At 54.1% G+C, this 57,085-nt stretch carries 54 protein-coding genes and 1 tRNA gene (1 of these 55 cut by a window edge); 34 read left to right on the top strand and 21 right to left on the bottom strand.

Annotated elements, in window-relative coordinates; translation table 11 throughout:
- From EKN38_RS21595 to EKN38_RS21585, 3 genes are all read right to left on the bottom strand, one after another.
- Positions 1–2,185 carry the 5' portion of a type I secretion system permease/ATPase gene (locus tag EKN38_RS21595; protein ID WP_014830767.1) on the bottom strand. 65 nt of this gene lie to the left of the window's left edge, so the window shows 2,185 of its 2,250 coding nt (coding positions 1–2,185); its start codon is at positions 2,183–2,185; its stop codon lies beyond the left edge, outside the window.
- 259 nt (positions 2,186–2,444) lie between these two features.
- Positions 2,445–3,080: a hypothetical protein gene (locus EKN38_RS21590; RefSeq protein WP_014830768.1), complete on the bottom strand. Its 636-nt coding sequence runs from the start codon at positions 3,078–3,080 to the stop codon at positions 2,445–2,447.
- A gap of 155 nt (positions 3,081–3,235) precedes the next feature.
- Complete coding sequence (locus EKN38_RS21585; protein ID WP_038418730.1) at positions 3,236–3,898, bottom strand: helix-turn-helix transcriptional regulator; 663 nt, start codon at positions 3,896–3,898, stop codon at positions 3,236–3,238.
- Between the two features lie 811 nt (positions 3,899–4,709).
- Between EKN38_RS21585 and EKN38_RS21580 the strand changes: the two genes are divergently transcribed.
- From EKN38_RS21580 to EKN38_RS21550, 7 genes are read left to right on the top strand one after another with little or no spacing between them, the layout of a single operon-like run.
- A complete protein-coding gene (locus EKN38_RS21580; RefSeq protein WP_014830770.1) occupies positions 4,710–5,429 on the top strand; it encodes a FadR/GntR family transcriptional regulator in 720 nt (239 codons plus the stop codon).
- Positions 5,426–6,439, top strand: coding sequence for an ABC transporter ATP-binding protein (locus tag EKN38_RS21575; RefSeq protein ID WP_014830771.1), 1,014 nt, complete (start codon positions 5,426–5,428; stop codon positions 6,437–6,439). The genes EKN38_RS21580 and EKN38_RS21575 overlap by 4 nt, the downstream gene beginning before the upstream one ends.
- Positions 6,436–7,518 (top strand): ABC transporter ATP-binding protein, encoded by a 1,083-nt coding sequence (locus tag EKN38_RS21570; protein ID WP_014830772.1) that lies wholly within the window; start codon positions 6,436–6,438, stop codon positions 7,516–7,518. The genes EKN38_RS21575 and EKN38_RS21570 overlap by 4 nt, the downstream gene beginning before the upstream one ends.
- A gap of 2 nt (positions 7,519–7,520) precedes the next feature.
- Positions 7,521–9,035 carry an ABC transporter substrate-binding protein gene (locus EKN38_RS21565; protein WP_014830773.1) on the top strand — a complete coding sequence of 505 codons (1,515 nt, stop codon included), beginning with the start codon at positions 7,521–7,523 and terminating at the stop codon, positions 9,033–9,035.
- A gap of 18 nt (positions 9,036–9,053) precedes the next feature.
- Positions 9,054–9,995 (top strand): ABC transporter permease, encoded by a 942-nt coding sequence (locus EKN38_RS21560; protein WP_014830774.1) that lies wholly within the window; start codon positions 9,054–9,056, stop codon positions 9,993–9,995.
- 2 nt (positions 9,996–9,997) lie between these two features.
- A complete protein-coding gene (locus EKN38_RS21555) occupies positions 9,998–10,873 on the top strand; it encodes an ABC transporter permease (RefSeq protein WP_014830775.1) in 876 nt (291 codons plus the stop codon).
- A 9-nt stretch (positions 10,874–10,882) separates the two neighbouring features.
- Positions 10,883–12,484 (top strand): gamma-glutamyltransferase family protein, encoded by a 1,602-nt coding sequence (locus tag EKN38_RS21550; protein ID WP_014830776.1) that lies wholly within the window; start codon positions 10,883–10,885, stop codon positions 12,482–12,484.
- Between the two features lie 52 nt (positions 12,485–12,536).
- Here the strand turns inward: EKN38_RS21550 and EKN38_RS21545 are convergent, their stop codons facing one another.
- Together EKN38_RS21545 and fadE are read right to left on the bottom strand one after the other, a co-directional pair.
- Positions 12,537–13,307 carry an amidohydrolase gene (locus EKN38_RS21545; protein ID WP_014830777.1) on the bottom strand — a complete coding sequence of 257 codons (771 nt, stop codon included), beginning with the start codon at positions 13,305–13,307 and terminating at the stop codon, positions 12,537–12,539.
- 108 nt (positions 13,308–13,415) lie between these two features.
- Complete coding sequence (fadE, locus tag EKN38_RS21540) at positions 13,416–15,860, bottom strand: acyl-CoA dehydrogenase FadE (RefSeq protein WP_014830778.1); 2,445 nt, start codon at positions 15,858–15,860, stop codon at positions 13,416–13,418.
- Positions 15,861–16,099: 239 nt separating this feature from the next.
- Between fadE and lpcA the strand changes: the two genes are divergently transcribed.
- Positions 16,100–16,678, top strand: a complete 579-nt coding sequence (gene lpcA, locus EKN38_RS21535; protein ID WP_013095727.1) for a D-sedoheptulose 7-phosphate isomerase — start codon at positions 16,100–16,102, stop codon at positions 16,676–16,678.
- Between the two features lie 53 nt (positions 16,679–16,731).
- A complete protein-coding gene (locus EKN38_RS21530; protein WP_014830779.1) occupies positions 16,732–17,499 on the top strand; it encodes a class II glutamine amidotransferase in 768 nt (255 codons plus the stop codon).
- Here EKN38_RS21530 and dpaA read toward each other — a convergent pair.
- Positions 17,470–18,210, bottom strand: coding sequence for a peptidoglycan meso-diaminopimelic acid protein amidase (dpaA, locus tag EKN38_RS21525; RefSeq protein WP_013095729.1), 741 nt, complete (start codon positions 18,208–18,210; stop codon positions 17,470–17,472). The two genes, EKN38_RS21530 and dpaA, sit on opposite strands and share 30 nt — an antisense overlap.
- Before the next feature lie 298 nt (positions 18,211–18,508).
- Between dpaA and EKN38_RS21520 the strand changes: the two genes are divergently transcribed.
- The 8 genes from EKN38_RS21520 (at position 18,509) to dinB (ending at position 25,715) form a co-directional block, all read left to right on the top strand.
- Entirely contained in the window at positions 18,509–19,852 is a 1,344-nt protein-coding gene (locus EKN38_RS21520; protein WP_014830780.1) for a Na(+)-translocating NADH-quinone reductase subunit A, read from the top strand.
- A gap of 3 nt (positions 19,853–19,855) precedes the next feature.
- Entirely contained in the window at positions 19,856–21,091 is a 1,236-nt protein-coding gene (locus tag EKN38_RS21515) for an NADH:ubiquinone reductase (Na(+)-transporting) subunit B (protein WP_014830781.1), read from the top strand.
- Positions 21,084–21,878, top strand: coding sequence for a Na(+)-translocating NADH-quinone reductase subunit C (locus EKN38_RS21510; RefSeq protein ID WP_014830782.1), 795 nt, complete (start codon positions 21,084–21,086; stop codon positions 21,876–21,878). The genes EKN38_RS21515 and EKN38_RS21510 overlap by 8 nt, the downstream gene beginning before the upstream one ends.
- Positions 21,871–22,509, top strand: a complete 639-nt coding sequence (locus EKN38_RS21505) for an NADH:ubiquinone reductase (Na(+)-transporting) subunit D (protein ID WP_013095733.1) — start codon at positions 21,871–21,873, stop codon at positions 22,507–22,509. The genes EKN38_RS21510 and EKN38_RS21505 overlap by 8 nt, the downstream gene beginning before the upstream one ends.
- A 6-nt stretch (positions 22,510–22,515) precedes the next feature.
- Entirely contained in the window at positions 22,516–23,112 is a 597-nt protein-coding gene (nqrE, locus tag EKN38_RS21500; protein WP_014830783.1) for an NADH:ubiquinone reductase (Na(+)-transporting) subunit E, read from the top strand.
- A gap of 10 nt (positions 23,113–23,122) precedes the next feature.
- Complete coding sequence (gene nqrF, locus EKN38_RS21495; protein WP_014830784.1) at positions 23,123–24,346, top strand: NADH:ubiquinone reductase (Na(+)-transporting) subunit F; 1,224 nt, start codon at positions 23,123–23,125, stop codon at positions 24,344–24,346.
- Positions 24,347–24,348: 2 nt separating this feature from the next.
- Entirely contained in the window at positions 24,349–24,549 is a 201-nt protein-coding gene (gene nqrM / locus EKN38_RS21490) for a (Na+)-NQR maturation NqrM (RefSeq protein WP_072095035.1), read from the top strand.
- A gap of 107 nt (positions 24,550–24,656) precedes the next feature.
- The gene (gene dinB, locus EKN38_RS21485) at positions 24,657–25,715 is read left to right on the top strand and encodes a DNA polymerase IV (protein WP_014830786.1); all 1,059 of its coding nucleotides are present in this window, start codon (positions 24,657–24,659) and stop codon (positions 25,713–25,715) included.
- 61 nt (positions 25,716–25,776) lie between these two features.
- Here dinB and pepD read toward each other — a convergent pair whose 3' ends face one another.
- Positions 25,777–27,234 carry a cytosol nonspecific dipeptidase gene (pepD, locus tag EKN38_RS21480; protein WP_050860507.1) on the bottom strand — a complete coding sequence of 486 codons (1,458 nt, stop codon included), beginning with the start codon at positions 27,232–27,234 and terminating at the stop codon, positions 25,777–25,779.
- A 259-nt stretch (positions 27,235–27,493) separates the two neighbouring features.
- Here pepD and gpt point away from each other — a divergent pair, with 259 nt between their 5' ends.
- From gpt to crl, 3 genes are all read left to right on the top strand, one after another.
- Positions 27,494–27,952: a xanthine phosphoribosyltransferase gene (gpt, locus tag EKN38_RS21475; RefSeq protein WP_003863205.1), complete on the top strand. Its 459-nt coding sequence runs from the start codon at positions 27,494–27,496 to the stop codon at positions 27,950–27,952.
- A 104-nt stretch (positions 27,953–28,056) separates the two neighbouring features.
- Positions 28,057–29,301, top strand: coding sequence for an esterase FrsA (gene frsA, locus EKN38_RS21470; RefSeq protein WP_014830787.1), 1,245 nt, complete (start codon positions 28,057–28,059; stop codon positions 29,299–29,301).
- 57 nt (positions 29,302–29,358) lie between these two features.
- Positions 29,359–29,760 carry a sigma factor-binding protein Crl gene (crl, locus tag EKN38_RS21465; protein ID WP_043951572.1) on the top strand — a complete coding sequence of 134 codons (402 nt, stop codon included), beginning with the start codon at positions 29,359–29,361 and terminating at the stop codon, positions 29,758–29,760.
- A gap of 101 nt (positions 29,761–29,861) precedes the next feature.
- On the opposite strand, the gene phoE is transcribed toward crl, so the two are convergent.
- Positions 29,862–30,914 (bottom strand): phosphoporin PhoE, encoded by a 1,053-nt coding sequence (gene phoE, locus EKN38_RS21460; RefSeq protein ID WP_013095744.1) that lies wholly within the window; start codon positions 30,912–30,914, stop codon positions 29,862–29,864.
- Between the two features lie 304 nt (positions 30,915–31,218).
- Between phoE and proB the strand changes: the two genes are divergently transcribed.
- The 4 genes from proB (at position 31,219) to EKN38_RS25820 (ending at position 33,997) form a co-directional block, all read left to right on the top strand.
- Positions 31,219–32,322, top strand: a complete 1,104-nt coding sequence (proB, locus tag EKN38_RS21455; protein WP_014830789.1) for a glutamate 5-kinase — start codon at positions 31,219–31,221, stop codon at positions 32,320–32,322.
- A gap of 11 nt (positions 32,323–32,333) precedes the next feature.
- The gene (proA, locus tag EKN38_RS21450) at positions 32,334–33,587 is read left to right on the top strand and encodes a glutamate-5-semialdehyde dehydrogenase (RefSeq protein ID WP_014830790.1); all 1,254 of its coding nucleotides are present in this window, start codon (positions 32,334–32,336) and stop codon (positions 33,585–33,587) included.
- A gap of 111 nt (positions 33,588–33,698) precedes the next feature.
- A tRNA-Thr gene (locus EKN38_RS21445) sits at positions 33,699–33,774 on the top strand.
- Between the two features lie 76 nt (positions 33,775–33,850).
- The gene (locus EKN38_RS25820) at positions 33,851–33,997 is read left to right on the top strand and encodes a hypothetical protein (protein WP_185812855.1); all 147 of its coding nucleotides are present in this window, start codon (positions 33,851–33,853) and stop codon (positions 33,995–33,997) included.
- 6 nt (positions 33,998–34,003) lie between these two features.
- Here EKN38_RS25820 and EKN38_RS26080 read toward each other — a convergent pair whose 3' ends face one another.
- Positions 34,004–34,201, bottom strand: a complete 198-nt coding sequence (locus tag EKN38_RS26080) for a hypothetical protein (protein WP_260480570.1) — start codon at positions 34,199–34,201, stop codon at positions 34,004–34,006.
- Here EKN38_RS26080 and EKN38_RS26075 point away from each other — a divergent pair, their 5' ends adjacent.
- Entirely contained in the window at positions 34,202–34,330 is a 129-nt protein-coding gene (locus EKN38_RS26075) for a hypothetical protein (protein WP_255320672.1), read from the top strand.
- A 442-nt stretch (positions 34,331–34,772) separates the two neighbouring features.
- Here the strand turns inward: EKN38_RS26075 and EKN38_RS21435 are convergent, their stop codons facing one another.
- Complete coding sequence (locus EKN38_RS21435) at positions 34,773–36,128, bottom strand: FRG domain-containing protein (RefSeq protein ID WP_126522679.1); 1,356 nt, start codon at positions 36,126–36,128, stop codon at positions 34,773–34,775.
- Between the two features lie 383 nt (positions 36,129–36,511).
- Here EKN38_RS21435 and EKN38_RS21430 point away from each other — a divergent pair, with 383 nt between their 5' ends.
- The 4 genes from EKN38_RS21430 (at position 36,512) to EKN38_RS21420 (ending at position 39,806) form a co-directional block, all read left to right on the top strand.
- Positions 36,512–37,450 carry a HEPN domain-containing protein gene (locus EKN38_RS21430; protein ID WP_126522676.1) on the top strand — a complete coding sequence of 313 codons (939 nt, stop codon included), beginning with the start codon at positions 36,512–36,514 and terminating at the stop codon, positions 37,448–37,450.
- Between the two features lie 697 nt (positions 37,451–38,147).
- Positions 38,148–38,462 carry a hypothetical protein gene (locus tag EKN38_RS21425; protein ID WP_014830805.1) on the top strand — a complete coding sequence of 105 codons (315 nt, stop codon included), beginning with the start codon at positions 38,148–38,150 and terminating at the stop codon, positions 38,460–38,462.
- Positions 38,463–38,689: 227 nt separating this feature from the next.
- The gene (locus EKN38_RS25815) at positions 38,690–39,010 is read left to right on the top strand and encodes a hypothetical protein (RefSeq protein WP_014830806.1); all 321 of its coding nucleotides are present in this window, start codon (positions 38,690–38,692) and stop codon (positions 39,008–39,010) included.
- A 481-nt stretch (positions 39,011–39,491) separates the two neighbouring features.
- Positions 39,492–39,806: a hypothetical protein gene (locus EKN38_RS21420; protein ID WP_014830808.1), complete on the top strand. Its 315-nt coding sequence runs from the start codon at positions 39,492–39,494 to the stop codon at positions 39,804–39,806.
- Here the strand turns inward: EKN38_RS21420 and EKN38_RS21415 are convergent.
- The 7 genes from EKN38_RS21415 to EKN38_RS21385 form a co-directional block, all read right to left on the bottom strand.
- On the bottom strand, positions 39,803–40,609 hold the full coding sequence (locus tag EKN38_RS21415) for a DUF4225 domain-containing protein (protein ID WP_014830809.1): 807 nt from the start codon (positions 40,607–40,609) through the stop codon (positions 39,803–39,805). The two genes, EKN38_RS21420 and EKN38_RS21415, sit on opposite strands and share 4 nt — an antisense overlap.
- 234 nt (positions 40,610–40,843) lie before the next feature.
- Entirely contained in the window at positions 40,844–41,590 is a 747-nt protein-coding gene (locus EKN38_RS21410) for an SAM-dependent methyltransferase (protein WP_014830810.1), read from the bottom strand.
- 10 nt (positions 41,591–41,600) lie between these two features.
- On the bottom strand, positions 41,601–41,858 hold the full coding sequence (locus EKN38_RS21405) for a YjhX family toxin (protein ID WP_014830811.1): 258 nt from the start codon (positions 41,856–41,858) through the stop codon (positions 41,601–41,603).
- A 408-nt stretch (positions 41,859–42,266) separates the two neighbouring features.
- Positions 42,267–42,938 (bottom strand): hypothetical protein, encoded by a 672-nt coding sequence (locus tag EKN38_RS21400; protein WP_014830813.1) that lies wholly within the window; start codon positions 42,936–42,938, stop codon positions 42,267–42,269.
- A gap of 196 nt (positions 42,939–43,134) precedes the next feature.
- Positions 43,135–43,707, bottom strand: a complete 573-nt coding sequence (locus EKN38_RS21395) for a cytochrome b (protein WP_014830814.1) — start codon at positions 43,705–43,707, stop codon at positions 43,135–43,137.
- Positions 43,704–44,777: a catalase family peroxidase gene (locus EKN38_RS21390; RefSeq protein ID WP_014830815.1), complete on the bottom strand. Its 1,074-nt coding sequence runs from the start codon at positions 44,775–44,777 to the stop codon at positions 43,704–43,706. The genes EKN38_RS21395 and EKN38_RS21390 overlap by 4 nt, the downstream gene beginning before the upstream one ends.
- Positions 44,778–45,101: 324 nt before the next feature.
- A complete protein-coding gene (locus tag EKN38_RS21385; RefSeq protein WP_126522694.1) occupies positions 45,102–46,319 on the bottom strand; it encodes an L-dopachrome tautomerase-related protein in 1,218 nt (405 codons plus the stop codon).
- 108 nt (positions 46,320–46,427) lie between these two features.
- Between EKN38_RS21385 and EKN38_RS21380 the strand changes: the two genes are divergently transcribed.
- Both EKN38_RS21380 and EKN38_RS21375 read left to right on the top strand, forming a co-directional pair.
- Positions 46,428–47,327 (top strand): LysR family transcriptional regulator, encoded by a 900-nt coding sequence (locus EKN38_RS21380; RefSeq protein ID WP_014830817.1) that lies wholly within the window; start codon positions 46,428–46,430, stop codon positions 47,325–47,327.
- A 16-nt stretch (positions 47,328–47,343) separates the two neighbouring features.
- A complete protein-coding gene (locus EKN38_RS21375; RefSeq protein ID WP_014830818.1) occupies positions 47,344–47,853 on the top strand; it encodes a hypothetical protein in 510 nt (169 codons plus the stop codon).
- Positions 47,854–47,884: 31 nt separating this feature from the next.
- Here EKN38_RS21375 and EKN38_RS21370 read toward each other — a convergent pair whose 3' ends face one another.
- The 4 genes from EKN38_RS21370 to EKN38_RS21355 all read right to left on the bottom strand — a co-directional run bounded on the left by EKN38_RS21370 (position 47,885) and on the right by EKN38_RS21355 (position 53,398).
- A complete protein-coding gene (locus tag EKN38_RS21370; RefSeq protein WP_014830819.1) occupies positions 47,885–49,669 on the bottom strand; it encodes a diguanylate cyclase in 1,785 nt (594 codons plus the stop codon).
- Between the two features lie 120 nt (positions 49,670–49,789).
- Positions 49,790–50,899, bottom strand: a complete 1,110-nt coding sequence (locus tag EKN38_RS21365) for an AI-2E family transporter (RefSeq protein WP_014830820.1) — start codon at positions 50,897–50,899, stop codon at positions 49,790–49,792.
- Positions 50,900–51,017: 118 nt separating this feature from the next.
- Positions 51,018–52,199 carry an amidohydrolase gene (locus EKN38_RS21360; RefSeq protein ID WP_014830821.1) on the bottom strand — a complete coding sequence of 394 codons (1,182 nt, stop codon included), beginning with the start codon at positions 52,197–52,199 and terminating at the stop codon, positions 51,018–51,020.
- Positions 52,200–52,210: 11 nt separating this feature from the next.
- On the bottom strand, positions 52,211–53,398 hold the full coding sequence (locus EKN38_RS21355; RefSeq protein WP_014830822.1) for an MFS transporter: 1,188 nt from the start codon (positions 53,396–53,398) through the stop codon (positions 52,211–52,213).
- 127 nt (positions 53,399–53,525) lie between these two features.
- Between EKN38_RS21355 and EKN38_RS21350 the strand changes: the two genes are divergently transcribed.
- The 3 genes from EKN38_RS21350 to mmuM all read left to right on the top strand — a co-directional run bounded on the left by EKN38_RS21350 (position 53,526) and on the right by mmuM (position 56,991).
- Complete coding sequence (locus EKN38_RS21350; RefSeq protein WP_014830823.1) at positions 53,526–54,434, top strand: LysR substrate-binding domain-containing protein; 909 nt, start codon at positions 53,526–53,528, stop codon at positions 54,432–54,434.
- A 237-nt stretch (positions 54,435–54,671) separates the two neighbouring features.
- The gene (gene mmuP / locus EKN38_RS21345) at positions 54,672–56,072 is read left to right on the top strand and encodes an S-methylmethionine permease (RefSeq protein ID WP_013095772.1); all 1,401 of its coding nucleotides are present in this window, start codon (positions 54,672–54,674) and stop codon (positions 56,070–56,072) included.
- Entirely contained in the window at positions 56,059–56,991 is a 933-nt protein-coding gene (mmuM, locus tag EKN38_RS21340; RefSeq protein WP_126522673.1) for a homocysteine S-methyltransferase, read from the top strand. Before mmuP ends, mmuM begins: the two co-directional genes overlap by 14 nt.
- Positions 56,992–57,085 lie beyond the last annotated feature (94 nt).

Below are 57,085 nucleotides of genomic sequence, written 5' to 3'. Positions count from 1 at the left end.
TGACATTCTCATTCAGGCTGGCCATCACCTGATCTTTGGGACCGTCTTTCACTACATGTCCGTCTTCCATGACGATCAGACGCTCTACCAGGCTCAGTACGGACATGCGGTGGGTCACAATGACCAGCGTTTGTCCTTGCGTCGCTTCTTTGAGCCGACGAAGGAACAGGGTTTCCGTCATCGCGTCCATTGAGCTGGTGGGTTCATCCATCAGCAAAATCTTTGGTCGCAGCAACAGGCAGCGGGCGAGGGCGACGAGCTGTTTTTGTCCACCGGAAAGGCAATTGCCCATTTCGCCGATAGGCATGTCAAAACCCAGTGGATGTCTGGCCGCCACGTGATCAAGCCCGGTCAGGCGAACGACTCGCAGAAACTCTTCCGTGCTCACGCCCGGATTGCCAATGACGATGTTATGGCGCAAGGTGCCGTAAAACAGGCGGCAGTCCTGCCCGACGTAGCCCACCGCGGCGCGCCAGTCGGCGGGATCCACCTGTGTCGCATCCACACCATCAATAAAAAGCTGTCCGCTGCTCTGCTGGTACAGGCGCGCCATCACCCGCAGCAGGGTCGACTTCCCGCTGCCAATTTTGCCCAGCACGGCCACCTGCTCCCCGGCCTCGATGTTGATATTGATGTTGTCCAGAATGCGTGGCGCGACCATCATTCCCGGTACCGGATAGGTGAATCCCACCTTTTTCAGACGCAGGCTGCCGGTGAAATTGGGCGTCGGCAGATAATTGATGAGCGCATCGCGCTCGGTCGGCGTTTCCATTAGCTGGTTAAGGGATTTCAGCGCGGTTTTGGCGTGCTGATAACGCAACGCCAGCCCGACCACAGAAGCCAGAGGCGCGAGCGAACGGCTGGAGAGGATCACCACCCCAATCATGGCCCCCATGGTCAGCTCTCCGGCGTGGATTAAATAGACGCCGAGCACCACGATGCAGACGGTGGTAATTTGCTGCACAAAAGAGACAAAGTTGGTGGTCAGCATGGAGAGATAGCGGGTTTTCATCGAGGACGCCGCAGCCAGTGCGCTGAAATCATTCCAGCGCTTTTGCATCACCCCTTCGCCCTGAGCGGCTTTTAAGGCCTCAAGCCCTTCGATGCTCTCGATCAGCAGACCCTGCTTAAGCGAAATTTCCCGGACGTTTTCTTCCATGTAGCGGCCCAGCGGCCACTGGATAATGACGCTAACAATCAAAATCAGTGGCATGGCGACCAGCGGTACAACGGCCAGTGGGCCGCCAATCATGTAAATGATGAACATGAACAGCAGACAGAACGGCAAATCGGACAGCGTGGCGAGGGTCGCAGAGGTGATAAAGTCGCGGACGGCCTCAAAATCGCGTAACTGGTTCGCAAAGGTTCCGGAGGATTGCGGCTTGTATTCCATGCGCATCGACATCACCTGGCGAAACAGCTTCGCCCCGAGGATCAGATCTGCTTTTTTACCGGCGATGTCGATCAAATAGGCGCGGATTTGTCGGCTGGCAAATTCAAAAATAATGGCAATCACCACGCCAATCGCCAGCGACCACAGGGTGACGTATGCCTGGGTGGGGATCACGCGATCATAGACGTTCATGGTGAAGAAGGTACCGGCCAGCGTAAGAATGTTCGCCAGCAGCGCCGCCAGTGCCGCGCTGTAGAAGTAATGTCGGTAGCGCCACAGCGTCGAATAGAGCCAGTGGCCTTCATCCTGGGCTTTCGGTAACAGCTGGTCTTCAGCACGCGCGTCCAGCGTGGGTTTTGGCGTCGTCACAAGGGCATAACCGCCATAAACCTCGTGTAAATCCGCCTCTGCAACGAGAAGTGTTCCGTCGTTTTCAGGTACCACAATCTGATATGTATGTTGCCCGCGCTTTCCATTGCGCGCGGTAAGAATGCAGTATGTCCCGTCTTTGCGTGCAATAAGCAAAGGGAACAGCCAGGAGGAAAGCGAATTCAAATCGCGCTTAACCCAACCGGCGGATATGCCCATCTGCTCAAGCATACGTAATGCCATTTCAGGCTCCAGCTTGTCGCTTTTTGGCAGGCCTGCATACAGCACCTCTTTGCTGGCATACTTAGAATGATGCCCACAAAGCCATTCAACGCCCCACAGAAGAGAATCTTTTTCAGGGGCTTCAATATCATCAAGAGTATGCTCTGAATTAATTTTTACCGTGGAGAGATGCGTGTTCATTTTCGAATTCAGACCTGTAGTTGCGTTCCTCACTTAGAATTAAAAAGTAAAGAATATGTTATTTAAAAACGACCGGGGGCATCCGTAAATACAACGGGTGACGCGGGTGGATTATGTAAAAATACAAGCACTGGTAATATCGTAGTGTAGGGTTTTATCCCTCTTACACACAATAAGGAAAAGTAACTGTTCCTTTAAGAATATTCTACGTCATATTTGCTATGCTGATGTTTTAACGTCTCTTTTTAACATGGAAGTGTTAGCTCGCCAGCCTTGAAATAGGAACGCCCAGCTTTGTTTCAATTCTTATTTTCATGGCGTAAATGTTTTTGACATTCGTGGCATTTTTCATGGCAATCTTTTTAGGCAGTTGACCTTTATACAATTCAGAAAACAGTGCATATTCATTTGCGCTAAGTTTGGCTCTTTTTTCTGAAGGCCGTATTATTTTACCCATAAAAGACTGGCTGATCTTCATTTTGATATCCTCAGCCAGGTCATCATGAAAGATGACCGTGCTGATAATCGTGTCTGCCGTGTCGTTGTAAAACCAGTAGTGGGCAATGGCCGCCATTTTTTTATCGGTGATCAGAATCAGACGTGAGTTTCTGAACTGAGATAACCAATTGTTTGATAAGAAGTAATTTACATTTTTGTAATTAAAGTCTATCACCACAATGGGTTGTGAAATTATTTTTGAATTTATACCAGCAAAGTATTGTAAAATGCCTTCTATCAGAAATGAGTTATTTTCTGGCCAAATATAAAACTCGGTTCCTGAACATTCATCGCACTTTGTGCTGCGAATGGGAGCATAGGCGCATTTATGCACACATCCGTAACAACGCATAGTGTAGTTGTCATTCTCATTTTGTTTAATAGTAATAATGTTCATGTGATCAAACGCTACGCGTCCATATAATATATGTAAAATATTATGTAATATATCAACAATCAGATTAATTATGCATTACGGAAAAACACGAGTGGCAGTCAGAGTACGCTCTGTTCGTCCAGGAATTTTCGACAGAGCGTATTGTCCGTTTTACACTAACTTGCAAGCCGTGTGATGGACACGCCCAGCTTGCGTTCAATTCGGTTCTTCATGGCGTAAGTATTTTTAACACTGGTACCGTTCCGGTAGGCGATTTTCTTTGGCGACCAGCCGTTAAAGAGGAATGAAAACAGGCTGTATTCATTCTGACTCAATTTGGGTCTATTACCTGTCGGTTTAATCGTTTTTGCCAGGAACGTTTTTTTCAGTTTCGTCGAGACTTCTTCTGCGCTATCGTCATAAAAGATAATTGAACTGATAGTGGTTTCTAACGTGTCGTTGTAGAACCAGTAGTGTGCAATTGCCGTCATCTTTTTATCAGTGACTAGAATCAGTCTCATGTTTTTGAACTGATCTAACCAGTTTTCAGATAAAAAATAATTGATGTTTTTATGACTGAAGTCGATGATGACAACCGGCTGCGAAATATATTTATCATTTACCTCACCAAAGTGATGACGAATGCCTTCAACCAAAAAGGTGTTATTGTCAGGCCAGATATAATATTCAAGAGCGTGGCAATCACGGTTTTGGCCATCTTCAGACGTATTAAAGCGGCATTGCTTTTCGCAACCATAACAACGCATGTCAGGGGTATGACAAACGGGTTGTCCACCCGTATGAGATAAATAGCCAGGATTGTTAGTTGCACAGTACATATTATACCTCACACGCGATGTTTTCTTACGTTAATGATATTAAGCCGGAGTCTGACAAACGCCGTCGTTCTTTAGGAATAATCATATTCTGGACCAGGCAATAATCTTAATTAAATAGTCTGAACTGACTATTATGAATGCGATTTAAGAATTAACTTTATATAAAACAAGGTGTTATAAAAGATCTTAAATGAGAGTGAGATTCATTTATTTTTATCTAAAATGCTGTAATTGTTGTTTTTTGGTTAATTTTTGGCGGAGTCGTTTACTTTCTGAAATACCGGGTGAGGGACACGGTTTAATAAGCCGAAAAAGCAGGGGCTTTATTAACTAAAGTAAGCGGCGTGGAGCAATAAAATACGCATTTAAATATAGCCGGGGAAAATAGTTGTCCTGTTTATAAAGCGTATTATTTACCTGTTTCTTGTCACTCGTCGTCCATAATATCAGTGCCCGGCGTTACCAGTCGGCGGCATCTTTGCCTGTTTTATCGGTTACATAATCTTTGGTTAACAAAGATTATACATAGCAGGTGCATTTATTTAACATTTGATCGTTTTTGGTGCGTTTGTTGCACTATTTTTGTGCAATTGGCGGAGTGGCTAATGTGCTGGCGCAACGTTTGACGTGCCAATGCGTTTTGGGCGTTTAGCTTATAAATTAACAGGTTACCATCCTTTACACGGCGAAATTTTGAACCAATATAAAATTGGTTCGTTTATTGCTTAATCATTAGCACGATAAGTAGCACCTCATATCAATAACTTATCGTTAATAACAATAAAGCAATGATGAAAGCGAGCGAACCAATATGGAAAAACCGTCACGGTTTCTGGCAAATTCCAGCACCGCGCTTGAACAATTGCGCGGTCTTATTCACCAGCACGAGTCAACACCAGGCCTTCCGCTGCCCACAGAACGTGAGCTGTCGGAAACTCTCGGCGTAGGACGACGTGAAGTGCGTCGTGCGCTGGATGTGCTGGAAGAAGAGGGACGGATCTGGCGTAAGCAGGGCAAAGGTACCTTTATTGGTCCTGCTGCGCCTGTGGAACCGCTTGCTCTTCAGGGATTGGTTCAGCAAACCAACCTTCTGGAAGTGATGGAAGCTCGTCTACAGCTCGAACCCGGCTTAGCCCGGCTTGCGGCACTGCGTGCCACCAGGGAAAACCTCGCGCTCATGCAGCGCATGCTGGAACGCATCGATAAGGTCAGCCCGGATGACCGCGATCTGAATGAACTGTGGGATAGCGCCTTTCACCGCGCCATTGCGGAGGCCGCAGGCAATCGCCTGATGCTCGGTCTTTTTGATGCCGTTGATGCCGTGCGGCGTGAGCCGGGCTGGCAGCATTTGCGTGAGCTTGCCCGAACCCCCGAACGCGTCGATGTCTACAACGACCACCATCATAAAATCATGTCTGCGATTATCCATCGCCAGCCCAACGAAGCAGCGGCCGCCATGCGCGAACATCTGCTTAGCCTGCAAAACGCCCTGATACAGGCGATTCACCTTGAGGACGACTTCACGCTATGACGACGATTCCGTTTAAGGAAGCCACTCCTGTACTGCGCCTGCAAAACCTCAACGTTAAATTCGCCGGCTCGCCGGTGAGCGTACTTGACGGTATCTCGCTGACGGTGAAAGCGGGCGAAACGCTGGCGCTGGTGGGGGAGTCCGGCTGCGGCAAAAGTATCACCTCCTTAGCACTGATGGGTCTACTGCCCGCCAGCGCGCAGATTGTCAGCGGTGACATGCAGTTTCGTCGCCACGATCTGCGAAAACTCTCCCCGCGGGAATATGCCGATCTTCGCGGTAACGAGCTGGCGATGATTTTCCAGGAGCCAATGACCTCACTGAATCCCGCCTTTACCCTGGGGGATCAGCTCAGCGAAGCGGTTATGCGACACCAGAATGTTCCGCGCGCACAGGCGATGAAGATCGCGCTGCAGATCCTCGAGAAGGTACAGATCCCGGCCGCAGAGATGCGCCTGAAAGCGTATCCGCACCAGCTTTCCGGCGGCATGCGCCAGCGCGTGATGATTGCGATGGCGCTGATTAACCATCCGCGTTTGTTGATTGCCGACGAGCCGACCACCGCGCTGGACGTGACCATTCAGGCGCAGATCCTCGCACTGCTTAACACCTTAAAAGAGGAGACCGGCACGGCGGTGCTGATGATCACCCATGATTTAGGCGTGGTGGCGGAAGTGGCGCAGCAGGTGGCGGTGATGTATGCCGGGCAGGTGGTGGAGCAGGGGAGCGTCGAGGCCATCTTTGCCGATCCGCAGCACCCGTACACCATTGGTCTGATGGGCTCTATTCCGTCCGCGGGTGCCCGTAAAGGACCGCTCTCCACCATTCCCGGCGCGGTTCCCCTGGCGGAATCCATGCCGAAAGGCTGCCGCTTTGCGACCCGCTGCCCCTTCGCGCAAACGCGTTGCCATAACGAAAAACCGTCTCTCGCGGCGCAGGGGGCTGACCATCGGGTCGCCTGCTTCCGCGTGCCGCTGGAACAACACATTGCGCTGGGAGAGATCGCATGACCACGCCCATTCTTGAAGCCCGTGACCTGAGCAAGCGCTTCCCTGGCCCGAAGAAACTGTTCACTCCAGCCCGCTTTGTGACGGCGGTGGATCGCGTTTCCCTCTCCGTGATGCCCGGTGAAACGCTGGCGATTGTCGGGGAATCCGGGTCCGGCAAATCCACGCTCGGCCGTCTGCTGCTGCGTTTGCTGGCCGCCAGCGAAGGACGTGTGTTTTATCAGGGGGAGGAGATCACACTCGCCTCGGGAGCCCGTCTCAACCAGCTGCGCCGTGAATTACAGATTATTTTTCAGGATCCTTTTGCGTCGCTAAACCCGCGCATGACGGTTGAGCAGATTGTGGGTGAGCCGCTGTGGCTGCATCAGGAGATGAAAAAAGCCGATCGTCACTATCGCGTCGCGGAACTGCTTAAAACCGTGGGCCTGCCTGCCGCCTGGGCGGCGCGTTTTCCGCACGAGTTTTCAGGTGGGCAACGCCAGCGTATTGGTATTGCGCGTGCGCTGGCTTCCGGGCCAAAACTGCTGCTGGGTGACGAGCCCGTCTCGGCGCTGGATGTTTCCGTGCAGGCGCAGGTGATCAATCTGCTGGAAAGCCTGAAGCATCAGCTGGGGCTAACAATGGTGATTGTGGCCCACGGCCTGGCGGTCATCCGCCATATGAGCGACCGCGTGGCAGTGATGTATCTCGGGCAGATCGTTGAGCTTGCCAGCGTCGACGAGATCTTTGACGCGCCTCTCCATCCTTACACCCAGGCGCTCATTGCCTCTGCGCCGCAGATGCAGCCGGGCGCCCGACGCGCTGCCCCGTTGCTGCAAGGGGATTTACCGAACCCGGCCGATCCCCCGTCCGGGTGCCGATTCCATACCCGATGCCCGTATGCCACAGATGAATGTCGCCTTGCCGAGCCCATTAATCAGGTGCTGGAAGGCGGACGCCAGATTGCCTGCCACCGCTGGCAGGAGATTAACCGCGATCGCAGTGTTATCGAGATAGCACCGCCGTCTGCCGCCTTTCTGCGCCGCCGCGCGCTGTTTGAACACGCGGCCTCTCACTCCTCCCTTCCTTCAAGGAACTCATGATAATGACAATGCGTAATTCTCTTTTGACCGTACTGGGAAGTGTTATGTTGCTCGGCGCGGCGCTGCCCGCCCAGGCTGAAAGCGTGCTGCGAGTAGGGCTGGGTGCAGACCCGGACATGCTCGATCCGCATCTGGCGCGGACCTATTATGGCCGCTTCGTTTTTGCCTCCCTGTGCGACAGGCTGGTGGATGTGGACGAAAACCTGAAAGTGGTGCCGGGTCTGGCGAAAGAGTGGACCTGGAGCGAGGATGGCAAAACCCTGACCTTCAATTTGCGTGAAGGCGTCACCTTCCATGACGGCGAAAAATTCGATGCGGCAGCGGCAAAATACAACCTCGACCGGGCGCTGACCTTAAAAGGCTCTCTGCGTAAAAGTGAAATATCGTCTGTGGAGTCGGTAGAGGTCACCGGCCCGATGCAGATTGCGCTGCACCTGAAAACGCCTGACGCTGCGCTGCTGATGCAGCTCACCGACCGCGCCGGCGCGATGATGGCACCCGAAGCCGCGAAGAAGCCTGACTTTGCCGCCCATCCGGTCTGTTCCGGCCCGTACAAATTCGACAGCCGCGTGTCGCAGGACCGCATTGTTCTTACCCGCTTCGACAACTACTGGAATAAAGACGCCTACCACTTCGACAAAATTATCTATCTGCCGATCCCGGATGCCTCCGTGCGTCTGGCGAACCTGCGCGCAGGCGATCTCGATCTGACCGAAGGTATCGCTGCCAGCGACGTTAAAACCGTCGAAGCCGACAGCAAGCTGGCGCTGGCGAAGGTGACCGGGCTCGGGTATCAGGGCATCACCTTTAACATCAATAACGGCAAGGTGCCGGCTAACGATCCATTTAAGGATGCCCGCGTACGTGAAGCGTTCTCTCAGGCCATTGACCGCGATGCGCTCAATCAGGTGGTCTTTGAAGGGCTGTATACCCCTGCTAACCAGGCGTTTTCGACGGTAAGTCCATATCACGTCAACCTGCCGGTGCCACCGCGCGACGTCGAGAAGGCCAAAGCGCTGTTGAAAGCCGCAGGCGTCACTACGCCGCTGAACGTGAATCTGCTGGTGCCGAACAACCCAACCTCGCAGCAGGTGGGTCAGGTACTGCAGGCGATGGTGGCCGAGGCGGGCTTTACCCTGAATCTACAGATGACCGAGTTCGCCACGTTGCTCGATCGCCAGCAGAGCGGCGACTATCAGCTGAGTTTCTCCGGATGGTCAGGCCGCCCGGACCCGGACGGCAGCATCTACGGTTTTATCCACAGCAAAGGGACGCTTAACGACGGACGTTACAGCAATGCGCAGGTTGATGAGTGGCTGACGCAGGCGCGCCTCAGTACTGACAAAGCCGTTCGCCAGCCGCTGTACGACAAGGTGGTGAAGCAGCTGCAAACCGACATGCCGATTGCCTACCTCTACTTCGAGCCGCGCATTTTCGGGCTGAACAAAAGCGTGCAGGGCTTTAAACCTTATCCGGACGGCATCGTGCGTCTGGCCGGTGTGACGCTGGCGAAATAACCGTCCTGAGGAGAACCCATGCTGGAACTGATTTGCAAACGGCTGCTGCTGGCCATTCCGACCCTGCTGCTGGTGAGCATGATGGTGTTCGGGCTGCAGAAGCTGCTGCCCGGCGACCCGCTGATCGCCATGGCGGGTGAGGAACGCGATCCGGCGGTGATCGCCCAGCTGCGCGCTGAGCTCAATCTGGATGCGCCTATCCCGGTGCAGTATTTCCACTGGCTGACGCGTGCGCTGCAGGGCGATCTTGGGGTCTCCTTACGCACGCACGAACCGGTGACCGAGCTGATCGCCAGTAAACTGCCGGTCACGCTGGAGCTGTCGCTGCTGGCGATGATCATCGCCCTGGTATTCGGCATCAGCATGGGGATCCTCGCGGCCGTGAACAAAAACAGCTGGGTCGATCACGGGGCGAACTTTGTGGCGACCTCCGGGATCTCGATACCGCACTTCTGGCTCGGGATCCTGCTGATTCTGGTCTTCTCGGTCAATCTGCAATGGCTGCCCGCGTCCGGCTACGTGCCGTTTAGTGAAGATCCGGTGCAGAACCTGCGGACGTTGCTGCTGCCTGCCGCCGTGCTCGGCACCGGGCTGGCGGCCACGCTGATGCGCCATACCCGCGCCTCCATGATCGCCGTGCTCAAGGCTGACTACATCCGCACCGCGCGGGCCAAGGGGTTGCTGCCAAAAGCCGTCATTATCAAGCATGCGTTTCGCAACGCGCTGGTGCCGGTGATCACCCTCACCACGCTGCTGTTCGGCGAGCTGCTGGGCGGTGCGGTGCTGACCGAGCAGGTCTTCACCATTCCGGGCTTCGGCAAGATGATCGTCGACTCGGTATTCAACCGTGACTACGCGGTGGTGCAGGGCGTGGTGCTGATCGTGGCGATTGGCTTCCTGATGCTCAACCTGCTGGCCGACGTGCTCTACGTCCTTATCAACCCGAAAATGCGAGGTTAACCATGGCAGAACTGACAACGCAAACCGTTGCCCCCGCGCTGCCGCGCGCGCAGAACCGGGTGCTGAAGAAATTCCTCGGCAATAAAAGCGCGGTGATTGGCGCGGTGGTCGTGGGGTTCTTTGTGCTGGTGGCGCTGCTGGCACCGTGGATTGCCCCGTTCGACCCGGTTAAAGCCAACTTTCTGGCGGTGCGCAAAGCGCCGTCGGCGATGTACTGGTTCGGCACCGACGAGCTGGGGCGCGACATTTTATCCCGCATTATCTGGGGAGCGCGCACCTCGCTGATGGCGGGCTGTGTGTCGGTCGTTATTGCGGTGGTTATCGGGGTGCCGCTGGGGCTGGTGGCGGGCTACTTCCAGAAGATGTGGGACGGGGTGATCTCTCGCGTTATCGAGGCGCTGCTGGCCTGCCCGTTCCTGATCATGGCGATCGCCCTCGGCGCGTTTTTAGGGCCAAGCCTGACCAACGCCATGATCGCCATTGGCCTTTCCGCGATGCCGATCTTCGCCCGCCTCACGCGCGGCCAGGTGATCGCCATTCGCAACGAAGAGTACATCGACGGCGCGCGGGCGATCGGCCTGCCGGATCGCTGGATCATCATCAGGTACGTTCTGCCGAACGTGATGTCACCCATTCTGGTGCAGGCCACGCTGGCCATTGCCTCGGCGATTATCGCCGAAGCCAGCCTCTCGTTTCTGGGTCTGGGGCAGCAGCCGCCGAACCCCTCCTGGGGCTCAATGCTTAACACCGCCAAAGGCTTCCTTGAGCAGGCACCCTGGATGTCCATTTTCCCCGGCGTGGCGATTTTCCTTGCCGTGCAGGGCTTTAATTTACTCGGCGACGGGCTACGCGATGCGCTCGATCCGCGCCACGACTAAGGAGTCATGATGACCAAAGCGCTTGATTTTACGTCCGGTTACGCTTCACGACGCCCGCCGATGATGGGCCATAACGCGGTTGCCACCTCGCAGCCGCTGGCGGCGCAGGCGGGGATGAAGATGCTGCAGCTGGGCGGCAACGCCGTTGATGCGGCTGTCGCCACCGCGATGGCGCTGACGGTGGTTGAACCCACCGGCAACGGGATTGGCAGCGATGCCTTCGCCATCGTCTGGGATGGCGAAAAGCTCCATGGCCTGAACGCCTCCGGCCGTTCGCCTGCGAGCTGGCACGCGGATCTGTTCGCTGGCAAAACGGCGATGCCGGAAATCGGCTGGGATGCGGTAACCGTGCCCGGCGCGGTATCGGGCTGGGTGGCACTGGCGGAGCGTTTTGGCACGCTGCCGCTGACCACGCTGGCGCAGCCTGCCATTGAGTATGCGCGTAACGGTTTTCCCGTCTCACCGCTGATTGGTCATCTCTGGCAGCGCGGTTATAACAAGCTCAAAGACCAGCCGGGCTTTAGCGCCTGCTTCGCGCCGGAAGGCCGTGCCCCGCGCGTGGGGGAGATCTTCCGTAACCCGGCGCAGGCGAACTCGCTGGAGCTGATTGCAAAAACCAACGGCGAGGCGTTTTACCGGGGCGAGCTGGCGCAGAAAATTGCCGCCTTCGCCAAAGCGCACGGCGCCCATTTGACGGCTGAGGATCTGGCGAATCATCGTGTGGACTGGGTGGAGCTGTTGTCGCGCGACTTCGCCGGTGGTTCGGTGCAGGAGCTGCCGCCGAACGGGCAGGGGATCGCCACGCTGATTGCGCTCGGCATTCTGGAGCAGTGCGGCATTGAGCACCATCACCCGGATTCCGTGCAGTCCCTGCATTTGTCCATTGAGGCGATGAAGCTGGCGCTGGCGGATCTCGACCGCTACGTGGCGGATGAAGCGCACATGGAGTTTGCGGCCAAAGAGTTGCTGAGCGACCATTATCTGAAGTCGCGCGCGGCGCTCATCAATCACGATCGCGCCTCTGATTTCGTCTACGGTTCGCCGACGCAGAGCGGCACGGTCTACATCAGCACCGCGGATGCCAGCGGGATGATGGTTTCGTTTATCCAGTCCAACTTTATGGGCTTTGGTTCAGGGATTGTGGTGCCGGATACCGGGATCAGCCTGCAAAACCGCGGCTGCGGATTTGTGCTGGATCCGAAGCACCCGAACGCGCTGGCGGGCAGCAAGCGTCCGTTCCACACCATCATTCCGGGCTTTGCGATGGACGGCAACGGCAAGCCGCTGATGTCGTTTGGCGTGATGGGCGGCCCAATGCAGGCGCAAGGGCATATGCAGATGGCGCTGCGCATCATGCTGCACGGACAAAACCCGCAGGCGGCCATCGATGCCCCGCGCTGGCGCGTGGTGCAGGGCAGGGAGGTGATCGTCGAATCAACGTTCGATCGCAATACCATTGCCGCCCTGCGTGAACGTGGCCACCACATCGTCGTGGAAGATCCGCTCCAGGAGTATAACTTTGGCGGTGCGCAGGTGATTTACCGGATGCCGGAAGGGCACTACGTGGCCGCGACGGAGAGCCGCAAAGACGGGCAGGCGCTGGTGAGTTAATCTTGTATCCTCCCTCTCCCTTGAGGGAGAGGGTTGGGGTGAGGGGAAAATGTCACCCAATACTAAACGGATCCGCATCCTGCCAGGCGGGGAACTTCTCGCGATACTCCTTCAACGCCGTCAACGACAGCTCGGCATCAATCCGCGTCGCCTGATGCGGCTCGGCGGTAGCGATGATCTCACCCTGCGGATTCACTACCCGGCTGTCGCCGCGATAGTGATGCCCGTTGCCGTCGGTTCCCACGCGGTTACAGCCCACCACGTACGCCTGGTTTTCAATCGCGCGCGCCACCAGCAGCGACTGCCAGTGCAGGGAGCGCGGCGCAGGCCAGTTGGCGACATACAGCGCCAGGTCGTAATCGTTGCGGTTGCGTGACCAGACCGGGAAGCGCAGGTCGTAGCAGACCAGCGGCAGAATACGCCAGCCGCGCCACTCGAACACCACGCGTTCGTTGCCGGCTTCATAATGATGATGTTCATCGGCCATGCGGAACAGGTGGCGTTTATCGTAAAAATGCACTTTCCCTTCCGGCTCAACCAGCAGGAAGCGGTTCACCGGGCCGCATTCCGTTTGCAGGGCGGCGCTCCCGGCAATCAGCGCGTTGGTCTGCTGCGCTTTGGCGTGCATCCAGGCGACCACCTCATCCTGCGGCATCGACTGTTGTGCGGCTTCCATCGCAAAGCCCGTGGTGAACATCTCCGGCAGGACAATCACATCGCGCCCGGTAATGCCTTCCAGTTGACGATCAAAGTGGCGCAGGTTGGCAGGACCATCCATCCACACTAAAGGTTGCTGCAAAATCGAAATCTTCAGACCAGGCACAATTCAGACTCCTCAAACGACCACTTTTTGACACTGTAGCACGACATAACGAGAAAATGTGGCAATAAAAAACCCCGCGCGGGGCGGGGTTTGTCAGGACGAAACGCGTTATGCGGCTTCCGGTTTACGGTGTTTCTCCGGCAGCTTTACCGGCTGTGTCGCCAGCTCGTCCGGCTCGAAGTCATCCACGTTAATGCTGCGCAGACGGCTCTCTTCGGCTTTCACCAGAATAGCGGCTTCATTGTTGTCGATAATCCCCCCCGCCAGAGCCTGTTTCGCCAGTTCATCCAGGCGGGTAAACGGCAGGTTTTTGCCCAGCTGTTTGCAGATCTTCTGGTGAATCGGGTCGGCAGCCATCACATCCAGCAGCGCCTCTTCCAGCAGACCCACCGGGTTATGCGGCGTTGGGGTCAGATACTGACCGCGGCCGATACGGGAGCGGGTTGCGCTCGGTACCTGCAGGATCTTCGCCACTTTATGATCCAGCCTGTCGGACGGTGCCAGGTGATGACGTCCGGTCGGGAAGATCACCACGCGCAGGGCGCCTGCGACAAAGCGGTTCGGGAAGTTCGCCAGCAGGTCGTCAATCGCCTGTTCTGCCTGATACATCGCATCCTGCACGCCCCAGTGCACCAGCGGCAGATCCGCTTCCTGACGGCCTTCATCGTCGTAGCGTTTCAGTACCGCAGAGGCCAGGAAAATCTGGCTCAACACATCCCCCAGACGGGCAGAGATACGTTCACGACGCTTCAGGCTACCGCCCAGTACCGCCATGGAGACGTCGGACAGCAGCGCCAGGTTGGCGCTCAGCCGGTTCAGATGCTGGTAATAACGTTTTGTCGCATCATGGGTTGGCGTGGCGCTGGTCAGCCCGCGGGTCAGGCCCAGCCAGAAGCTACGCACTTTGTTACTTCCCACATGACCGATATGTTTGAACAGCAGTTTATCGAAGGCATCAACGTCGTTGTTCTGCGCGGCGGCCATCTCTTCCAGCACGTACGGATGGCAACGAATCGCCCCCTGGCCGAAGATCATCATGCTGCGGGTGAGGATGTTGGCCCCTTCAACGGTGATGGCGATCGGTGCGCCCTGATAGCCACGCGCCAGGAAGTTGCCTTCGCCGAGCATAATGCCTTTCCCGCCCGCGATATCCATTGCATCAATGATTGACTGCTGTGCGCGGTGGGTGCAGTGGTACTTCACAATCGCGGACAGTACGGCCGGTTTTTCACCCAGCATAATGCCGTAGGTAATTAACGACGCGGCAGCATCCATCACGTAGGCGTTGCCTGCGATACGCGCCAGCGGCTCTTCGATCCCTTCCATCTTGCCGATGGAGATTTTGAACTGACGACGGATGTGCGCGTAGGCACCAATTCCCATCGCCACCGATTTCAGCCCGCCGGTTGAGTTCGACGGCAGGGTAATGCCGCGACCAACGGACAGACATTCCACCAGCATACGCCAGCCCTGACCGGCCATTTTCGGCCCACCGATGATGTAATCAATCGGCACAAAGATATCCTGACCGCGGGTCGGACCGTTCTGGAACGGCACGTTCAGCGGGAAGTGACGACGACCAATTTCAACACCCGGGGTAGAGGTGGGGATCAGCGCACAGGTAATGCCCAGATCTTCTTCGCCGCCCAGCAGTTTTTCCGGGTCGGTGAGTTTAAACGCCAGCCCCAGTACGGTGGCGACGGGGGCGAGGGTGATATAACGTTTGTTCCAGGTCAGGCGCATACCCAGCACCTGCTCGCCCTGCCATTCGCCCATGCAGACCACGCCGGTATCCGGGATGGCACCTGCATCGGAACCTGCTTCCGGGCTGGTCAGCGCGAAGCATGGAATCTCCTGACCACGTGCCAGACGCGGCAGATAGTGATCTTTTTGCTCTTTGGTACCGTAATGCTGCAGCAGTTCGCCCGGGCCTAAAGAGTTAGGTACGCCCACGGTGATCGCCAGGATCCCGGAGACGCCGGCCAGTTTTTGCAGCACGCGAGCCTGAGCGTACGCGGAGAATTCCAGACCGCCGTACTCTTTTTTGATGATCATCGCGAAGAAGCGATGCTCTTTCAGGTATGCCCACAGCTCCGGCGGCAGGTCGGCCATTTCATGAGTGATGGCAAAGTCATTGGCCATGCGGCAGGCTTCTTCCACCGGACCATCGATAAAGGCTTGTTCTTCCGCCGTCAGACGCGGTTGCGGATAGTTATGCAGTTTTTTCCAGTCCGGGTTGCCCTGGAACAGGTCGCCTTCCCACCAGGTGGTACCGGCGTCAATCGCTTCTTTCTCGGTGCGCGACATCGGCGGCATCACTTTGCGGAACCCCTTGAACACCGGCGCGGAGATCATCGACTTACGCATCGGCGCCAGGTTAAACGGCAGAAGAATGATGGCCAGCGGCACTAAAAGCCAGATATTCCAGAGACCTGCGACGCCAAGCGCAGCCGTCCAGGCCAGAAGAATCAGGCTGCTCAGGAATAAACTTACACGGTGATAGAACAACACACCGAGCAGGACAACGGTTGCGAGAATGCTCAAAATCATCATAAAGAAAAGCTCCCTTGCTTGTAGGAGGTCTGACCACTTGTGATGATATGGTTGTAGTTGATGTCATTTCCTTTAGCAATGTGTTTACAAAATAATTACAACCTGGTTCACATTGTTCGCGGTTTACCCGGCACGAAAAAGCAAAACGCCGGACGTTTCTCATGGCTTTAGCTTCTCGCTTTTCCCGCTATCCGGTACACTCCACTGTGTTATTTCATCAATACTGAAGGATTATCCTCATGTACCAGGATCTTATTCGTAACGAACTGAACGAAGCGGCGGAAACGCTGGCTAACTTTCTGAAAGATGATGCCAATATTCACGCTATTCAGCGCGCGGCGGTCCTGCTGGCCGACAGCTTCAAAGCCGGTGGCAAAGTACTCTCCTGCGGTAACGGCGGCTCCCACTGTGACGCGATGCACTTCGCAGAAGAGCTGACCGGACGTTATCGGGAAAACCGCCCGGGCTACCCGGCGATTGCGATTTCCGACGTGAGCCACATCTCCTGCGTGGGCAATGATTTCGGTTACGACTACATTTTCTCCCGCTACGTTGAAGCGGTGGGTCGTGAAGGTGACGTGCTGCTGGGTATCTCCACCTCTGGCAACTCCGGCAACGTGATCAAAGCGATTGCTGCGGCGCGTGAAAAAGGGATGAAAGTCATCACCCTGACGGGCAAAGATGGCGGTAAGATGGACGGTACCGCGGACGTTGAAATCCGTGTTCCGCACTTTGGTTATGCTGACCGCATTCAGGAAATTCACATCAAAGTGATCCATATCCTGATCCAGCTGATCGAAAAAGAGATGGTTAAGTAAGACTTCGCTGGGGGGCCGCAATGCCCCCCGCAGTTGTGGAGTGGAGGTGATCTATGTGCGAACTGCTCGGGATGAGCGCCAATGTGCCAACCGATATCTGCTTTAGCTTCACCGGGCTGGTACAGCGCGGTGGGGGAACCGGGCCGCATAAAGACGGCTGGGGTATCACCTTCTACGAAGGCAAAGGGTGTCGCACGTTCAAGGATCCACAACCCAGCTTTAACTCACCGATTGCTAAACTGGTGCAGGACTACCCCATTAAGTCCCGCTCGGTGATCGCCCATATTCGCCAGGCAAACCGCGGCGAAGTGGCGCTCGAAAACACCCATCCGTTCACCCGTGAGCTGTGGGGCCGTAACTGGACCTACGCGCATAACGGGCAACTTACGGGCTATAAGTCGCTGGAGACCGGGAATTTCCGCCCGGTTGGCGAAACCGACAGCGAAAAAGCCTTTTGCTGGCTGCTGCATAAGCTGACAGAGCGTTATCCGCGCACCCCGGGCAACATGGCGGCGGTTTTTAAATATATTGCGTCGCTGGCGTCTGAACTGCGCGAAAAGGGCGTGTTTAACATGCTGCTGTCTGACGGGCGCTATGTAATGGCGTTCTGCTCGACAAATCTGTTCTGGATCACCCGCCGTGCGCCGTTTGGCGTGGCAAAGCTGCTCGATCAGGATGTGGAAATTGATTTTCAGAAAGAGACCACACCAAATGATGTGGTCACGGTGATCGCTACGCAGCCGCTGACGGGCAACGAGACCTGGCAAAAGATTATGCCAGGCGAGTGGGTACTATTTTGTCTCGGGGACCGTGTAATTTGATGCCAGCTGTGGGTGGACAACTTCGTGGCTCAGCGGTTTGCTGACCACATAACGGCCATCCACAACCGAGACGACAGGCGGCTTGTGCGTCTGCTCAAAGTAGTCATAGCCCGGTTTTAGCTGTTTCCAGAAATCCGCGTAGTAAGAGTACTTGTGACGCGCCATGTTGGCATCGGTCATGCGGAACGGGTAGATGCTGACCTGAACGTTTGGCTGACCAAAGACCAGTGCGCCCGTGACAAACTGGAAAATCTCATCAATGCCGGAATCGGTCATCGCGTAACAGCCGATGGACACACAGGCACCGTGGATCATCAGGTATTTCCCTTCGTAACCGTGTGCACGGTCAAAGGCATTCGGGAAGCCGATATTGATCGCTTTATAGAAGCGGCTGTCTGGTTTTAGCTGGTTACGCTGAACGTTGTAAAACCCTTCCGGGCTCTTGAAATCGCCCTGACGCTGTTTTGGCCCCAGGCCACCGGAGTAGTTACAAATCTTGTAGCTGTCGAGCAGCTGATATGTCTCACCCATTTTCACAAACAGGTCGAGTGTGCGTTCTTCCTTGAAGATTTGAATATAAACGGGGGATCCCATTAGCTGCTGTTTATATTCTTTGCTCACAGGCGTGGTTGAACTGTTGCTGCTGAGCAGCCCGGCAAACGACACGCACGGAATCAGGAGCATCGCAATGAACAATGCGATTTTACGCATACTACAAGTTCCTTGATAAAACTAAGACCAACTTGCCAGAACGGCAAAAGAGACCCGAAATCAGGTTAATCTGTTAGGAGCGCTCACATTAGCACCGCTATAGATTTTCGCAAGAGCGGAGCAGTTAGTTTACAAATTAGTTTTACTTTATAACCCATCACAATCGCGTTGACTCCAGGAACTTTGCGTATCAGTTCGCAATTTGGAACCTGTGGCGGCGTTTTCTCTGCCCGGAAAACACCGGAAATGGTAAACTTCACGCCCTCTGAAGAGTTGTTCACGGAAACTTGCTAACCACATGTTTAAAATAAGAAAAGGACTTGACCTGCCCATCGCAGGCGTGCCCGAACAGCACGTTTCGGCAGGCGCAAGCGTTCGCCATGTTGCCATTCTGGGTGACGATTACGTGGGGATGCGCCCCTCAATGCTGGTCCAGCAGGACGATCGCGTCATTAAAGGGCAGGCGCTGTTCGAAGATAAAAAAAATCCCGGCGTGATGTTCACCGCCCCTGCCAGCGGCACCGTTGTAGCGATTAATCGTGGGGAGCGCCGCGTGTTGCAGTCGGTGGTTATCCGCATTGAAGGGGATGAACAGCGTGAGTTTGCCCATTATGAGGCCGCAGACCTCGCGGCGTTGAGCCGTGAAACCGTTCAGGCGCAACTGCTGGACGCCGGTTTGTGGACCGCATTTCGCACTCGCCCCTTCAGCAAAACACCTGTGCCCGATACGGTTCCGGCCGCTATTTTCGTGACGGCAATCGACACCAACCCGCTCAGTGCAGACCCGCAGCCGGTTATTCTGGCACAACGCCAGGCCTTTGATGCCGGGCTGACCGTTCTCACGCGGTTGACGTCCGGGAAAGTGCATGTCTGTCAGGCCAGTGGTGGTAAACTCGGCGGTCATCCGCAGGGACAGGTCACGTTTAACGAATTTGCAGGCCCGCATCCGGCGGGGCTGGTGGGGACGCATATTCACTTCCTTGAGCCGGTCAGCCTGACAAAACAGGTCTGGCACCTTAACTATCAGGACGTGATTGCCATCGGCAAACTCTTTACCACCGGTAAGCTCTGCACAGAGCGTGTGATCGCGATTGGCGGGCCGCAGGCGGCACACCCGCGCCTGGTGACGACGCTGTTGGGGGCGGATATCAATGAACTGCTGGACGACGAAACCAAAGCGGGTGAAAACCGTCTGATTTCCGGTTCGGTACTCAGCGGCCGTCATGCCGTTGGGCCGCAGGCCTATCTGGGGCGCTTCCATCTGCAGGTGAGCGTGGTTCTGGAAGGGCGCGAGAAAGAGCTCTTCGGCTGGGTGCTGCCAGGTGCAGAAAAGTATTCCGTCACCCGCACCACGCTCGGCCACTTCCTGCGTCATAAGCTGTTCAACTTCTCCACCAGCACAAACGGCGGCGAGCGCGCCATGGTGCCGATTGGCAACTACGAGCGTGTTATGCCGCTCGATATTCTGCCGACCATGCTGCTGCGCGATCTGCTTGCCGGAGACACCGACAGCGCCCAGGCGCTCGGTTGTCTTGAACTGGACGAAGAAGATCTGGCGCTCTGCACCTATGTCTGTCCGGGCAAATACGAATATGGACCGGTATTGCGCGAGGTGTTAACCCGCATTGAGCAGGAAGGATAACCGATGGGCTTAAAACACCTCTTTGAAAAAATTGAGCCGCACTTTACCGAGGGTAAACTGAAAAAGTATTACCCGCTGTATGAAGCGACGACCACCATTTTCTACACGCCAGGTCTGGTGACGAAAGGCGCGGCGCACGTTCGTGACGCCATCGACCTGAAGCGAATGATGATTCTGGTCTGGTTTGCCGTCTTCCCGGCAATGTTCTGGGGCATGTACAACGTGGGGCTGCAGACCATTCCGGCGCTGCATCATCTGTACGATGCTCAGCAGTTGGCGCAGGTGCTACAGTCTGACTGGCACTACCGTCTGGCGCAGTCGCTGGGCGTGAGTTTTGCCCCAGACGCGGGCTGGGTCAGCATGATGACGCTGGGCGCGGTGTTCTTCCTGCCGATCTACATCACGGTATTTATCGTGGGTGGGTTCTGGGAAGTGCTGTTTGCCATTATTCGCAAACATGAGATCAACGAAGGCTTCTTTGTTACTTCCATTCTGTTTGCCCTGATTGTCCCGCCAACGTTACCGCTCTGGCAGGCCGCGCTGGGGATCAGCTTTGGTGTGGTCATCGCGAAAGAGATCTTCGGGGGAACCGGGCGTAACTTCCTCAACCCTGCGCTGGCAGGGCGTGCGTTCCTGTTCTTTGCTTACCCGGCGCAGATATCCGGCGACCTGGTGTGGACGGCCGCAGACGGTTTCTCCGGCGCGACGCCCCTTTCACAATGGGCGGCGCACGGCGGTGAAACGCTGGTCAATAACGCGACAGGCCAGCCCGTGACCTGGTTTGATGCGTTTATGGGCAACATTCCTGGCTCCATTGGGGAGGTCTCCACGCTGATGATTTTGATTGGCGGGGCGATCATCCTGTTTGGTCGCGTGGCCTCCTGGCGGATTGTCGCCGGTGTCATGATCGGCATGGTGCTGACTGCCACACTGTTCAACCTTATTGGTTCCGCCACCAACCCGATGTTCTCCATGCCGTGGTACTGGCATCTGGTGCTGGGCGGTTTTGCCTTCGGCATGATGTTCATGGCTACCGATCCGGTCTCTGCTTCCTTTACTGACAGAGGGAAATGGAGCTATGGCGTGCTCATTGGGGTGATGTGTGTCCTGATTCGTGTGGTCAACCCGGCCTATCCGGAAGGGATGATGTTGGCCATTCTGTTTGCCAACCTGTTTGCACCACTGTTCGATTATCTGGTCGTGCGCGCCAACATTAAGCGGAGGAAGGCACGTGGCTGAAATCAAAAATAACGACAGCATCGGCAAAACGCTGCTGGTGGTGCTGGTCCTGTGTCTGGTCTGTTCCATTGTGGTGGCTGGTTCTGCCGTGGGGTTAAAGCCGCGACAGCAGGAGCAGCGCGCGCTGGATAAACAGCGCAACATCCTGGCCGTCGCCGGGTTGATGCAGGAAGGGATGAGTGCAGACGACGTCTCTGCAGTCTTTGCTGAGCGCATTACCGCGCGTCTGGTGGATTTAAAAACTGGCCAGTTGCTGGATAAAGATCCGGCGAAATACAACCAGGCGCTGGCGTTAAAAGACCCGCAGATGAGCCTGACGCTGGACGCATCCCAGGATCCGGCGGGCATCAAGCGTCGCAGCAATCTGGCTGAAGTCTATCTCGTGCGCGATGAACAAAAACGGGTGCAGGAAGTGGTGCTGCCTATTTACGGCAACGGCCTGTGGTCAATGATGTACGCCTTTGTGGCGCTTGATACGGATGGCCGCACCGTGAAAGGCATTACCTACTATGACCAGGGCGAAACGCCGGGGCTCGGCGGTGAAGTGGAGAACCCTAACTGGCGCGCGCAGTTTGTTGGCAAAAAAGTGCTCGACGATAACGGTCTGCCTGCCCTGAAGGTGATGAAAGGGGCCGCTCGTCCTGGTGACGACTACGCCGTTGACGGGCTATCCGGGGCCACGCTCACCTCCAAAGGGGTGCAGCACAGTTTTGATTTCTGGATGGGCGAGCTCGGTTTTGGTCCTTTCCTGAAAAATGTACGTGAAGGAGCGCTGAACCATGGCTGATACGGGTGAACTGAAAGAAGTTAAAAAGGTGCTCATCGGCCCGCTGCTGGCCAACAACCCTATTACCTTACAGGTGCTGGGCGTCTGTTCGGCGCTGGCGGTGACCACCAAGCTGGAAACGGCGGTAGTGATGACACTGGCAGTAACGCTGGTTACCGCGTTTTCCAGCATGTTTATCTCCATGATCCGCCACCACATTCCGAATAGCGTGAGGATCATCGTCCAGATGGCGATCATCGCCTCGCTGGTGATCGTGGTCGATCAGCTGCTGCGAGCCTTTGCCTATGAAATATCGAAACAGCTTTCGGTATTTGTGGGCCTGATTATCACCAACTGTATCGTGATGGGACGTGCAGAAGGCTATGCCATGAAAATGCCCCCGCTGGCGAGCTTTATGGACGGCATCGGCAACGGCCTCGGCTACGGTGTGATCCTGCTGTCCGTAGGGTTCCTGCGTGAGTTGATTGGCAGCGGTAAGCTGTTTGGCATCACGGTGCTGGACACGGTACAGAACGGCGGCTGGTATCTGCCAAACGGCCTGTTCCTGCTGGCTCCAAGCGCATTTTTCATTATCGGTTTGCTGATCTGGCTGATTCGTACCCTGAAGCCAGAACAGCAGGAAAAGGAGTAACCGACAATGGCTCATTACCTGAGTTTGTTTGTGCGCGCGGTGTTTGTTGAAAACATGGCGCTCGCGTTCTTCCTCGGCATGTGTACGTTCCTTGCCGTGTCCAAAAAGGTGTCGACGGCGTTTGGCCTGGGCATAGCGGTTACCGTGGTGCTTGGCCTGTCGGTGCCGATCAACAACCTGGTGTACAACTTTGTCCTGCGTGACAGCGCGCTGGTGGAGGGGGTGGATCTCAGCTTCCTGAACTTCATCACCTTTATCGGTGTGATTGCGGCGCTGGTGCAAATCCTTGAGATGATCCTTGATAAGTATTTCCCGTCACTCTACAACGCGCTGGGGATCTTCCTGCCGTTGATCGCGGTGAACTGCGCCATCTTCGGTGGCGTCTCGTTTATGGTTCAGCGTGATTACAACTTCAGCGAATCCGTGGTGTATGGTTTCGGTTCCGGGATCGGCTGGATGCTGGCTATCGTCACCATGGCGGGGATCCGCGAAAAAATGAAATATGCCAACGTGCCAGCAGGCCTGCGTGGCTTAGGGATCACCTTTATCACCACCGGGCTGATGGCGCTGGGCTTTATGTCCTTCTCCGGTGTGCAGCTATAAGGGCTAACTGATGGAAATTATGCTTGGCGTGGCGATGTTCACGCTGATTGTACTGGTGCTGTCGGGGTTGATTCTGGTAGCGCGCGCGAAGCTGGTGAACTCCGGCGATGTCATTATTGATATCAACGATGAACCGCAGAACCAGATCCGCACGCCAGCCGGCGATAAACTGCTGAATACGCTTGCCGGCAACGGCATCTTCGTCTCTTCGGCCTGCGGTGGCGGTGGCTCCTGCGGGCAGTGCCGCGTAAAGGTGAAAGAGGGCGGTGGCGATATTCTGCCCACTGAACTGTCGCACATCACCAAGCGTGAGGCGAAAGAGGGCTGCCGTCTGGCCTGTCAGGTCGCGGTGCGCCAGAACATGAAAATTGAACTGCCGGAGGAGATTTTCGGCGTCAAAAAATGGGAATGCGAAGTTATCTCCAACGATAACAAAGCCACCTTTATCAAAGAGCTTAAGCTGCGGGTGCCTGAAGGAGAGAGCGTTCCGTTCCGGGCGGGGGGCTATATCCAGATTGAATGTCCGGAGCACACCGTGGCCTACGCCGACTTCGACGTGCCTGACGAATACCGTGCCGACTGGGATAAATTCAACCTCTTCCGCTTTGTCTCGGAGGTTAAAGAGCCCGCGCTTCGTGCTTACTCCATGGCGAACTACCCGGAAGAGAAGGGTATCATCATGCTTAACGTGCGTATCGCCACGCCGCCGCCAGCGGTACCGCATGCGCCGCCGGGCGTCATGTCATCGTATATCTGGTCATTAAAACCAGGCGACAAGGTGACCATCTCCGGCCCGTTTGGCGAGTTCTTTGCGAAAGAGACGGATGCCGAAATGGTATTTATCGGCGGTGGTGCAGGTATGGCGCCGATGCGTTCGCACATTTTCGACCAGCTCAAGCGGCTTGGCAGTCAGCGTAAAATCAGCTTCTGGTACGGGGCGCGTTCACTGCGTGAGATGTTCTATGACGATGAGTTCGAACAGCTGGCGCGTGAAAACCCTAACTTCACCTTCCATGTGGCGCTCTCCGATCCGCAGCCGGAAGATAACTGGACCGGCCATACGGGCTTCATCCACAACGTGCTGTATGAAAACTACCTCAAACAGCATCCTGCGCCGGAAGACTGCGAGTTTTATATGTGTGGTCCGCCAGTGATGAACGCTGCAGTGATCAAGATGCTTAAAGATCTGGGCGTGGAAGATGAGAACATCCTGCTGGACGATTTTGGAGGCTGATGATGCTGACGTTTCTGGCCACCTTCGTGGTCTTTGTGCTGGTGATACTCGGCATGTCGTTAGGCTGGATCATTAAGCGCAAAAGCATTCAGGGCAGTTGCGGTGGGATCTCGTCCATTGGCATGGAAAAGGTCTGCGACTGCCCGGAACCGTGCGACGCCCGCAAAAAACGGATGGCCCGCGAACAGCAGCGCATCATTTAATCTGGTAGGTCGGGTGAGGCGAAGCCGCCACCCGACAATTCTCACGCACACTTCTCAACCCTCATTTGTTTACTGTATACTTATCCAGTGATGAGTGAGGGCTTACTATGCGCAAAATAATCCATGTCGATATGGACTGCTTTTTTGCCGCAGTGGAGATGCGTGACAACCCGGCGCTGCGGGATATCCCCATTGCGATTGGCGGTAGCCGCGTGCAGCGCGGGGTGATCAGCACCGCCAACTATCCTGCGCGTAAGTTTGGCGTGCGTAGCGCCATGCCGACGGCGATGGCCTTAAAGCTTTGCCCTCATCTCACGCTCCTGCCTGGCCGGTTTGAGGCGTATAAAGAAGCCTCCCTGCATATCCGCGAAATTTTCTCCCGCTACACCTCCCTGATTGAACCTCTGTCGCTGGACGAAGCGTATCTTGATGTCACCGACAGCGTGCACTGTCACGGCTCCGCGACGCTGATGGCGCAGGAGATCCGCCGGACTATCTTCAATGAACTGAATCTGACCGCGTCGGCGGGTGTCGCACCGGTGAAGTTCCTCGCCAAAATAGCGTCCGATCTCAACAAGCCCGACGGCCAGTACGTGATCACCCCGGAAGAGGTCCCGGCGTTTTTAAAAACGCTGCCGCTCGGCAAAATCCCGGGCGTCGGCAAAGTCTCTGCGGCAAAGCTGGAAAGTATGGGGCTGCGAACCTGCGAAGATGTGCAGCGCAGCGATTTAGCCATGCTGCTTAAACGCTTTGGAAAATTTGGCCGCGTGCTGTGGGAGCGCAGTCAGGGGATAGATGAGCGCAGTGTCAGCAGCGAGCGGCTGCGAAAGTCGGTCGGGGTTGAACGCACACTGATTGAAGATATTCATAACTGGTCTGAATGCGAAACCATCATCACGGAGCAGCTCTATCCTGAGCTGGAGCGACGCCTGATAAAGGTCAAACCGGACCTGCTGATTGCCCGTCAGGGCGTGAAACTGAAGTTCAACGATTTCCAGCAGACGACCCAGGAGCACGTCTGGCCGCGTCTGAATAAAGAGGATCTCATCGCGACGGCGAAAAAGGCCTGGGATGAACGTCGGGGCGGGCGAGGGGTCAGGCTGGTGGGGTTACACGTTACCTTGCTGGATCCGCAGCTGGAACGTCAGCTGGTATTGGGATTGTAAAAAGGCCGGTGGCGCGACGTTGTTGACCCTCTCCCATTGGGAGAGGGCTGGGGTGAGGGTATTACTTAGCAGGAATCGCTTTCAGCAGTTCAGTCAGCAGGGTCCAGTAATGGCCCACGCTTTCAATGTGAACCTGCTCATCCGGCGAGTGTGGTCCGGTAATGGTTGGCCCAATGGAGACCATGTCCATGTTCGGGTACGGCTTCTTGAACAGGCCACATTCCAGACCCGCGTGGATCACCTGAATGTTCGGAGTGCTGTTGAACAGACGCTGGTATGTTTCACGCACCAGTGCCATCACCGGAGAGCTTGCGTCCGGCTGCCAGCCTGGGTAGCTGCCTTTGGCAGAGGTTTTCGCACCGGCCAGCGTGCCCAGAGATTCCAGCATGCTCACCACGTACTCTTTACCGGTGTCGATAAGCGATCGGATCAGGCAGATGATCTCTGCGCTGTCGTCGCCCATGGTGACCACGCCCACGTTCAGAGAGGTTTCAACCACGCCTTTCGCGACGTCTGAGTTGCGGATCACGCCGTTTGGCGTCGCGTTTAACAGCTGAATAAAGGTGTCACGAGACGGGGTGGTCAGTGCGGCTTTATCCGTGGACACGGATTCCAGCACCACGGTCAGGTTCTTCTCTTTCGCGGACAGTTCGTTTTTCAGGATATCCAGATAGACGCTGGAGAGTTTTTTCAGCTCGTCCGCTTTTGCGGCTGGAACGGCTACTGTCGCGAACGCTTCACGTGGGATTGCGTTGCGCAGCGTACCGCCGTTGAAATCGACCAGACGCAGGTCCAGCTCAGCCGCGTGGCCCGCCAGGAAGCGTGCCAGCAGTTTGTTGGCGTTGCCCAGGCCTAAGTGAATATCACCGCCGGAGTGGCCGCCTTTCAGCCCTTTCAGCGTCAGCTTGAAGGTCTGGAAGCCAGCAGGCACCGCTTCACGGGAGAGCGGCAGGGTAGAGATGAAATCAATCCCGCCCGCGCAGCCCATGTAGATCTCGCCTTCTTCTTCGGAGTCGGTGTTGATCAGAATATCCGCCTGCAGCCAGTTTGCCTGCAGACCGAACGCACCGTCCATTCCCGCTTCTTCGGTCATGGTCAGCAGCACTTCCAGTGGACCGTGCTCAACACTGTCGTCCGCCAGTACCGCCAGCGCAGAGGCCATACCGATACCGTTATCTGCACCCAGCGTGGTGCCGCGCGCTTTCACCCAGTCGCCGTCGATGTACGGCTGGATCGGGTCTTTCGTGAAGTCGTGAACGGTGTCGTTGTTTTTCTGTGGCACCATGTCCAGGTGCGCCTGCAGGACCACCGGTTTACGGTTTTCCATGCCAGCGGTCGCCGGTTTGCGGATCAGAATGTTGCCAACCTGGTCACGTTCAGCGTGCAGACCTTTTTCCTTCGCCCAACCCATAATATGTTCGGCAAGCTGTTCTTCATGGTAAGACGGGTGTGGAATGGAGCAGATTTTGGCAAAAATATCCCACAGCGGTTGCGGAGATAATTGAGACAGTTCAGACACGATAAGTCTCCTTGTCGATGCCCTGCAAAGCGAGTTGCAGGTCACAGGGTTAGCAGGTTAATAGTTACCACAAGTCAGGCTTGCGAGATGCAACTGAGAATACCACTTTCTCCGATGGCTGGTAGCATAAAGCATGTAAAAACTCAGGCAGAGGGCGCTAAACACTGGTTTTTAGTGCGTCAGATCTCTATAATCTCGCGCAACCTTTTCCCCCTCGAACACTTTTTAAGCCGTATAAAAACAGGCTGGGACACTTCACATGAGCGAAAAATACGTCGTCACCTGGGACATGTTGCAGATCCACGCACGCAAACTGGCCGCGCGTCTGATGCCTTCTGAACAGTGGAAAGGCATTATTGCCGTTAGCCGTGGCGGTCTGGTACCGGGGGCGCTGCTGGCGCGTGAGCTGGGTATTCGTCATGTCGATACCGTCTGCATCTCCAGCTATGACCACGACAACCAGCGTGAGCTGAAAGTGCTGAAACGCGCGGAAGGCGACGGTGAAGGTTTCATCGTTATCGATGACCTGGTGGATACCGGCGGTACCGCGGTGGCTATCCGCGAAATGTACCCTAAAGCGCATTTCGTCACCATCTTCGCGAAACCGGCTGGCCGCCCACTGGTTGACGATTACGTGATTGATATCCCACAGGATACCTGGATTGAACAGCCGTGGGACATGGGCGTGGTCTTCGTACCGCCTATTTCCGGCCGTTAATTCCCGCACGTAACTTTACACGCCCGGCTATGCCGGGCGTTGTTCTTTTTATCCTGCCACGCGTTACAATGGACACTATATGACGTATCCATGGAGGCAACGCAATGACGCAGGCGAATCTCACCGAGACACTCTTCAAACCCCGTTTCAAGCACCCTGAAACTTCGACGCTGGTGCGTCGCTTCAATCCGGGGAACCAGCCTGCCGTCCAGTCTGCGTTAGACGGTAAAAACGTGCCTCACTGGTATCGCATGATTAACCGCCTGATGTGGATCTGGCGCGGTATCGATCCGCGGGAAATCCTCGACGTGCAGGCGCGTATCGTCATGAGTGAAGCCGAGCGTACCGACAGCGAACTTTACGATACGGTGGTGGGTTACCGCGGCGGCAACTGGATCTACGAATGGTCGAAGCAGGCGATGCTCTGGCAGCAAAAAGCCAGCCAGGAAGAGGACGCCACCCTCAGCGGCAAGCACTGGCTGCATGCGGCTAACCTTTACGCCATTGCCGCATACCCGCACTTAAAAGGGGATGAACTGGCAGAGCAGGCGCAGGCGCTGGCAAACCGTGCCTATGAAGAGGCTGCCCAACGCTTGCCGGGCAGGATGCGTGAGCTGGAGTTCACCATTCCCGGCGGTGCGTCCGTGACCGGATTCCTGCATATGCCTGAAGGCGACGGCCCGTTCCCCACCGTGCTCATGTGCGGTGGGCTGGATTCGCTGCAAATCGACTATTACAGCCTGTATGAGCGTTACTTCGCCCCAAAAGGTATCGCGATGCTGACGCTTGATATGCCTTCTATTGGGTTTTCATCCAAATGGAAACTGACGCAGGATTCCAGTCTTCTGCACCAGCATGCGCTAAAAGCCCTGGAAAACATTCCGTGGGTCGACCACACCCGCGTCGCGGCATTTGGCTTCCGCTTTGGGGCGAACGTGGCCGTGCGTCTGGCCTATCTTGAGGCGTCGCGCCTGAAGGCCGTGGCCTGTCTTGGGCCGGTGGTTCACGCCCTGCTCAGCGATCCGTCCCGCCAGGGAAATGTGCCAGAAATGTACCTCGACGTGCTGGCCAGCCGCCTTGGCATGCATGATGCATCAGACGAAGCGCTACGTGTGGAACTCAATCGTTACTCGTTAAAAACGCAGGGCCTGCTGGGACGCCGTTGTCCAACGCCGATGCTGTCCGGCTTCTGGAAAAACGATCCGTTCAGCCCGGAAGAAGAGTCACGCTTAATCACATCGTCATCTGCGGATGGCAAATTGCTCGAAGTCCCCTTCAGCCCGGTGTATCAGAATTTTGACAAAGCGTTAAAAGAGATTACGCGTTGGATCGCCCAGAGATTGTGTTAAGAGATTGCTAAATTTTGATGGTTTGGTAAAACAGTGGCTTCACAAAAGGAGATCGTAATGACGTTACCGAGTGGACACCCGAAAAGTAGATTGATTAAGAAGTTCATGGCTCTTGGCCCGTATATTCGAGAAGAGCAGTGTGAAGAGAATCGCTTTTTTTTCGACTGCCTGGCTGTATGCGTCAACGTGAAGCCTGCACCCGAAAAACGTGAATTCTGGGGCTGGTGGATGGAAATGGAAGCAGAAGAGAAACGTTTTACCTATAGCTACCAGTTTGGCCTGTTTAATAAAGACGGCAACTGGCAGGCTACCAGCATTAAAGATCAGGAAGTGATTGATCGCCTGGAATATACCCTCAAAGAGTTCCACGACAAGGCGCGTGATTTACTGGCCACGCTGGATCTGAAGCTTGAGCCTGCGGATGATTTTTCCAGCGAAGCGGCGAAATTGACGGCGTAAAGATGAAATAATGCCGGGTGATGATCCCGTAGGCCCGGTAAGCGCAGCGCCACCGGGCACAAAAAAACCGGCGTAATGCCGGTTTTTTTATTACAGCCGACTCAGAACTGGTAGGTCATACCCAGGGCAACGATATCATCGCTGCTCACGCCCAGTTTGTTATCGTCATCAATCTGGTTGATTTTATAATCAACAAACGCGGACATGTTTTTGTTGAAATAATAGGTCGCGCCGACGTCGATATATTTCACCAGATCTTCATCGCCAATACCTTCGATATCCTTGCCTTTAGACTGGACATAACCCAGGGATGGACGCAGACCGAAATCGAACTGATATTGTGCGACCACTTCAAAGTTCTGCGCTTTATTGGCAAAGCCGCCAGAAATTGGGGTCATATTGCGGGTTTCGGAGTACATCGCCGCCAGGTAGATATCGTTCGCATCATATTTCAGACCGGTTGCCCAGGCTTCGGCTTTTTTGCCTTCGCCGCGGGTCAGCAGGTTCTGCGCGTTGGTACGGTCAGAGTTAGTGTACGCGCCGCTTACCGCGAAATCGCTGCCACCGAAGTCATACGTCAGAGACGTACCAAAACCGTCACCGTTCTGTTTTTTGACGTCGCGGTTTTCGTTTTTACCCTGGTATTGCAGAGTCATATCCAGGCCGTCAACCGCGCCGAAGAAGTCGGTGTTGCGGTAAGTGGCAAGGCCGCTTGCTCGCTTGGTCATGAAGTTATCGGTCTGAGCGGAAGAGTCGCCGCCAAACTCAGGGAACATATCGGTCCAGGCTTCCACGTCATACAGCGCGCCCAGATTACGACCGTAATCCAGAGAACCAAAGTCTTTCAGCTTCAGACCGGCGAATGCCAGACGCGTTTTCTGAGTGGAATCGCTCTCTGCTTTGTTGCCTGCAAATTCCGCTTCCCAACGGCCATAGCCCGTCAGCTGATCGTTGATCTGGGTTTCACCTTTAAAACCGAAACGCACGTATGTCTGGTCACCATCTTTTGAATCGTCATCACTGATGTAGTGCATTGCTTTAACTTTGCCGTACACGTCCAGTTTGTTGCCGTTTTTATTATAAACTTCGGCAGCGTGAACAGATGCGGAAGCCACAACGCCCATAACCATTAATGCCAGAGTGCTCTTTTTCATTTTCGATCCTGTCTTATAAACGCGCTTAAAAATTCGCTGGACGATAAGCTCATGCTTAAGTCCCGTGAAAAAACAGAAAGGGTTTTAACGTTACGGAATGAAACTTTTATGACAAATTAAGATTAATTTTAAAAAACTGTGATTTATTATTTCGGTAATAAAATTGTCAAAATCCGCCGCTACGCTTCCTGATCCCGCGCAACAAAGTGTTTCGCGATGTGCTGTGGCAGTTGGCAACGAGCCTGACACCTGTTAAAACGTTCGTTCGACATCACTTTCCCTTATCGTTGAACGGCAGAGAATCATGAGTGACAGCCAGACGCTGGTGGTAAAACTCGGCACCAGTGTTTTAACAGGCGGATCGCGCCGCCTAAATCGCGCCCACATTGTTGAGCTTGTACGTCAGTGCGCTCAGCTGCATGCCGCAGGGCATCGTATTGTTATCGTGACCTCCGGGGCGATTGCCGCCGGGCGTGAACATCTGGGTTACCCCGAACTCCCCGCGACGATCGCCTCTAAACAGCTGCTGGCCGCCGTGGGACAAAGCCGACTCATTCAACTCTGGGAACAGTTGTTCTCAATCTATGGCATTCACGTCGGGCAGATGCTGCTGACGCGCGCGGATATGGAAGACAGAGAACGCTTCCTGAACGCCCGCGATACGCTGCGCGCGCTGCTAGACAACAATATCGTCCCGGTGATTAACGAAAACGACGCCGTGGCTACCGCTGAAATCAAAGTGGGTGACAACGATAACCTCTCTGCACTGGCGGCGATCCTGGCCGGTGCCGACAAGCTCTTGCTCCTGACCGACCAGCAGGGGCTGTTTACCGCAGATCCGCGCTCCAACCCGGAAGCTGAACTGATTACCGATGTCCACGGCATTGACGATGCGCTGCGCGCCATCGCCGGTGACAGCGTCTCTGGCCTGGGAACGGGCGGCATGGGCACCAAACTGCAGGCGGCGGATGTGGCCTGCCGTGCCGGTATCGACACCATCATTGCGGCGGGCAGCCGTCCTGGCGTCATTGGCGACGTAATGGAAGGCATTTCCGTCGGCACGCGCTTCCACGCCCAGGCATCCCCGCTGGAAAACCGCAAACGCTGGATTTTTGGCGCGCCGCCGGCAGGTGAACTGACCGTGGATGAAGGGGCGACCGCGGCGATTCTGGAAAGAGGGAGTTCATTGCTTCCTAAAGGAATTAAAAACGTGACAGGCAACTTCTCCCGTGGTGAAGTGATCCGTATTCGTAACCTTGAAGGTCGCGACATCGCCCACGGCGTCAGCCGCTACAACAGCGATGCCCTGCGCCGCATTGCGGGTCACCACTCGCAGCAGATCGACGCGATTCTGGGCTACGAGTATGGCCCGGTTGCCGTGCATCGTGATGACATGATTATTCGTTAAGGAGCCAGAACATGCTGGAACAAATGGGTGCTGCCGCCAAGGCCGCCTCTTACAAACTGGCGCTCCTTTCCAGCCGCGAGAAAAACCGCGTGCTGGAAAAAATCGCTGATTATCTGGAATCGCAGTCGCAGGAAATCCTCCTCGCCAACGAACAGGATCTGCTGGAAGCGCGTCGTAATGGTCTGAGCGAAGCGATGCTTGACCGTCTGGCGCTGACCCCGGCACGCCTGAAAGGCATCGCCGACGATGTTCGTCAGGTTTGTAACCTGGCCGATCCGGTCGGGCAGGTGATTGACGGGGGACTGCTCGACAGCGGTTTACGTCTGGAGCGCCGCCGCGTGCCGCTCGGCGTTATCGGCGTGATTTATGAAGCCCGCCCGAATGTGACGGTGGATGTCGCTTCCCTGTGCCTGAAGACCGGTAACGCCGCCATTCTGCGCGGCGGGAAAGAGACCTGGCGCACCAACGCCGCGACGGTGAAAGTCATCCAGCAGGCGCTGCAGGAGTGCGGCTTACCGGCAGGTGCCGTGCAGGCCATCGAAAGTCCGGACCGTGCGCTGGTGAACGAGATGCTGCGCATGGACAAATACATCGACATGCTGATCCCACGCGGTGGCGCGGGCCTGCACAAGCTGTGCCGTGAGCAGTCGACGATCCCGGTGATCACCGGCGGTATCGGCGTGTGCCATATCGTGGTGGACGAGAGCGCCGAGATTGCACCGGCGCTGAAGATTATCGTGAATGCCAAAACCCAGCGTCCAAGCACCTGTAATACGGTGGAAACGCTGCTGGTGCATCAGGGTATCGCAAACACCTTCCTGCCAGCCCTGAGCAAGCAGATGGCCGAGAGTGGCGTCACGCTGCACGCGGACGAGAAGGCGCTTGCGCTGCTGAAAGACGGCCCGGCGACGGTGGTGCCGGTAAACGCGGAGCAGTACGACGACGAGTTCCTGTCTCTGGATCTGAACGTGAAGATCGTGGCCGATCTCGACGACGCTATCGCGCACATCCGGGAGCATGGTACTCAGCACTCTGATGCCATCCTGACGCGCACGCTGCGCAATGCCGACCGCTTTGTGAACGAGGTAGATTCTTCTGCCGTGTACGTGAACGCATCAACCCGCTTCACCGACGGTGGACAGTTTGGTCTGGGCGCGGAAGTGGCCGTCAGCACGCAGAAACTGCATGCGCGTGGTCCGATGGGCCTGGAAGCGTTGACCACCTACAAGTGGATCGGCATCGGCGACGATACGATTCGTGCGTAAATAATCACGGGTGATGCAAAAATAGCCGTTTGATTCAAAAGGGCATTGACGCATCACCCGGATAGATCTAACCTTTTGCCCCGTGGTTACGCTCGTAACCGGCCTCTCAGGGCCGATATAGCTCAGTTGGTAGAGCAGCGCATTCGTAATGCGAAGGTCGTAGGTTCGACTCCTATTATCGGCACCATCATTTCAAAAGTTACGCACCCTTCATATTTTCATTATTTTGACTGTGGAACATTTTAGGTTCTGAAGTCCTTTGAATGGAAAAGACGTCACACGAATTACACAGGTATAACAATCTCGTTTACGGTAAGGACGACGATCCATCAGACGTACAGCCACGCATGACCTGCCTTGACCAGTTAAGCGAACATGTCAGCGCGATGCTCAAAGGCAGCCAGCGGTAGACACATTCAGAAGATAAGCAGGCCGCCGTATGGGTATGGGAGCATGACGGCGGGAAAGAGCTGGCGGCTGGTATTGATGCTGGCCAGCGGATAGAGTTCGCAGCCGCTGGGCTGAGTTTTGATGTTGAACACGAGCCCGATGAACAACTGCTGATTCTCTTCCGGCTGGATGAAGAAACCCACAGCTTCTATGGCAAAGATCACATGGCTGGTGGTCTGCGTTTCCTGCGTTCCGAGCTGGCCTATGTGGCCGCAATGCATCCCGACACCCAGGATGACTGGAGCGAAACAGGATTAAAGGCACTCTGTCTGCTGGCAGGTGAGAAACTGTAAACCCCCGGCCAAACCTAACTCCTCTACTTGACACTTTTTCGTGAAAAACAGGGAAAAGTGTCAACCCAACCTAACGGATCCTAACGCTCACGCACAACAGCTGCAGCTAACGTGTAAAGGGCTGATGCGAAGCAGGGCAGGTGTCAGCCTGTTATGGTTTGTTATGCCTTACTAGGGAAAACCAGGAGGTAAGTGTCAACCGCTACCGCTTCAGAAAACTTCAGGTATACGAACTCGTGAAGGGGAGGTGTTAAGCACTCCCCCCTTTGCAACTATCCTCGAGCCTCTTTCAGATCGATGTTCCAGTTTACCCGGAAGCTGGCGTTCAGATTGAGTTGTCAAAACTTGTCACCCACCGACACAGCCAGTGGGAATTTTGGCTGTACGCGCTCTAAGTTACAGTTGCTTCAGTCAGTATTTTCATGAGAACAACTATTAAACTTTATATTTTTGAAATATCATATTTTTTTGCAATTTCCCCTGCCGCTTTTTCAATGCCTGGATAAACTGTACTTTCGTTGATACCAAAGCGTGCGAGCTCTTTCATTAAACCACTTTTGTTTTGTATACGTAGTTTTTTTATTTTTATCTCACTAAAACCTGTTTCAGGAAGAACGGCGTCTTCACCGAATATTAAGAATGCCCCTGACTGAGAGTTAATTCTTGGGTTTGTCATTCTTCCCTTCACAACAAGTAGGCTTCTTAAGTCAGAAGGTTCAATGACATCTTTGAAATATGATTTTTCATCCTTAATTAAATGTAAGAGTTGCGCACAAGGATCAGTTTTATTAAATTCATGCTTGTTAAGGTTGAAATCTAATTCCTTTTTTAGATGTTCAGGCAAACGCGAAAGGTTTGCAATACAACTAACCGTATCAGAGTCAAAGAACTTAATTTGATTTTTTTTTGTGGTAATAATTATCACATTACCATCAACCTCACTTCCCTTTTCTATTTTTTTACTGGAACATGCGAAGTAAAGGGCAATGAGAGGATTTGTGGTTACATCAAGTAAACGTGTTGGAAGACCGTAGTGTTGCATTCGAACCAGTTTATCGAGCATATATCTATCGGTAGTAAATTCGGATGGTTGGACTGTTAATAGTTCTGTAATCATTTCTGATTCATGTTGCCTATAACGAAAAACCCCCTGCGGACTTTTACGGTATAATGATGGTTCCAATTCATACCGATGATCTGAATGTCCGCGATAAAATACCTCTTCATCCTCATCAAAGTTATGTTTCAATACTTTATCAAGATAGGTATTAACATCAGATATTACGATATCTTCGGTTTTGTTTGGGAGGTTGGTTTTTTTAGGCTGAACTGGAGGTAATTGTCCCTCTATACCAAGTAAATCTAATACTGTGTCAATATCAAGTCGTTTTATTGACCAGTGAGTTCTGTGTAGTCCGAAGCCACCTAGGGATAGAGCATCGGAATAATGACTTTCATCATTTAATTTGCATTTACCGAGATTTCTTTCAATTTTAAAGTTGAATGCAATAACTGTATCTCGCCCCAATTTAGTGATTTTTAAATCACTAATACTACCTATTCTGATCTCAGAGTATTCAGATGTGTCAAAATCCTCGCCCCACTCTCTTTCCGGTTCCGTCATAAATAATACAGGTAATGAAGAAAGATATTCTAGAGATTCATCAGTGAGAGGTAGTAAATTATTTCTAATATCCTCTGGTGTTGATTCAAGTAAACGTGAAACTGAAAAGTTTTCGCGGCCAGAATCTTCTTTGATGAAGTTATAAATATCACCAGCAACTATTAAATTAAACATAAGCAATCCTTTTAATAAGAAGTGACAATAAAATTAATTGTTATATAACAAATAGTTATTATACCTTGTTTTGTTATGAATATCGATTAATAAAACATACATAAAAATAACACGTGGCTTGTGCAAAGTATTATATACAAAAATTAGAATGTGCAACCTTGATCACATATTTATTGAAAATAAATGATTTCTCTAAGCTGCTTGTTATCTTACAATAGACTTGAAATCACAAAATTATCATTAATTTAGTTGTTCATTTGGTTTTATCCTTATATAGTCTACATTAAATTTTATTCTGCTAACATGCTTATGGTTTACAGTCGAGTCATTTCAATAAGCTCTATGGTCTAAGGTATATGAAGCTATCTAAGGAGCTGTAAAATATGGAAAAAGAGTATAGTAAGGATAGGTTATTGGATTTAACAGCCCACTTTGAGCGGCGTAAGCAATACGCGTCGGAAAAAATAAAGCATTTACGAGAGCAACATGAAATATGTTTTGCTTTGTCTGGTCTAACCTTTAGTAAAAGTCCCTATATTTTTGAGGGTATCGGCGTTTTAAGAGAAGTACTTTATCCGCCAGGAGAAATCGAGCTTGCTGCTGCCCTTAAGAATAAATCCTTACTAAGCCCTATTGCTCGCCATATGCCTGCATTAACGCATGAACTTGCTTTGCAATGCTGTAATTCAACTCTTCAACAGACAGAGTTAAACATAGGATGGTGGATCTTATCGGCGATCAGATGTCGTACTCTCATTGAGGTACTTGTCCCCGCGGTAGCAAATGTATCATGGGATGTTTTCCCCGCGATGAACTCAAACTCCTGCGAAGTACAACTTCTTGAAGACGTACCTGCAACTCGTCGAATAGATACCGTTAAAGAACTATCGCTTGAGGCTCTCGATTGGGTTCAACAATACTTAGAAAATTGGATAACTTTGCTTGAGTTCCCGGCCTTTAGACTAGCTATAGATTCTCTTACGACCCACAACCAACACGCCAATTTACGGATGTCTGCCGCAGCGTTATGGGCAGGAATTGAGGCTCTTTTTGGCATAAACTCCGAACTTCGTTTCCGGCTGGCGCTCATGGCGGCGGCATATCTTGAAGAAAGAGGGGTACAGCGTTTAGAGGCGTATCGCAGGATAAAGAAACTGTATGATTATCGCTCTAAAGCGGTACACGGTGGAGTTACGTCAGATCATCACTTAGTTGAGCATATAATTGAGGTAAGGAAGCTCCTATCGCAACTAGTTTGCCGGATGACAGAGCTAGGCAGAATGCCAACTGTTGAAGATTATGAAGAAAGACTTCTTACTTAAAATCACTTAAATAGTTGCGCGGTCACATTAAGCGAATTACCTCAAAAAATTCACACTTGAAAGTAATTCGGTCAATTTAATTTTAAGCTAAAACTATTTGGGGGTACTTATGGGGGTATCTAATAAAACACAATAATATTAAACGTAGAAATAACAGTTGCTTATGACGGTTTGTTTTATTCCTATTATCTCTTTTTTAAGAAACTCTATGACCAACAGTTGCCGCTATGGTTAACAGAAGCTATTCAGGGATGTTAGCACGTAGCGGCCTGTAGGCCTGTAGTTGTAAAGCTCGAACAGGTACAAAGTGTGAACACTCCCCACGAACCGCTATCAACTCGAAGCTGATGACGCTGCCAACGTCTCTAAACCATCCCGAAACAGATTGATCACAAGTATTAAAGTCCGATGTGTGGCCTGTGAGCTAAACGTACCTGCACACGATACGCAGGCAGCGCTTCGCTCACGCTCCGAAAGGTACACGAGCACCCTGATAAGGTGTGCTCCTTCTGAACACTGATGCAGTCGCTACGCTCCGCTTGTTGCTTGTACCACTAATGGGGCTTTATGGCTTCTATTGTCTGAAATCTGATACATTGCACAAACATCATGTGGATTGCTGTAAAGTTCATCAGTATGATTATTTTCACAATCAGCGGTTGAGAAAACACTTCTGGGAGCTAAGGGACGAGACGATATGAAAGTGACTGATGAGGCTTTGTTACGTTCAGGGTTTACGCAGCCCGAATTGCAGAAGATAAAAAGCAATATTGAAAAATATGGAGGAACGCTTGGAGAGGCCATAAATGACCTCGCCAGACGATTTGTTACCTTGGCGGGAGTGGTGGCTGTTTGTACCTTTATCCTGTTACTACTTATCGTCTTCAGCTCACCTGATAGAGTAATTGCATGGGGGCTGGCGATGATCTTTGGGGTTGCCATTATGTCCTTCGCACAGCCGCCGGTAATTTCCTATAAATCCTGGCGTTACCGAAAAACTATAAAGAATTAACTGGTTCTTGTACAATTAATAAAGCTTTATGGTTGTTATTATCCGAAATCAGTTACTTAGACAAACCACATATGCTCGATAAACATTGAATAGTCGCAACGCCTTGAGCCCGCCAGAGAATAACTACAAGGTATAGGCTCCGCCGCAAAGTTTCGGCTGGATTGCGATAAAGTACATCAATATACTCATCCCTCGAAACGGACATTGCATGAACCGAGGAGAGAAGGATGAAGATCACAGAAGACTCTTTGTTGCATTCTGGATTTACTCGCAAAGAAATACAAAAGTTGAATAATAATATCGCGAATTATGGCGGGGATCTTGATGAGGTAGTCCACGATTTAGCAAGAAGATTTAAAACTCTACTATGGATTTTCTCTTGTGGCATACTTTTTTTCATCTATCTCGTTTTTTCAAAACAGGATGATTATTGGTATGTTTTCTCAGGAGGGATTTCAATACTGATTGTTTTCTTGATCTGTGGTTTTGCTCAGCCACCAATCATTTCCTACAAATCATGGCGGTATGTCAGGTCTGAAAAAAGTTAATCAATACTCATCAGATCAAAGATGACCTTGGCCTTCAAACCATACCCCACTATTTTTTTATAGACTTTGGAGTATTCATGGTTGCCAATATCCAATAGTAGTCGCGTGATATATAAAGATAAAGCCTCCAGACTTCAGCTTTCCTCGACAAGCCAAAAATGGTTTAAATGCTTGCGCTTAAAGAAAAAGCTATACAGACTGCGAGTCCAGTCTCAACCATAAATCACATGAATTTAGCTATCTCTATTGATTGTTCGGCAGCTATTACTTCTGATTTTGCATTACTGTATTTTTGCTCTTTAGATAGCCCATTCTGAATGTGATCCTGCAGCTTCGTAACAGCATGACTCAACCCGGATAGCAATAAGGAGATAGAGTTTGCCAAAATTTTCGACTGGATTGCTGTAAAGTTCATCAGTATGATTGCTTGCACAATCAGTGAATAAGAAACAACTTTCTGGAAAATAAGGGACGATACGATATGAAAGTGACTGATGAGGCTTTGTTGAATTCTGGGTTTACGCCTTCGGACCTGCAGAAGATAAAGAACAACGTTGAAAGCTACGGTGGAACGTTAGGGAATGCCATCAGAGATCTGGCCAGGCGTTTTGTTCTCACTATGTGGGTTGTATCTGGCTGTCTTGCTGTATTCATTTTTTTGATGGTATTCGCATCTGAGGAAAGTGTCTTCTCTGGTGGTATTGGCCTTTCTTGTGGTATCGCGGTTGCAATTTTTATCCAACCGCCTTTGCTTGCCTATAAATCATGGCGATTCTGTAGGGTGAATAAAAATTAATCAGTACCATTCTCCGTCGTCAGAAGATCAAAAATCACTTTCGCTTTGACACTATACCCAGCGATTTTCATCGTTAGCTTAGGCTTGCTCATTGTGTCAACTTTTCGGTAGTAATCGCGTGGCAACCAACGAAATAATCGCCAGGCCCCCGGCTTTCTTGCTAGCCCGAAGATACTGTAGACACCCGCTCCGAGAGTGACTGTATTATAAAAAGCTAACCCATTCTTTGGGCTAAATCCCAGAAATTGTGCGGTTTCCATTGCACCATCAGCAAAAATACCTTCTGATTGAGATTGTTCACCATAGCGAAGATGGTGTGCTTCTTTTGTTATACCGTTAATACCATCAACAAATAAAACTGCTCCTGCAAGTACACCGACGGGTGTCATAGTGGACATCATCACCATCCCACCAAACAATGCTGCTCCAGTTATCACGATGTGAACAGCCGAAATCACATACCCAACAATTTTATTGTTTTCCCTGACAAACTCGACCTTCGCATAAAGCTGAGCGGATCTGGTCCTTAACAAGCGCTCTTGCTCAAGAAGATTCTCTTTTTCGGCACGCAGATTTTTGAGGCATTCAATGCATTCTTCATCGGTTTTCGCCCGCCGTGCTGTCGCGAACTCTTTTTCTACGACCTGTTTTATTTCCTCAACAAACTTGATACGTGTTAGACCATCTTGTAAATAATAAGCTGACAGTCGATTTGCAGTTTCGATCACCTTTCGGGCTTCCAGATTCACCATCGTATCTGACCAGGTTCTGTTCCATCCCCTGTTAAGCAGCGCAATATCCATCATGCTTCCTTTATTAATGTGCCTGGCTGTTTTACGGGCAATATATTCGCCTCATCGTTTTTTCTCAATAGACGATCCCCTGGTATTCATCTCATGCCAGTAAAAGAATAACCACCTGTAATTACGATGACGAATAAAGGGAACGATTAACGATAATTAAGTACGACAGGCATAATATTGTGCGCACCCTGCAAAAAGGCGATATAACCTTTGGGTTATATCGCCTGCTCCTTTTTATCGTGCGATTAAGGCAAACACGCCCCAGCCAAAGTATTCCCGCGTATACGTCACATGGCGTTTAGGCGCATTCGTCAGCTCTGCCCGAACCTCATGCGCAAAGTCATCGTCAGGGTTCTCCTCCAGCCAGCGGCGCAGGGTCAGCCATTTAGCCGCTTCATACCGGTCCCAGCCCTCCTGGTCTGCCAGTACCATTTCGACCAGGTCATAGCCCTGTTCATCGAAAGAGGCGACAAGGTCGGGCAGGGTGAGGAAATCGGCCACCGATGAAACGCCACAGGCCTGGGCAATCTCTTCCGTTGCAGGCACCTGACGCCAGTACGGTTCGCCGATAAGCACCAGTCCGCCTGGCTTAAGGCTCTTTGCCAGCAGTTCGAGCGTCCCGGCGACGCCGCCCGCAATCCAGGTGGCCCCAACACAGGCCGCCACGTCGCATTTTTCATCCGCGACGTAGCCCGCCGCGTCGTTATGAATAAAATGAACGCGTTCACTGACGCCAAGCTCTTCTGCGCGCAGCTTTGCCTGCGCGGTGAAGAGCGGGCTCATGTCGATGCCGGTTCCGGTAATGCCGTAGTCACGTGCCCAGGTGCACAGCATCTCTCCTGAGCCGCTGCCGAGATCGAGAATGCGCGCGCCTTGCTTCATGCGTAACACGCGGCCCAGTGTGGCGTACTTTTCTGGCGTGAAGGGGTTGTGAATGCGGTGTTCACTTTCGCTGATAGTAAAAATACGTGGGATATCCATAATCCTCTCCTTATCGATTATCAGGCTGGGCGCGAACGTTGTTCAGCCCGGTGGTATTGATGCGGTAGGGCTGACCGTTGACGGATTTGATCAGCTTTTTGGTTTTGAGTTTTTTAAAGACGGCGAGTGTGCAGTCGGTGAGCAGAAGCCCTTCGCGGCTGTAGCATTCAACAGAAGTGACGCGGCCAGATGCATCGCGGACGTGCGCAATACGCCCACCTTTAGCGAGAACGTGTAAGGTACGTTGTTCCTGACGGGATAAATTCATACTGGAAAACCTGTTTAATCATCATGTGCAAAACGTGCAAACACACAGCGGTGTCCGCATTCGATTTCGGCGCATTGATAATCAGTCCGGCCTGGAAGGTCGGGGAGCTGATTATCAGATGATTACATTCTCCAGCATCAAAGCCTCGGTAGAGTTGAAAGGTATTTACGAGGTGAATGATAACACCGCTTTTTAGTAAGTGAATAGCCAGGGGTGAAAAATGTGATCACGAAGGGGAGGCGCGGCACCTGCATGTTGTATTTCCGGCAGGCTGGTAGTGAAAAGGTATGTCTGTTCAATGGCCTGTGGTCCGGCTATCTAGCTTTTTCATACTGAAACCCCATGGTATTTCAGGATGAGCGTACTACGATACAAGCCCGCACGAAGCGGGCCGTACAGCACATCACATTACAGCTTCAGCAAACGCGGCAGCTGGTTATCCAGTTCCAGCAGGCAGCTCTTCATGTAGCTTTCGGTTTGAGTGGTCACTTTTTGGTAATTATTTGCACTCCACTCGCTCAGTGGCGCTTCAACTGGCGTAGGAGCGCATTCCGCTACCGTAAATGCAGAGAACATATTTCCACTTTCCGGGCGCTTATAGAACAGGACTTTATATTTCAGCTGATAGAGAGGCGTGGTCGCGGTGGCATCTTTATAGATCAACGCCCAGGTTGCTTTACCAATATAGAGTGGCTGCTTGTAAACGTGGCCATTGCCTTTTTCGTTCAGCCACTTGCTGATATTTTGTTTCGCTTTAGGAACAAACCAGCTGTTCGTCGGGTTTTGCAGGGTTTCGATCGCTGTCCCTTTATAGTTCTCTTTATCAAAGTCACCGGAGTTAATGTTACCGGTTAACGCGCCGAGAACGGCAAGCCCCATACCTGTTGCGGCATGCGTCGGGGTCACTTCACGTAGTGTGTTATCGGCAATACGGTTGTCATTCAGTTCCGGTAGTGCAGAAACGCTGTAAATATCAATTGCGCTGCCATTAGCCGCTTTCACGGTGTCGGGTTTCACCGAGCCAGCACAGCCCGCAAGAATTAAGGATGCAGATACAATTGCCATAAGACGAACTTTCATTTTCTCTCCATGAGATAATTTTACTCAGGTGGCCGCGTGGATGACTCTGAGCAGAAAAGGGCCGTTAATATCGCCCGGAGTTGTTGTCAGCCTGCGAAACAGGCTGACAAGTATCCTGATAAATATCGACCACATAGCCCTGTTCTTTAGTCAGCCAGCCATCTTCCTTTGACCCGCATCAATAATGTTGTCCTCTTCAGGGTTCCTGAGACGGCTTACCGCCTTTCGCCATGCTGGCAAAAACAGCGTCCCGGTAGATCCATGCATGAACGAGTGCAGCAGAAAGATGGACCAGCACCACCGCAAAAAGTACCCTGGCCAGAAGACGATGGGCGTCATGGCACCACGCATAAACAGCCGGACTGGCTGGAACGACAGGCGGCAGGTTGAATCCATCAAACATCACGATGGGTACTCCCGCTGCCGACAGCTGTGCCCAGCCCAGTAGCGGCATGGTCAGCATTAACGCGTACAGCGCCCAGTGCGAGGCTTTGGCTGCAAAGACCTGCCATACGGGCAAATCGGCCGGGAGAGGGGGCGTCCGGCTAAACACACGGTTGGCCAGACGAATCACCGCCAGCAGTAAAATGGCGATACCCAGGGGCCGGTGCAGGTCAATTAACCAAATCCGATGATGTAATGACGTCATCATGGCGGCGCCGATGAACAGCATGGCCAGGATCATCGCCGCCATCAGCCAGTGCAGGCTTCGTGCCAGGGTGTTGAAATGCTGTGGCGCGTGCTCTCGCATACCTTTATTCGTGTTCATTTAACCTCCTGCTTTTGCACGGCTTCGGTTGCTTTGCCGTAGCCGATTTCCCGCTCACGGCGACTGAACGAGTGCGAATAGGCAGCGGAACGCGCGTTTAAGATGGGATCGTTCGATACCGCCACACCCGCAGGAACGATCGAGGGGTCAAAGTTAACGTCGCGGCACGCACCCTGGGATTGCGCTTCGACGCGAGTCACTTCCAGCGTGCCGGCCACGAGCTGCTTGCGATCGTTCGGCCAGGGCTGCGAAGGGTCATCCACCGGATCGCCCGGTTGTGCGAGCTGTAGAACGTAGTCCCAGTAAAGGGGTTTCTGAGCCAGCCTCTGTTGCAGGTTTTCAAACAGGAAGTTGTCATCGGCTTTCTGCCGTTGTTCATCGCTCAGCGACATGAAAGGATCGTGCGGGCGCATCATCCAGCGAACCGGTTGTCGATCCCCCTGCGCGTTCACCAGATAGAAGGCGTTGATGCTGTAAAACGTCGCACCGGAGAAGCTGCCGGGAGCGGGTTTTTGTGCCGCCCATTTAAGGTATTTTTCCGCTTCCGGGTACGCTTGCAAAAAGTCTGCGATACGTTGCGGATCCGGCTTGCCGGTGGCCGCGTCAACAGCGGTTGCTTTGCGCAAGGCCAGGAATCCTTCCGGATTGTGGGTGGCGAAGTAAGGCTCGTTGTTCATCGCCATCCGCCATTGCTGTTTGTCGTCCGTCTTCAGCAGCAGTGCCATGCTCAGCGTTTTCGTCGTGCTATCCGGAGCATGGGGATCGCCAGTACCAATGGAGAATCGTCCCACCACGGGAACTTTCTGCTGCGAGAAGAGGCGAGAGGATGACAGCGAAACTGCGGAACCATTCGGAACGAACGTTCCGGCAAAACAGATCCCTTTACCATGTGCGCGGCGAAAGCCTGGTGGAAATGGCGTTGGTGTTTCACCGACCAGTGCCTGACTGACAGTACGTGATCCAAACCATCCTGCTGTCCACGCAAATGCTCCTGCCAGTGTGCCCGCGACAACGGCGATAGACGCCAGCGCTCCCCAGGTTTTTTTGGATCTCAAATCCAGTTTCGACATAGACGTTTTTCCATTGCAAAACAGTAATGCACGCCACGCGCATATTACGAGTGTGCGCAACAGTAATTAAATTAAGGATGAAAGATGAGACGATTATTTTTATCTCATCGCGGCAGGACTAACCCAGTATTAATACCCGTCATGGCGGGTAATAGATTTAACGCGTGCGTCAGACCAGGTTAATTTGATTATATAAGGCGTGTGCGTTAACAAAAGAATATCACGAAAAGTTTATCTTTTTTGCCAGGCTGACCGTAAACGCAAAACGAACGCCACCCGATGGGTGGCGTCGCAGTCACTCAATATTTGCCCTGCACGGGCATTTTATTGTTCGTTTTTATTCTGCGAAGCACCGAGAGGCAAACGCCATAAATCATAGCGTTCCTCTCCTGATTTAACGGCTCCCGCGAAATGGTCGTTAAGGCGACTCGAGGTAAAGATCAGATCCCCGTCCGGGCGGATTGCCGGGGTATCCGGCCAATGGACGTCCTCGCTGGCGGCGATGAGTGACATGGAACGGTTCTTCGGATCAAAGCGGACAATGCCGTTGCGGGTGACATCGGTGATATAGAGGTTGCCCTTTGCATCGGTCACGAGACCGTCGGTGTTACCGCCCACCACGCCAAGATCCTGGATACCGGTGGCAATCTGCGCATCGGTTGACTCCGGCTGCCTCAGCAATGTCGTAGGCACTGCCCAGGCATGGGTTCCGGTTGTAACTGTCCAGTACAGCGTGCCCGCATCCGGAGAGAGTGCGATGCCGTTGATGCCAATCAGTAAGGGTTTGCCCGGCCAGACCTCCGCACCGTGTGAAACCACCTTCACGCCCGGCTCAATCTGTAGCGCAGGGTGACGGTCGAGCACCCGTCGTGCCGTGCCGGTGGCGAAATCAACGACGATAAGGCCCACGCGGTTTTCCGGTGCGCTCCGCGATCCGCTGTCGGAGATATAGGCGACACGGCGTTTCTCATCGACAACCACATCGTTCAGGAAGCTGGCTTTGCGGTCCGCCACGCCATCAAGGGCGATACGTTTAAGGGTGCGGCCCGTGTTGAGATCCAGCACGACCAGTTTCTGCGAGCCCGCGGGCGACTCCGCTTCGCCCGCGACAAACCCCATGTCCAGCGCCCATAGCCAGCCGTTTTGACGATCAATATAAAAGCCAAGCACGTTACGCAGGCTCTGCGCGGGATCGGTGTTTACCGCGTTCGCCTCGCGGGACGGAAACGCCGTCAGGCGGGCAGGGCCGGACGGGACCGTCGTATCCAGAATGCTCAGCGTGGCGGGTGCGGCGGCAGAAACCAGCCGGGGCGTACTGACAAAGGCCCAGCCCTTTGCATCAAAATGGATACCGGCAATGGGCGCGTAAACCGAGCCTGAAAAGGCCGCCGGCATTTGCCCGTTCTGAGGGGCATCCCAGCTTACGCCAGCATAGCTGCGCCAGCGCTCAAGGGGCAGGGAATTCGCCGCGCTGGCGAAGACCGGGAAAGCGAACAACGCCGCCATCGCAATGGCGGAAAAACTGCGGGTACGGTTGGACATGACAGTCTCCAGTGACAGGTTCTGGTGATGAATGCCGGTCACTTTACTCATCACTCCGGAGGGGATAAATTAGCCAGATTGAAAAACATTTGTTCCTGAAAGAGCAAAATGAGCCGCAAATTCGATTATCTCGGAGACGTTGAAGTCTTCATTACTGTTGTTGAACACGGCTCTTTTACTGCCGCAGCGGTTGTCCTTTCCACCACACCCTCTGTCCTGAGTCGCGCGGTTTCCCGCCTGGAAGCGCGTCTTGGACGGCAGTTATTACAGCGAACGACCCGCCGCGTGGGGCTGACGGAGGCCGGACGCGTTTATCTGGAGCAGGCGAGGTCTGCGTTTGCACTGCTTGATGACGCCGAACGCGAGGGGCGGGGCCTGGAAGACGAGCTGACCGGTCGCGTGCGAATGAGCGTTCCAACCACCTATGGGCACTACCGTCTGCCGCCGCTGCTGGCGCGCTTTGCCCAACACTATCCACGCGTAAAGGTGGAGCTGAACATCACCAATCGCAACGTGGATCTGATTGCGGAGGGATTCGATCTGGCGATTCGCCTGGGCCAGTTGCCCGACAGTGGGTTAGTCGCGCGCAAGCTGGAGGACGCGGCGCTGCTGCTGGTCGCATCGCCTGATTACCTGCACCGCATGGGGAGCCCGCAGACGCTGGAGGAGTTGCATCGCCACACCTGTCTGCCCTTTATCATGCCGCGTACCGGACGCATCGCCCCCTGGGTGTTTCGTGATGAGGAACGTGATATTGACTGGCTGCCGGGTTCAACTATCGAAATCTCAGACGATGTACTCGGCGTGGTTTCGCTGGCGGAGCAGGGGATGGGGATCTGCCAGAGCTATGAATTTATCGTCCGCGACAGGATACAGCGCGGTCAGTTAGTCGAGGTGCTGCCACACCTGCGTGGACGGTCGCGGCCGTTCTCCGTGCTCTTTGCGCCACACCGACGCCAGTCGGCGGCCACCCGGGCGATGATTGATCTTCTGACCACCCAAAAATGACAGGGACATGCCCACCATGAAAAAAGAGACTTATACCTTTTGGCTCTCACTCATCGCGGGCGGTATAGCCCTGCTATCTGGTTTTGTGCTCTGGTCAGTTAACGTTTATCGCGTGACATACCTTACGATCCGCGGGGAGCAGTATCTGGCCTGTGGGGCGTTGCTGCTGGCACTGGTGCCGATGGTTGTTTTTATCAGAAAGGGACGACTGAAAGGTAAGCGCCTTGCAGGCGCGGTAAAAATCTACCTCGGCTTCTTCATTTGCAGCCTGCCGGTTGCCATGTTCGTTATTTTTACAACGGCCTGGCTACTGGAGGGGGACTATTCCTCATGGAGCAAACCTTACCGGTATGAATCCAGTACCCGTCACACCTGCTCGGGGGCGGAAGTCTACGAGCCGGAATTAAAAAAAGAGATCCGCATCTGTAACCCGAAGGGTAATGTTTATTCCAACTCCACTCTGTACGTGGAAAAGCGGAGCAATGCGCTGGGGATTGTGGTGCTTTGGGCGATCACGCGCGCCTGAGCCGGGGAAGGTCAGGGCGCGTGAATCAGCGTCAGCCCGCCTCCAGCATCCCAAAGCTCACAATACGCGAACGGCCCAGCTCTTTCGCCCGGTATAAGGCCACGTCGGCAGCGCGCAGCAGGTTATCGCTCTGAGCGTGCTGCGGATAGCTGGCGACGCCAATCGACACATCCACCGGGCCAATCTCTGAAAGCCCATAGCGCAGCGACAGTTCATGCACGCCGTTATAAATCTCTTTGGCGCACGCCTGCGCCGCCTCTTCATCGACGCCGGAAAGCAGCACCAGAAACTCTTCGCCACCATAGCGGAACGCCAGCCCGCTGTCGTGTACGGCGCGTTGCACAATGGAGGCCACGCTTTTGATGACCTGATCGCCCGCTTCATGACCAAAGCGGTCATTGATGCTTTTGAAGTGGTCGATGTCGATCATCAGGCAGCTTACCGGCTCTTCATTGCGTACCGCCTGCGCCATTTGGGTGCGCAGGGTGTCCTCCAGATGATGGCGGTTACGCAAGCCGGTGAGCGGATCGAAGAGGGCTTTTTCCAGCAGGGCATCGCGCAGACGTTGGTTGGCCAGCGCCAGGCCGAGCGCTTCAGCCATCAGCTCCAGATAGGCGCGGGAAGGGGCATTTTCCGCGGTGATATTCTGGAAGGAGAGCAAGCCAATGGCTTCGCCCTGAGCAATCATAGGGACGCACAGCGACGTATGCGTGTGCGACGCCGGTAGATGGTAGCAGGCGATATCCGGCTCGCCGTTCACGGGCGGATGGCTCTGCCCGCGTCTGACCGCCCAGCATTCATCGGGATGGAAAGGTGTATCGTCACCCGGTGGCGAAAGCCACTGTGCGACGCAGCGCATCTGCCACGGATCGCGGTCGAGAATATAGAGCCGCCCGGCAATCCCCGGCGCGATATTGGGGGCGAACAGCTCCGCTACGTTAATCACGTCCGCAAAATTCTCACACCCCTGCAGCCGCTGGGTCATGCGGGCCAGCAGCTCGCGAATGGCCCAGTCGGCGTCGCGCTCTTTTTCCAGTCGCTGTCGTGCGAGGCCATTTTCACGAAAGATCCGGATGGCCTGCGCCATATCGCCAATCTCATCAATCTGGTTGAAATTGGGTGTTTCAACCGCGTAATCCTGCGACGCGAGACGGTGCACCACATCGCTCAGGCGTACCACCGGGCGCAGCACGCGGCGTTTTAAGATAAAACCAAGCACAAACAGGAAAAGAAGGGCAGTAAGACCGACCATCATCTCAGAAGCCGTACGCAGCGCTTTCGATTTTTTCGTCGCCTCCTGAACGGAAGCGATCACCCGCTTGTCGAGTATCTGGCGGAAGTGCTCAATCTGATTCTGGGCGCGTTCCAGCTCCTGTTCATAGGGCGTACCGTAGAGCAGGGCAATGGCCTGCGCGTCTTCGCCTCGCGCCATGCTGGTGAGTGCGGCCTGCTGCTCGTCCTGTAACGCATCGACGATTTTTATCCCTTCATGCAGTAAGGAGAGTTCATCATCTGACGCGCCAACATCCTGCAGTTTATCCAGCCGGAGTTCGGTGTTCTTCAGGGTTTTCTCTGACTGATTGTATTCCCTGAGAATCTGCGGATCTTTTTTAATCACGTACAGGCGGGCTAAATCGGACTGTGCCCAGACCTCGATTTCGATTTCTTCCGTAAGCTGATCAAATATCTGCCGCTGTTCAACGGCCTTACGCTCAAGGGTATCGGCATTGGACGCCATCAGCATGATGATGCCGGAAGCGAGGGTCAGGCAGACCGTGGCACCGTAGGCCCAGTTTGTTATCGTCGCGATTCGCACCTGGTGATCCTTTTACGACCAAAGAAGGATGGCGTTCTTTCAAATTATAGAAAACGTTTGATTTAAGGCGAAAAAAAAGGCGGCACAGCGCCGCCTGTCTGGAAGGTTATCGTCAGTGATTTATAAATCTGGAGGGTTTCTTCCCTCTTCAATAAACGCGGCATCCAGCTCTTCGGCGTTACCCGCGTGATCGCGACCGGAGAAGAGATTCCAGCAGGCGATAAACAGCGCGGCAATCAGCGGGCCAATGACAAAGCCGTTAATGCCGTACAGCTCCATCCCGCCAAGCGTTGAGATCAGGATCAGGTAGTCCGGCATTTTGGTGTCTTTCCCCACCAGCAGCGGGCGCAGGATATTGTCCACCAGCCCGACGATAATCACGAAGAAGCCGACAATGAACAGCCCCTGCCAGATCTGGTGCGTCGCGAAGAGGAAAATGGCGGCCGGAACCCAGACAATCGCCGACCCCACCGCAGGCACCAGGGAGAGGAAGGCCATCAGCGCACCCCAGAGGATGCTGCCGTCGATACCGGCAATGGCAAACGCAATCCCGCCGAGCGTACCCTGAACCACCGCGACAACCGCCGTGCCTTTTACCGTCGCCCGCGAGACGCCGACAAACTTGGCGAACAGGTGTTGTTTGGCGAAATCGGACAGCGGCAAGGAGTCGAGGATCTGGCGCACCAGGAACGGCCCGTCTTTCAGCAGGAAGAACAGCAGATACAGCATGATGCCGAAGCTAATGGCAAAGCCAAAGGTCCCTTTGCCGATCAGAAACGCGCTGCCCGCCAGATACTGCCCGCCCTGCAGGGCGACATCGGACAGCTTTTTCTGGATCTGCGCGGCGTTGGTCAGGTTGTGATCGGCGAGGAAACCGCTGGCCCAGTCTGGCAGATGGTTAAAGATGCTCGCCACCACCTCCGGGAATTGCGTGTTGTTCTCCTGCAGTTTGGTGTACACCACGTTCAGCTCTATGGCGAGCGAGGAGAGGATCACCATCAACGGGATAAAGACGATCAGGCAGATGATCCCGATAGTCAGCAGCGAAGCCAGCCCGTTACGATCCCCCAGCGCGGCGCGCAGCTTGTTTTTAACCGGGTTAAAGATGACGGTCAGAATGGCGGCCCACAGAATGGCGGAGAAGTAGGGCGACAGCACGTCGAAAAACGCCCACGTCACGAGGGCGAGAATAAAGATAAAGAAACCTTTGGTCAGTCCGTTAAAGCGCATCAGTCAGTCCTGGTTACTAAGAAACAGTGTCGACTATAGAACTGATTGACGAATTTACCAACCATTGCACCGGCCTGCGCAAGCCACGCACCGCCGGGCAATGTCAGGAGGGGAGGGATCAAATCTCCTCAAATAACGAACTGACCAGCGCAACGTGCGTTTTCACGCCCACCGCCAGCGCGGCCTCGTCGATGCGAAAGTGTGGATTGTGGACGTTCCAGACGGCGCCTTTTTCCTCGTTGCCGCAGCCGATGAACAGGAATGTCCCCGGAACCTTCTCCTGATACGAGGAGAAATCCTCGCTGCCGAACAGGGCCCGATCGGCAAGCTGCAGCGTTCCTTCTCCAAAATGCGCCGCCATCGCCGCTTTGGCGATGGCATTGGTCTCGGCATGGTTGTTGCCAACGGCGTAACCCTGCTGCCAGCGAATCTCACAGCGCGCGCCGTGGGCACTGACGACGCCCTCAACAATACGCTGCATCAGCTGCGGCACCTGCTCGCGCACCTGCTGATTATGCGTACGCACCGTTCCGGCCAGGCGGGCGCTGTCCGGAATCACGTTATAGCTGTCACCAGCCTGGAAGGTCGCGATGGTCAGTACCGGGGCGTTAATCGGGTCGAGATTACGCGCCACCACGTTTTGCAGCGCGGTGACGACTTCAGCGCCGATCACCACCGGGTCGATGCAGAACTGCGGCATTGAGCCGTGTCCGCCCTGGCCGAAGAGCGTGATATCAAAATTATCGCTGGAGGCGACATAGACGCCCTCTTTCAGGGTAATTTTACCGGTAGGACTGGTCGGAAAAACGTGCAGACCGAAGATCTTCTCGACGTCGTCAACCACGCCTTTCTCCACCAGTGCGCGCGCACCGCCCGGTGGCACTTCTTCGGCAGGCTGGAAGATAAACTTGATGCTGCCGCAGAGCTGGCTGCGCAGATGACAGAGCACTTTCGCTGCCCCCATCAGCATGGCGGTGTGGGCATCGTGACCGCAGGCATGCATCACGCCGGGTTTGGTTGAACTGAATGCTTCACCGCTCTCTTCCTGCAGCGGCAGGGCGTCGATATCTGCACGCAGTGCCCACATCGGGCCGGGTTTTTCACCCTGTAATACCGCCACCACGCTGTTCTCCAGCGGGCGGCTAATCGTCAGCTCCGGCAGATTCGCCAGTTCACGGGCGATAAAATCTGCGGTCGGCTTTTCCTGAAATGAGAGATCCGGGTTGGCATGAATATGCCTGCGCCAGCGGATCACCTCGTCGTGAACGTCGCGGATAAGGTTTTCAGTGCTACTTTTCATGACAGTCTCCTTCAGTCAGTCACCGGCAGTGAGGGGGCAGGTTTTTTTATCAGTGGCACTATCGCCACGCCCGCGCACACCATTGCCAGTGACAGGAAAATAAATGCGCTTTCATAACTGTGGCTTTTTCCAACGAGATAGCCAATCACAACCGGTGAAACGAAGCCCCCCAGCGTCCCTCCGGTGTTTATCAGACCGATGGCCGAGCCCATGATGTTCTCCGGCAGGCGTTTCATTGGCAGGGTAAACGCGGTCACAAAGGTGGCCATCAGGAAGATCTCCCCCACGAACAGCAGGACGCTGGCACTCACCGCCGTGGCAGTGTGGAAGATGCCGAGAATGGCGGCCGCGCTCACCAGTGCGCAGATCAAAATCACCTGTGGCTCGCGGTGGTGGAAGTATTTTCCGACCAGCCAGCCAGTGCACAACGATGAAAGCCAGATCCCCGCGCCGCCAGCCGCCACGATATAACCGGACACCTCAATCGGCATGCCCATGCTCTGGACAAAGAATTTAGGCAGCCAGGCCAACAGGCCATAGCTTGGGATATTGATGCAAAACACCGAGAAAAACAGCAGCAGCACCGTAGGGTTACGCCACAGCGCCTCGCGTTGCCCGTGCGCGGCCTGGCGTGGCGCGGGTTTCTGATACGGCACGCGCAAGGCGATCAGCAGGGCAATGGCGCAGGCCACGATCCCCAGTGCCACAAACGAGGCGTGCCAGCCCAGGTGTGCCAGCGCCGAGACGGCCACAATCGGCCCGACGGTCATCGCCAGCCCGGCGGAGGAGAGCAGAACCGACTGGGCGAAGGTGCGTTTTTCCAGCGTAAAATTGCTGACCACCGCTTTCGCGCAGGAGCAGGGATAGCCGGAATGCCCCACGCCGGAGAGAAAGCGAAACACCAGCAGCAGGCCAAAGGTCATACCCAGCGCGCCAAAGCAGAGGGCGAAGATCCCCAGCGCACACAGAGAAAGGATCAGCATGGTTTTGTAGCCGACTCTGTCGTTTAGCCAGCCCGCAGGCACCTGAAAGAGGGAGTAGGCGAGAAAGAAGATCCCGGTGATATAGCCCAGCTGCGCGGTGGTGAGCCCGAACTCCTTTTCGATTGGCAGCAGGGCAAAACCCATTACGGTTTTATCGATGTAGACCACGACATAGCCGATAAAAAGCAAAAAAATCATCTGTGACTGGCTTTTCATTCTGTTTTCCGCCTGACGTCAGTGTGCGATGAGAAATGTTGTGTGCACCCTGAATCTAGGGGTTTACCCGACAGGCGGGAAGATATAATTTTTCTATAGGTGATGCTTTTTTGTTATAGGGCGAGCGATGAAATATCTGCCAAAACTCGGCCATCTTCAGGCCTTTCGTCAGGTGGCGCGCAGCGGCAGTATCCGTTCGGCCGCCCGGGAACTGGGCGTTTCGCAGCCCGGATTGAGCCGGACATTGCGTGAGCTTGAGCAAACTTTAGGCACCCAACTTTTATTGCGCAGCAAAGAGGGGATTGCGCTTACCGAGGCGGGAAGGGCGTTTTCCCAACGGGCGGAGTGGGTGCTTGAAGAGTTGCGGCGTGCGGCGGATGAAGTGGAGCAGATTAACCATTTTACTCACGGGCGTCTGACGGTGGGGTTCTCTTCGCTTATTGCGCTGACCGTCTTTCCTGATGTGGCCGGGGCGTTCAAGAAAACGCTGCCCCAGGTCTTGCTGACGGTGAAGGAGGGGCAACTCTCTTCGCTTCTGCCTGGTGTACGAAACGGTGAAATAGATATGGCTATTGGCTCAGTGGATCCGATGGCGCCGCCGGAAGGGGTGATGATCGAACCGCTGTTTACCTCGCCGTTTTGCATCATCGCGCGCAAGGGGCACCCACTGGCAGAAGCCCGCGATCTGATGGCGCTGCGTCAGGCCAAATGGCTGCTGCCGGAGTCATCCATGGGCTACTACCAGCAGCTACAAAATGAGCTCAGCCATTTTTATCGACAGGTGGATATCACCCCGCTGCGCACCGATTCCGTCATCACGGGGCTGAATATGGTGCTTAACGCGGACTATCTGACGGTGGTCGCGCGGGCGATGTGTCAGCCGCTGCAGCTTGATGACAAGCTGGTGGCGTTGCCCATCACCCAACTGCCGTCGGCGCAGTATTGCGCGGTGTGGTCGCAAAAGTCGGCGATGACCACCAACGCCCGTCAGTTTTTGATTCGCCTGCGCGAAGCATGCAGAGGGTTTAGCTGGTAGGGGAAAGATACAACTTTTGTCTGAGCCAGAATCACAGCCGTCCGCGCCATGCTGTAAGTATCTGCTTGCGGAGGTGCTTATGGCCTGGCGTCCGATTCTGTATGTGATCCTCACAACCCATCCCCGACTCAGTGCGCGACGCGCCCGGTTGCGTCTGGTCGTCTAGCTTTTTTATGTTATTCGCGGTATAACACACCTTCTTTGGATGTTTAGATGTCCATACGTATAGAAGGTAATATGCAAACACAACAAGAAAATGGGCAGCTAAAGCGCACCATGAAAACACGCCACCTGATTATGCTCTCGCTGGGTGGCGTGATTGGCACAGGGTTATTCTTTAATACCGGTTATATCATTTCGACAACCGGGGCAGCAGGAACGCTGCTGGCCTATCTCATTGGCGCACTGGTGGTCTGGCTGGTGATGCAGTGTCTGGGCGAACTGTCGGTGGCAATGCCGGAAACCGGCGCATTTCACGTCTATGCCGCTCGTTACCTCGGCCCGGCGACGGGCTATACCGTGGCGTGGCTGTACTGGCTCACCTGGACGGTGGCGCTTGGATCGAGCTTTACCGCCGCCGGGTTCTGTATGCAGTACTGGTTCCCACAGGTGCCCGTCTGGGTATGGTGCGTGGTCTTCTGCGTGGTGATTTTTGGCCTGAACGTTATCTCCACGCGTTTCTTTGCCGAGGGCGAATTCTGGTTCTCGCTGGTGAAAGTCATCACTATCATCGCCTTTATTATTCTTGGCGGCGCGGCGATCTTTGGCTTTATCCCGATGCAGGATGGTTCGCCTGCGCCGGGTCTGAGCAACATTACCGCTGAAGGCTGGTTTCCGCATGGCGGCCTGCCGATCCTGATGACCATGGTGGCGGTAAACTTTGCCTTCTCCGGCACCGAGCTTATCGGTATTGCGGCGGGCGAAACGGAAAACCCGCATAAGGTTATTCCGGTGGCGATCCGCGCGACCATTGCCCGACTGATCATCTTCTTTATCGGCACCGTGTTTGTGCTGGCGGCGCTGATCCCGATGCAGCAGGCCGGGGTGGAAAAGAGCCCGTTTGTGCTGGTGTTTGAAAAAGTCGGGATCCCGTATGCGGCAGATATCTTTAACTTTGTGATTTTGACCGCGATCCTCTCGGCGGCAAACTCCGGTCTGTACGCCTCAGGGCGCATGCTGTGGTCGCTTTCTAACGAGAAAACGCTGCCGCGCTGCTTTGCCCGCGTCAATAAAAACGGCGTGCCGCTGACGGCGCTCTCTGTTTCTATGCTCGGTGGCGTGCTGGCGCTCTTCTCAAGCGTGGTTGCGCCGGACACGGTGTTTGTGGCGCTGTCGGCCATTTCCGGTTTTGCGGTGGTGGCGGTGTGGATCAGCATCTGCGCGTCGCACTTTGTCTTCCGTCGTCGTCACCTGCAGTCCGGACAGCCGCTGTCTGCTCTGCACTATCGCGCGCCGTGGTATCCGCTGGTGCCGGTGCTCGGGTTTATCCTCTGTGTGGTGGCATGTATCGGCCTGTGGTTTGATCCGAGCCAGCGCATTGCCCTTTATTGTGGCCTGCCGTTCGTTGCCCTGTGTTATGGTGCCTACTACCTGACCCGAAACCTGACATCGCAGGAGCCTGAACATGTCGCAGAATAATCCGCTTACCGCCCTCCTTGAAAAGCAGCCGTTTGTGGTGCTGGATGGCGCAATGGCAACTGAACTGGAAGCGCGCGGGTGCAACCTTGCAGACAACCTCTGGTCTGCCAAAGTATTGATGGAAAACCCGGAGCTTATCCGTGAAGTCCACCTCGACTACTACCGCGCAGGTGCGCAGGTGGCGATCACCGCCAGCTATCAGGCCACGCCTGCGGGCTTTGCGGCGCGCGGTCTGGACGAGGCGCAGTCCCGTGCGTTGATCGGCAAAAGCGTGGAGCTGGCGCGTAAGGCACGTGAAGCGTATCTGGCGGAAAATCCGCAGGCGGGCACGCTGCTGGTGGCGGGGTCCGTTGGGCCGTATGGCGCCTATCTGGCGGATGGCTCTGAGTATCGCGGTGATTATGTGCGTCGTGCTGAAGAGTTCACCGCGTTTCATCGTCCGCGCATTGAGGCGTTGCTGGATGCGGGGGCGGATCTGCTCGCATGCGAAACACTGCCATCCTTTGAGGAGAACAAAACGCTGGCAGCACTTCTGGCTGAGTATCCCCGCGCCCGGGCATGGTTCTCGTTTACCCTGCGCGACAGCGAGCACCTGAGCGACGGGACGCCGCTGCGGGAGGTTGTTGCGGCCCTGAAAGATAATGCACAGGTCGTGGCGCTGGGCATCAACTGTATCGCGCTGGAAAACACCACCGCGGCCCTGAAACACCTGCACAGCCTGACGGCATTGCCGCTGGTGGTCTATCCGAATTCGGGCGAGCATTATGATGCGGTGACCAAAACCTGGCACCATCACGGTGAAGCGTGCGAGACCCTGGCGGGGTATTTGCCTCAGTGGCTGGAGGCTGGTGCCAGATTAATCGGTGGATGCTGTCGCACCACGCCGAAGGATATTGCTGAGCTGACGTCTCAGCGCTAATACCTTCACCCTAACCCTCTCCCATGGAGGAGAGGGTTCTCCAGTATTTTTTTAACCATAAGCGATAACGCTGCTCTCAGAATGACTGAGAGCA

The sequence above is a fragment of the Enterobacter sp. WCHEn045836 genome (genome assembly GCF_003965585.1).
In the GTDB taxonomy this organism is placed as follows: Bacteria; Pseudomonadota; Gammaproteobacteria; order Enterobacterales; family Enterobacteriaceae; genus Enterobacter; species Enterobacter dissolvens.
The sequence above is the reverse complement of the archived record's forward strand: the minus strand, read 5'-3'. Positions and strand labels throughout refer to the sequence as shown.

Excerpts from the sequence above, each read along its gene's own strand:
- EKN38_RS21590 (WP_014830768.1), bottom strand. The coding sequence starts at position 3,080 with ATGAACATTATTACTATTAAACAAAATGAGAATGACAACTACACTATG.
- EKN38_RS21585 (WP_038418730.1), bottom strand. The coding sequence starts at position 3,898 with ATGTACTGTGCAACTAACAATCCTGGCTATTTATCTCATACGGGTGGA.
- EKN38_RS21580 (WP_014830770.1), top strand. The coding sequence starts at position 4,710 with ATGGAAAAACCGTCACGGTTTCTGGCAAATTCCAGCACCGCGCTTGAA.
- EKN38_RS21575 (WP_014830771.1), top strand. The coding sequence starts at position 5,426 with ATGACGACGATTCCGTTTAAGGAAGCCACTCCTGTACTGCGCCTGCAA.
- EKN38_RS21570 (WP_014830772.1), top strand. The coding sequence starts at position 6,436 with ATGACCACGCCCATTCTTGAAGCCCGTGACCTGAGCAAGCGCTTCCCT.
- EKN38_RS21565 (WP_014830773.1), top strand. The coding sequence starts at position 7,521 with ATGACAATGCGTAATTCTCTTTTGACCGTACTGGGAAGTGTTATGTTG.
- EKN38_RS21560 (WP_014830774.1), top strand. The coding sequence starts at position 9,054 with ATGCTGGAACTGATTTGCAAACGGCTGCTGCTGGCCATTCCGACCCTG.
- EKN38_RS21555 (WP_014830775.1), top strand. The coding sequence starts at position 9,998 with ATGGCAGAACTGACAACGCAAACCGTTGCCCCCGCGCTGCCGCGCGCG.
- EKN38_RS21550 (WP_014830776.1), top strand. The coding sequence starts at position 10,883 with ATGACCAAAGCGCTTGATTTTACGTCCGGTTACGCTTCACGACGCCCG.
- fadE (WP_014830778.1), bottom strand. The coding sequence starts at position 15,860 with ATGATGATTTTGAGCATTCTCGCAACCGTTGTCCTGCTCGGTGTGTTG.
- lpcA (WP_013095727.1), top strand. The coding sequence starts at position 16,100 with ATGTACCAGGATCTTATTCGTAACGAACTGAACGAAGCGGCGGAAACG.
- EKN38_RS21530 (WP_014830779.1), top strand. The coding sequence starts at position 16,732 with ATGTGCGAACTGCTCGGGATGAGCGCCAATGTGCCAACCGATATCTGC.
- dpaA (WP_013095729.1), bottom strand. The coding sequence starts at position 18,210 with ATGCGTAAAATCGCATTGTTCATTGCGATGCTCCTGATTCCGTGCGTG.
- EKN38_RS21520 (WP_014830780.1), top strand. The coding sequence starts at position 18,509 with ATGTTTAAAATAAGAAAAGGACTTGACCTGCCCATCGCAGGCGTGCCC.
- EKN38_RS21515 (WP_014830781.1), top strand. The coding sequence starts at position 19,856 with ATGGGCTTAAAACACCTCTTTGAAAAAATTGAGCCGCACTTTACCGAG.
- EKN38_RS21505 (WP_013095733.1), top strand. The coding sequence starts at position 21,871 with ATGGCTGATACGGGTGAACTGAAAGAAGTTAAAAAGGTGCTCATCGGC.
- nqrE (WP_014830783.1), top strand. The coding sequence starts at position 22,516 with ATGGCTCATTACCTGAGTTTGTTTGTGCGCGCGGTGTTTGTTGAAAAC.
- nqrF (WP_014830784.1), top strand. The coding sequence starts at position 23,123 with ATGGAAATTATGCTTGGCGTGGCGATGTTCACGCTGATTGTACTGGTG.
- nqrM (WP_072095035.1), top strand. The coding sequence starts at position 24,349 with ATGCTGACGTTTCTGGCCACCTTCGTGGTCTTTGTGCTGGTGATACTC.
- dinB (WP_014830786.1), top strand. The coding sequence starts at position 24,657 with ATGCGCAAAATAATCCATGTCGATATGGACTGCTTTTTTGCCGCAGTG.
- gpt (WP_003863205.1), top strand. The coding sequence starts at position 27,494 with ATGAGCGAAAAATACGTCGTCACCTGGGACATGTTGCAGATCCACGCA.
- frsA (WP_014830787.1), top strand. The coding sequence starts at position 28,057 with ATGACGCAGGCGAATCTCACCGAGACACTCTTCAAACCCCGTTTCAAG.
- crl (WP_043951572.1), top strand. The coding sequence starts at position 29,359 with ATGACGTTACCGAGTGGACACCCGAAAAGTAGATTGATTAAGAAGTTC.
- phoE (WP_013095744.1), bottom strand. The coding sequence starts at position 30,914 with ATGAAAAAGAGCACTCTGGCATTAATGGTTATGGGCGTTGTGGCTTCC.
- proB (WP_014830789.1), top strand. The coding sequence starts at position 31,219 with ATGAGTGACAGCCAGACGCTGGTGGTAAAACTCGGCACCAGTGTTTTA.
- proA (WP_014830790.1), top strand. The coding sequence starts at position 32,334 with ATGCTGGAACAAATGGGTGCTGCCGCCAAGGCCGCCTCTTACAAACTG.
- EKN38_RS25820 (WP_185812855.1), top strand. The coding sequence starts at position 33,851 with ATGGAAAAGACGTCACACGAATTACACAGGTATAACAATCTCGTTTAC.
- EKN38_RS26075 (WP_255320672.1), top strand. The coding sequence starts at position 34,202 with ATGGCTGGTGGTCTGCGTTTCCTGCGTTCCGAGCTGGCCTATGTGGCC.
- EKN38_RS21435 (WP_126522679.1), bottom strand. The coding sequence starts at position 36,128 with ATGTTTAATTTAATAGTTGCTGGTGATATTTATAACTTCATCAAAGAA.
- EKN38_RS21430 (WP_126522676.1), top strand. The coding sequence starts at position 36,512 with ATGGAAAAAGAGTATAGTAAGGATAGGTTATTGGATTTAACAGCCCAC.
- EKN38_RS21425 (WP_014830805.1), top strand. The coding sequence starts at position 38,148 with ATGAAAGTGACTGATGAGGCTTTGTTACGTTCAGGGTTTACGCAGCCC.
- EKN38_RS25815 (WP_014830806.1), top strand. The coding sequence starts at position 38,690 with ATGAAGATCACAGAAGACTCTTTGTTGCATTCTGGATTTACTCGCAAA.
- EKN38_RS21420 (WP_014830808.1), top strand. The coding sequence starts at position 39,492 with ATGAAAGTGACTGATGAGGCTTTGTTGAATTCTGGGTTTACGCCTTCG.
- EKN38_RS21415 (WP_014830809.1), bottom strand. The coding sequence starts at position 40,609 with ATGGATATTGCGCTGCTTAACAGGGGATGGAACAGAACCTGGTCAGAT.
- EKN38_RS21410 (WP_014830810.1), bottom strand. The coding sequence starts at position 41,590 with ATGGATATCCCACGTATTTTTACTATCAGCGAAAGTGAACACCGCATT.
- EKN38_RS21405 (WP_014830811.1), bottom strand. The coding sequence starts at position 41,858 with ATGAATTTATCCCGTCAGGAACAACGTACCTTACACGTTCTCGCTAAA.
- EKN38_RS21400 (WP_014830813.1), bottom strand. The coding sequence starts at position 42,938 with ATGAAAGTTCGTCTTATGGCAATTGTATCTGCATCCTTAATTCTTGCG.
- EKN38_RS21395 (WP_014830814.1), bottom strand. The coding sequence starts at position 43,707 with ATGAACACGAATAAAGGTATGCGAGAGCACGCGCCACAGCATTTCAAC.
- EKN38_RS21390 (WP_014830815.1), bottom strand. The coding sequence starts at position 44,777 with ATGTCGAAACTGGATTTGAGATCCAAAAAAACCTGGGGAGCGCTGGCG.
- EKN38_RS21385 (WP_126522694.1), bottom strand. The coding sequence starts at position 46,319 with ATGTCCAACCGTACCCGCAGTTTTTCCGCCATTGCGATGGCGGCGTTG.
- EKN38_RS21380 (WP_014830817.1), top strand. The coding sequence starts at position 46,428 with ATGAGCCGCAAATTCGATTATCTCGGAGACGTTGAAGTCTTCATTACT.
- EKN38_RS21375 (WP_014830818.1), top strand. The coding sequence starts at position 47,344 with ATGAAAAAAGAGACTTATACCTTTTGGCTCTCACTCATCGCGGGCGGT.
- EKN38_RS21365 (WP_014830820.1), bottom strand. The coding sequence starts at position 50,899 with ATGCGCTTTAACGGACTGACCAAAGGTTTCTTTATCTTTATTCTCGCC.
- EKN38_RS21360 (WP_014830821.1), bottom strand. The coding sequence starts at position 52,199 with ATGAAAAGTAGCACTGAAAACCTTATCCGCGACGTTCACGACGAGGTG.
- EKN38_RS21355 (WP_014830822.1), bottom strand. The coding sequence starts at position 53,398 with ATGAAAAGCCAGTCACAGATGATTTTTTTGCTTTTTATCGGCTATGTC.
- EKN38_RS21350 (WP_014830823.1), top strand. The coding sequence starts at position 53,526 with ATGAAATATCTGCCAAAACTCGGCCATCTTCAGGCCTTTCGTCAGGTG.
- mmuP (WP_013095772.1), top strand. The coding sequence starts at position 54,672 with ATGCAAACACAACAAGAAAATGGGCAGCTAAAGCGCACCATGAAAACA.
- mmuM (WP_126522673.1), top strand. The coding sequence starts at position 56,059 with ATGTCGCAGAATAATCCGCTTACCGCCCTCCTTGAAAAGCAGCCGTTT.